The organism is Streptomyces sp. NPDC006283, from assembly GCF_040613325.1.
Lineage (GTDB): Bacteria > Actinomycetota > Actinomycetes > Streptomycetales > Streptomycetaceae > Streptomyces.
In genome coordinates this window covers 1-55,356 of sequence record NZ_JBEXRZ010000005.1, presented here as the reverse complement: position 1 = coordinate 55,356, position 55,356 = coordinate 1, and the positions used below count along the sequence as shown (strand labels likewise).

The window sequence follows — 55,356 nt, the reverse complement described above, 5'->3', positions numbered from 1 at the left end:
CGGGTAGCCCACGGACACCGAGGCCTCGTCGCCGACGCTGCCCTCGATCGGGTTCCACCCGTTGATCAGGACGCTGCCGGAGTAGGACGGGTTCGACGTTCCGACCGCGGCCTGGTCGAGCCGGGTCACGAACGGAACGACGGTGCCGAGCAGCGGCCACATGATCGAGTCGATCTCGGTGGCGGCCACGTCCTGGAGGAATTCGATGTTCACCTCGCCGGACTTGAGCCCACCGAGGACTTCTTTCCAGCCGAGGCTCGCGTAGGTGGTGACGTCCTTGTCTTCCACCTCGACGGTGACCTCGGCCTTACGGATGTACTCCGAGAGGTCGGTGCCGTTGAGGGACAGGAACTGTGCGAGCAGGACCATCTTGGCCATGGGGGATCACCTGATTCCGAGAGAGACGGCGAACATGAACGAGGGAGTAGTGCCGGAGACGGTCCAGGCGACCCGGTAATGCGTGTCGGTGATCGCGGTGCCGTCGGTACGCAGGATCTGCCCGCCGGCCGCGGTCGCCGCGTTGAAGGTGAGGCGGGTGGTGGCCGAGGCGAACGTGTCGTCCTCGTCGGACTCGATGCTCACCGTGAGGGACGGTGTGGTGCCGGCGGCGGACAGGACATGCACGGCGGCGTACAGCCGGTGCCCCGCGCCGACAGCGCCCAGCTCGAGCGCCGTGCCGGAGCCGGTGGCGGTGCGGGCGGTACCGGGCGGGTGCCCGATCTGCCCACGCACCAGCGGCCAGGACGACTTGACCGCCCCCGCCCACGGCGCGATCTCACCCACGGCCTCGCCGAACTTGAGGTCGGCGCGCATGCCCTTGGTGAAGTAGGCCAGCGCGCCCACGATCGAGTCGTTGGGGCACACCGTGTACGGGCCGAGCCCACCGAGGGCGGACCAGGAAGCGTCGTCGACCTTGGACGGGTCGCCAGCTTCCCACTGGCCCTCGCCGGAGATCTCCGCGGAGCCGAGCCCGGCGAGGACTTCTTTCCACCCGCCGGACCGGTAGTTGGTGGCGTCCTTGTCCTCATACTCGGACGTGAGCTCGATCTTGTTGGACGCGCCGGAAAGGTCGGCGCCCACCGCGAACAGGCGGCAGTCGAGCAGGATTTGCTTGGCCATTACGCGCTCCCCTCTCCGATGACCTTGATGATCAGTTCTGCACCCAAGTACTGGGTGCCCTGGTGCTCGTACCAGCGGTAGCCCTGCACGCGCATGACGTGCAGGTCGTGCGCCAGGCCGCCGAGGGCGTAGTCGCCCGGGGCCCCGCGGGCCGCCTCGATGGCGGCTTTCAGGGACGCGGCGCCGGAGCCGGACAGCATCGCGTCGAGCAGCCGCTGTGCGGCCTTGTCGTCGGTGCGGCTGACCAGCACGCGGGCAGTGAGCTCGACCTCGTCGAGGCTGCGGCGCATGGCCTTGTCGAAGTCGACGGAGTACTCGCCGCAGAAGAACCCGGGGGTGGTGATCGCGTCCGGTACGTAGCCGGTGCACACGAGCTTGCCGATCCCGTCGGGCAGGACGACCGTGGCGGCGGCCGCCGCGATCGCGTCACGCACTGCAGCCATCTGCATGTGCCGCCCCCTTATCCGAAGCCGGGCAGGACGAAGTGCTCGATCAACGCCCACACATCGGGATCACGGCGGGACAGTCGGACGACGCCCCACTCAGCCGACCCGGTCACGCCCTCCGGCGAGTCCTTCCTCTTGTAAAGGCGGGAGGCCTGGATGAGCGTGGCCTGCTCGATCTCCTCCGGTACGGCGGGCCAGCCCCACCGGGCGGTGACCCGAACGCGGCTGGAGCCGTAGCCCCAGCTCGAGGACGTGGTCAGCAGGGAGGTGATGGCCCGGCCGCGCACGAGGGCGTTGTCCGGGCCGGTCTCGTAGGTGGTCACGGCCGTGTACGAGCCGCCTGCCCCGGTCTCCACCAGCGTCGGCGCCGCGCCGGCGTCGTCGATGAGAAGCCGTGCGCCTGCGTCGTCGCACACCACCCGCCCGTGCGGGTTGAACGTCCGCGCGGTGGCGGTGGAGTCGAGGTAGAAGCGTCGGCCGGTGGCCCGGTCGATGCTGCGGGACGCGGCGGCGAGCGCCATGTTCAGCAGGTCATCGCGGGTGGTGTCGTCCTCCTCCACGTTGAGCTGCTGCTTGAACGTGGCCAGTTCGGCGTACTCGTTGGCCACGGCCTACTCCTTGCCGGTGTCGCCCTTGGCGGGACGCTGCCGGCGCCTCGAGGCGGGCTTCGCCTCAGGCGGTTTGGACACTTCGCCCTCGGGGGCGGCCGCGATCTCTACCTTGTCCCGGTCTTCGACCTTCTCGGCGATGCCGGAGGCGACGAGGTGCGCGGCCTCGACGGTCGGCAGGTCGGTCACCTTGCCGATCTCGGGCCACCGCTGGCCGTTGCGCGTCCCGGACATCTGGACCTTCATGCGGATCTTCACGACGGCCTCCTGTCAGCGGGTGACGGGCGAGTAGCGGGGGGCACTGAGCGCGAAGTGGCAGCCGATGACGCCGCCCGTGGTCGCGCCGGTGGTGACGATGACGGCGCGCAGGTAGCGGCGGGTCGGGCCGATGCCGACCTCGAAGACGGTGCTGTCGTTCGCTTCGACGACGGTGGGCAGGCTGCCCTGAAGCAGCGAGGCGGAGACGGCGGTCCAGCCGGTGGTGCCGTCGGCCGAGTCCTGGACGGTCACCGCGTGGGAGCCGTCGGTGACGGCGCCGGTGGTGACGATGAGCGTGGCGTCCTGCATGCCGCCGTTCACGGCCCGGTCCACGGCGGTGCCGTTGTCCGTTCCGTCGGTGACAGCCCCGGGCGCGAGGGACACCTTGTACAGGGTCCTGTCGTACTGAGACACGAGGTCCTCCTCATAGCGCCCGGCCCTGGCCGCGGCGAGGCGATCAGGGCCGGGCAGAGAGCGGTCAGCTGGCCGCGCCGCCGGTGAACGTCTTGACGGCGCCGGTCAGGTCGACCAGGGCGCCGTCGGCGCGCATCTTGGCGCGGAAGGTAACCAGGTCGGAGCCGAACGCGAAGTCGTCCGACCGCTCGAACTGGATGCCGCCCGCGATGCGGATGTAGTACTGGCTGAAGTCGCCGAACAGGATCGACTCCGCGGCGACGTCGATGTCCGCCACGTTGGGGTCGATGAGCACGGGCTTGCCGAGGATGGTGTCCGGCTGGCCGACGACGAGGGACGGCTGCCACACGTAGACGCCTTCGGACGTCTTGAGCTTGCGGACCGCGGCGGCGGTCTGGTCGTTCATCATCCAGTGGCAGGCGGACGACTTGCGGTACGGGGCGATGACCGAGTGGAACAGGTCGATCAGCAGGTCCGCGCCCTGACCGGCGGTGGCCTGTGCACCGAAGCCGCCGGCCACGGCCGCCGGGCCGGTGACGCCGGCGGACGCGTCGAGGACGATGCCGCGCGGCTTGCCGGATCCGTCGCCGGTGATGGCGTGCGCGCCGAACGCGTCACCCAGCGCCCGGCCCGCGGACCGGGCGAGGTAGCCCTCGAGGTCCACGCCTGTGTCGTCGACGAGCTCGCGGGACATCTGCACCAGGCGCCCGTACTTGTAGGCGCCGAGCTCGACCTGCCCGAAGGTGGGGTCGGACTCGGAGAAGGTGGAGCCCTCGGTCTGGAGTGCGGCCGTGGTGTGCGCCGTGGTCTTGGGGATCTGGAGAGTCTCGCCGGAGGCGGTGTTCAGGATCGTGGCACCGGAGTCCATGATCGCGGCCGACTCGGTCATGTGCTCGACCAGGCGGGCGTAGAACGACGTCGGCACGGTGTTGCCGCCGGCCGTTGCGCTGCCCTTGGTCAGGTCACGCATGTGGACCGGGGCCGGGGCGATCGTGAACGAGCGGGCGCTGGTCTCGCCGCGCAGGAACGCGCGCAGCTCGTCCACGCTCGGGCTGCCCGGTCCGCCGCCCTGCTGGCCGCGGGGCTCCCCGCGCAGCTTGGACATGGCGTCCTCGGCGTCCTTCGCGCGCTGCTCGCCCTCGAGCACCGCCCTGATACGGGAGTCGAGCGCGTCCAGCTCCGAGTTGAGGGCGGTCCAGTTGGACTCCTCCTCGCCGGAGAACGTGCGGTTCTCCTCGGCGGCCTTGTCGGCCAGAGACTTGGCCTGCTCCCAGACGCGGGCGCGGCGCTCCTGAAGTGTCTTTGCAACCTCGGACATGGTCCGATCTCCTGACTGTGATTCGGGGTGGGGTCCGAGGTGGCTGTCGGCCTGCCTCGCATGCCAAAGGCCCGCACGACGGCGGGCCCGAAGGGGTATGTCAGGGGGTGGCTGTCGGCCTGCCCCAGGGGGTTACAGGTGCGGGGACTCGCGGCGGGCGAGTAGCGCCATACGGGCGGCGGCGCCCAGCGTCGCGGGCTTGGCCGGACCAGGGCCGTCGGTGCGGCGGAACAGCTTCCGCAGCTCGTCCTCCTGGGCGAGCTTGCGGACCTCCTCGAGCGGCGCGTCCATGTGGTGCGCCAGGGATCGCAGGCCGGCCGATGAGTCGGGGTATGCGGGCACGTTGACCGGGGCGACGTCGACCAGCTGCGCGGCGAGCAGGGTCCGCTTGGGGAATCCCTGATCAGTCATGCCCCAGTCGTCCTCGATGGTGCGGAACGCGAAGCTGGATTTGCGCACGTCGCCCCGGGAGACGAGCTCGAGGATGTCGGCGCGTGCCTGCGGCGGGTCGACGTCGTACAGCAGTCCCTGGTCGTCGATGGACAGGCGCAGCGTGCCGCCGGCCACCGTGCCCAGGAGCATGTTGTCGTCGTGGTTGTAGCGGGCGATGACGTCGGGCCAGCCGTCGCCACGGGACTTGTTGAACGCCCGCGCGTCGACAACCTCGACGAAGCCACCCAAGTTGGACGACTCACGGTTGAAGACGGCGGCGTAGCCGTTGATGGTGCGCTGCTCGGCGGCGGCCCGCAGCTCGACGGGCACTGGCGTGTAGCGCCTCTCAAGGTCAGCCACGGTCGGCCTCCTCACTGGATGGGGACATGCGGTCGTCCTGGCGGGCGAGGATCGCCAGGCGGGCCTCGGCTCCCAGGGTCTTGCGCTGGGACGGGGCCTCAGCTTCAGGTGGATCGGGTTCGGCGGGGGCCGGGGGCGCGGGTGCTGGATCGGCGGCGAGCAGCGCGACGGGCATGTACGTCCGGCCCTGGCCGTCCGGCAGCGGCGGCAGGTCCTCGAGGGCGCGGATCTCGTCACGGTTGCGCCAGCCGTTGGTGAGCGCGATCGCATGCGCCTGGTAACGGGAGAGCGTGTCGGTTCGGATGGTCGCGTCGACGTTGAAGCGGACGAACTCGCGGCCGGGCATGAGCGCGGACAGTTTGCTCTCGATGCGCACCAGCCACGGCAGGAGCGTCGTGTCGGCAAAGTCGATGCGGTTCAGCTCGACCGTGGAGTAGGTCATGCTGCCTCCGGTGTCGCCGCCCACCTTCTCTGGCGGGACGCCGTAGATGGCCGCGATCTGCGAAGCGTTCAGCCGCATGGTCTCGATGAACTGCGACTCCTCCGGGTTCACCTGCAGCGCCGCGAAGTCCCAGTCGGATCCGTACACCAGCGGCTTGCGGGCACGCACCCGGGCGGACAGCCGGTCGCTGATCTCGTCGGCCTCGTCCGGTGAGAGCGCCTTGCTGCCGTTTTTCAACGTCCACGGCGGGGTCCCGCCGTTGTCGAACCAGGACAGGCCGTACTCGGTGGCGGACAGGCCGACGCCGATGGTGCGGGCAAAGTGCTGCACCGGCGACAGGCCGACCACCTGGCCGGGCAGGACCACCCACGGGATGTGCACGATCTGCTCGCGCGGTACCTCCTGGCCCTGCCAGTAGAAGACCGGCAGCGTCGGCCGGGACTCATCCACCCAGACGTCGTCCGGGTTCAGCCACTCAATCGACGTCGGGAACCCGAAGTCGTCCCGAGCGGTAATCAGTCCGTAGGCGTTGCCGCGCAGCGCCATCGACACCACGAGCTTGTGCAGCCACTCGAAGAGGTTGTCGCGGGCGGCCGGCTGGAACAGCAGGGAGGGAACGAACGTCAGCATCTCGCGGGACGCGCCGTTCTTCCGGTACGTCTGCACCGGCAGCGACGCGATCGAGTCCGCGAGGATCCGCACGCACGCGAACAGCGGGATCAGCGCGAGCGCACGCTCCGGCGAGGCGAAGTTCGTGAGCGATCCGCCGGAGCCCCACGGCAGGGACGTGATGGCCCGCTTACTGACACCTGCGGCCCAGCGGAACGGCGCCGTCAGCACCTGCCCCATGCGCCGCCACACACCCGACGCGCCAGCGCCTCGAGTTGGGCTCACCATGCATCCCTCCTCATAGCACCGAATCCAGTGGGTCGTAGTCGTCCAGGACGGCGGGGCCGCGCACGATCAGCGCCCAGCGGGCCAGCGTCACCGCCACGAACGGCGAAACGTCGGCGAGTGAGCTGGTTCGGTCCAGTTGCCAGGCGTCACCGACCCGGCGGGTACGGGCGCCGTTCACCGCAGCAGTCAGCGGAGCCTGGTCCGTGTGCCGGACCGCGCCCTGCCGCATGGCGTCGGCCATCTGCCCGCAGGCCTCGACGATGTCGGTCGTGCGCATCACGGCCAGGTGGCCGCGGTGCGGTTGATCTTTGCTCTCCGGGGCGGTGACGCCGGCGGCGACCAGGTCGTCGATGAGCGACCCGGCCGGTGCGCCCGAGGACGCGACCGCCACAGCGAGCGGGTTCCACAGCTGCTTGAGCCGCACCACCGCAGGCACCACCCAGTCGGTGCCCGCGCGCCGGTCCAGCAGCTCGAGATGCACGCGCCCATCGGGCCGCATCACGGCCGCCGAGATGGACGAGGTGGCCCGGTCCTGCGATACGTCGATCGCGAACGCCATGTCACCGGCCGGCTTCAACTTCGGGTCGGCCAGCGCCGACCACTCAGCCTTGGGCACGTTCGGGTCGGACGGCGGCGTCGGCTTCCTCGTCCGGTTCAGGTAAGCCCGGTCGAACTCCGCGGGGTCGAGCTTCTCCAGCTCCGCCCGGATGACCGCCTCGGTCACCGTGATCCCGAGCGCCGGAAGCGTCGCCCGCCAGGTAGCCGGGTCGTCGCGCGGCATGTCCTCCGGGGCGAACCACTCGAAGTAGGCGATGCTCGGGCGCAGCGCGCCCGGGTCCTCGGCGAGCGCAGCCCACAGAGCTTCGATCACCTCGCGCCCCGCCTTGCGCTTCTTGTTGAGGAACGTCGACTTCGTCGTACCGCCGGCCGACGCCCACCACAGCTGGGCCATGGCCCGCGTCAGCATCGCCGGAGAGAACGCGGCCTCGAGCCGGTCGTCCTCGTGCGCAAACGCCTCGTCGATGAACCCGAGATCCAAGACGGGGCCATGGCCGGCCTTCTCCGTGTTCGCCGTGATGCCCATCTTCGAGCGGGTCGCCGGCCACAGAATCGCCTCGTTGCCGTTGCTCTTGCGGATCCGGGCCCTCGACGACAGCTCAGAGGCGGCGATCTTCTCCCAGAACTCGTCCTCCCACCGCTGCCGGGCCATGCCCCGCGTCTGCGCCGCGTACACGACGTTCTGCCGCTGCCACGCCATCGCCCGGTGCACCTGCGCGCCCAGGCACAGCTCCGTCTTGCCCTGCTGACGGGGCACGCTCAACCCGACGTTGCGGTGCGCGAACAGGCCCGTGTCCGGGTCGATCTCCAGGGCGACGTCGCTGACGTACTTCTGCCACGGCATTGGCGGAGCACCGAGCTTGGCCATGACCTTCCACAACTTCGGACCGAGCGACTTGCGGTCCGGGTGACGCGGCGTCCCCCACCGCGGCGGACACGTCAGCCCGTACCGGTCCTCCAGATCCGCGGCGAACTCACTCGGGCTCTGCCAGGTCTCCGAGGTCATCGTCGTCGTCATCCGTGGCCCGCCCCTCCAGCAGCTGGGCGAGCGTCTGCCGCAACTCTCGGTTGAGCTGCGGGAGCTGCTTGCCGTCCTCCCCACCACCGGTGTCGATCTCGCGGGCTAGCCGGTACGCCATCTCCGACAGCGACGGCTCCACGCCAGTCAGATCACCGAGCTGCTCGACGTCGTCCCGCACCGCCTGCTCGACCGGGCCACGCGCGCGCGGGCCCACCGCCGGCGGAGGCAGTTCAGGTGCATCGTTGGTGGTCACAGCCTGCCTCCATGATCATCGCCTGGGCGTCGGGCCCGGGGGGAGAAAAAAAAGAGCTGGGCGCGGGGCTGGGAAGATGATCTCTCCAAAAGATCACGGCGGATCCGGCCGGATCGATCGGGTCAGATCGGTTCGATCATGCCTTTGACCTGCATTGATGCCTTGTGATGTTGGGCATGGTCATGGTCCTGAGTACCAGTCGCGCGAGGTGACGAGGCGGTTGACGGCGGCGGCGGGCTTGTTGCTCTTCTCGCCATTGCACTTGCGTCCGCATGTGGGGCAGCCCTTGACGCCGTGGGCTGGCGCCCAGTTGTCCTGATCCTTGGTGGAGCCGCCTCGGCTGACGGGGGTGAGGTGGTCGATGGTGTCGGCGGCGGGGTGGCCGCAGATGTGGCAGACGTCGGACTCGGCGAGGAACCGGGCGCGTGCCTTTCGGTAGCCGTACTCGGTCAGGTCCTTGCGGCCGGCCATGCGCCCCCCGGACATGACGGAAGCCCCGCCGTGGTGGCGGGGCTTCGTGGTGTCTGTGTGTCCGGGCACGCCGGACGTGGTTTGAGTGTTACACCCTGCGATCGGGCTGGTCAAGCTGCCTCTGCCGCTATGGGCGGCTGGAGTTCGTTCAGGTTGACGAGTGCGCGGCCTTGGCGGTCGTGGCCGTGGTGGGTGAGTTTGCCGCGGTGGAGCCAGACGCGGATGGTGCCGGGCTTGATGCCGGTGGCTGCTGCTGCGGCGTAGGCGTCGACGAGGAGCGGCTCGGTCATGGCTTCAGTGTCCCGTATCTCAGTGGCTGTGGGGCGGGTAGTGGCCGCCGCAGCGGGCGCAGTACGGCAGGGGCGGGACCTCGATCCCCAGCTTGTGGATGAGGGCGTGGATGTGGCGTGGCATTGGGTCTCCTGGGTGGTCTACGGCCCGTTCTACGGGCGGTCTACGCGGGGTCTACAGCCCCTTCTCCGCCGTCGTGACCTGCGTCTACGTCCCCGGAAGGGGTGTCTGCGGGTTCGGGGGAGAGGAGGGTGTCGAGGTCGGTGCGCTTGATGCCGCTGCGGCCGGTCGTTTCGCCGATGCGCACGGCCTTGTGGATGGTGATGCCGCAGTGGACGAGGACGGCGCGGAGCCGCGCGTCGTCGAGGTGCTGGGCGGCGGGCCGGGCTTGGAAGGCGTCGTATACGTCGCGGAGGAACACGGCGGGCTGGTCGCCCATGAGGTGGGAGACGCCTTCGACAACGCGGCGCTTGAGGTCGTCTTCTGTCGGGGGTACGGGTCGGCCGGCTCGCCAGGCGAAGACGGTGTAGGCCGCGGCGGCTGCGGTGAGGAGCCGGGGCTCTTGGTTGGCGGTACGGATGGTGATGAGGGCTGCGCCGCCGAGGAGGGCGATGCGGCTTGGGGTGTTCTCGGTGGTGACCCAGGCGCGGAGCCGCTTCGCAAGGGCTTGGTTGCCTCGGGCGATGCGCCGGGGGTGGATGCGGTTGGCGGCCCACCGGGGCCGCCCGCGCCCGAAGGCGGGGACGGGCGGCAGCTCGAGGGTGTCGTCCTCGGGGTCGGTGGCCACGTGGGGTCAGGCGCTGCCGACGAAGGTGGCGAGCATCTGGCCGACGCTGCCGAACAGTTGGCCGATCATCGCGCCGAGCTGGGTGCCGGACAGGGACAGGCCGAGGCCGAGGCACACGAACCCGGGGAGCAGGTGGAGCTTCTTGGTGTCCTTGCCGTGCTTGTGCATCTGCCAGGCCCAGATGGCGAGCACGATGATCAGGAGGACGGAGATGGGGACGGAGCCGCTGGGTGCGGCGGCGGGGGCGGCCATGGTGTGGGTGCTGGCGGTGTCGATGGCGGCGAGCAGGGTGGTCTTCACGGTGGGTCCTTCAGTACGAGAGGCCGACGAGGGCGGCGACGAGGAGGAGGCCGAGGAGGGTGGTGCGGGCGACGAGCCGGTGGGCCTGGCTGTCGCGCGGCAGGACCCCGAGGAGGAGGCCGGCGGCGATGAGCGCGGGCAGGGCGTAGTAGCCGAGCGCGTGGTAGGTGAGCGTCATGGCGCACTCACGTCCTCGCTGGCGCATGCGGTGGCGCCCGGGTAGTACTCGGTGAACTGGTCGGCGAGCGCCAGGAGCTTGTTGGCGGTGGCGCACAGTTCGGCGTACCAGCGCCGCGCCGTCTCCTCGGTCGTGGGGGTGTGCGCCGGGTGTGCGCCACCCACGGCCTGTACTGCGGCGCTCAGCTGGCGCATGGCCGTCTCGGTGCGCGCCGCACGCTGCGCCAGGCGCTGCGCCAGTGTCTCGGCCGGCGGCTCACTGGCCTCCAGGTCGCGTCGCACCGTGTCCTTGGAGATGTTGAGCTGCGCCGCGATGGCGCGGTTGGATGCGCCACCTTGCGCCAGGCGGCGCACGTCGGCTCGTCGCTGCGCCACGGAGGGTGCGCCAGCCATCAGGCACCCCCGCGGAGGATGCGGAGCCAGGCGGCGAGGCGCCGGAGCTGGCCCTCGGCGGTGGTGAAGTCGGCGGCGAGCCGTTCGACCTCGTTGGGGTCGAGGGTGATGGCCAGGCCGGTCTGCTCGACGTAGAGGCCGGTCTCGCGCCGTGTGGTCCCGTGGGGGAACTGGGAGACGAACGCGACGGCGATCGGGTCGGTGGGGTCGCCGAGCTGGTGCTCGGGGCCGCGGTGGCTGAGGTCGACGAATGCCTCGGTGGGCTGGTCTTGGTGTCCGGCGCACCATGCCGGTTCGGGGATGGTGATGTCGCCGCGGTCGAGGGTGGGCACCGTGACGGTGCGCTGCCCGGTCACTGGGCGGTCACCCCGTTCGCGATGAGCCGGAGGAGCGCCGCGTATTCGCCGCGGCTGGTGCCCGGCCGGACGGGCGGGGCGGCGGCAAGGAGGTCCTGCTCGGCGGCGAACGCAGCCTCCGTCGGGCCGTGGAGTCGCTCGGCCATGACGAGGGCCTGTGCGAGGCGGGTCTCTTCCCGCATCTCGGCGTTCGGCCGTGCCGTGCTGACCTTGTCGGCCAGCATGCCGAGGAGCCGGATGGTGTCCGCGGTGAGGACGGGGGTGGCGGTCTGCTCGGTCATCGAGCACCACCAGGGCGGCCGGCGCGAACGCGGCGCAGGGCCTCGTTCATGTCGGGGTCGCTGTCGCCGGGGCGGGGCAGGTCTGTCTGCCCCATTGCGTGCGCAATAGGATTGCGGGAGTCCATGACGAGGTCCGATCTCGTTCGTGGGTTAGTGCCGGTGCGTGTCTGCACACCGGTGCGTCAGGGGTCGGGCGACGCGCGCGCCTCGGGTGTTCCACCACCCGGGAGCTGTCGTCCGGCCCCGCTTCTATTCGGTTGTGTCGTGGCCCTTTGTGGGCGCGTTCTTCTTGATCGCCTTGTCGACGGCGTTCCAGCTCTTCCCCAGCGCCCGGGCCACTTCGGCCACGGATCCCAGTTCCGCCACGCCTTCGAGCAGGGCTTCCGCTCTGCGTTTGGCGGACTGCGACACCTGGAGTTGGAGCTGTTCCACCAGCTCTTCCTCCTGCCGAACGCGATCCCGCCAGGGTTTCGCTTCCATCCCCCAGAGCGTATCCAACCCTAGGGTTGGATTGCAACAGGGTGGGGCCGTCAGCACGCCTGCGCCTGAGGCTCGTTGGGCGCGCGCTCGTCCTCGTCGATCAGGGCTTTGAGACCGGTCCAGGTGGCCGGCGGATACGCCGTCTGGCACCAGCGGCAGGTGACCACCCGCTCGCCGGGCGCCAGACGCAGGACTGCGCCGCAGATGACGCCGTCCTCGAACTGCGCCGGGCAGTTCCCGATCCGCCTACCGCGCTCCGGAGCGGGCGGGCGGATGATCGAGCTCGCCGAGCGGGTCAGCTCCCGGATCTCTCCGGCGAACAGGCCGGCCTCCGGCCACGACACGGCCACCCACGGCATGTGCCCGAGGAGCTCGTCGACCGCGCGTGTGATGCGGCCGGTCGGGCTGCCCGGGTGGAGGACCTCGGGTCGGCCGCGGTCGTGGCGGATGGCGTCAACCCAGCTTTCCAGGGTGGCGACCATGCCGCCGCCGCTGCGCATGTCGAGGATGTCCTCGTTGACCGGGAGCGGGGGTGGGCCGCCTTTGCCGCTCCGGATGCCGGACGTGCCGCCGGCCGGGGGGAGCAGGGCGGCGAGCCCGGCGTACAGGGTGGGCATGGCCTCGAGCCGCACGCGGGTCGCCTTGGCGCAGCCGAGGCACAGATACCCGTCCTCGAGCGTCTCCTCGCACAGCCCGCACTCGTTCACAGCAGTCCTTCCCTCCGGGCCGCGTCCTCGACGCGGTCCAGGCCGTTGAGCAGGCCGAGTTCGAAGTCGCGGACCTCGGCCTGGGCGACCTCGGCCAGGGTCGGCCGGCGGGCAAGGGCCTCGCGCCAGTCGGCTGTGGTGTGTCGCTTGCGGGCCTGGGCGAGGGCGGCGGCACCGGCACGGGCCACGCGACGGTTGCCGCGGTACTCGCCGACGAGGTGCACGACCAGCGCCAGCTGGGCGCCGACGATGATGCCGACAAGGAGCATCACGATCTCGGTCTCGGTCACTTCGGGGTCCTCTCGATGTCGGGCACGGCCCGCAGTGGCGGGGCGGCATCGGTCTGCTCCCAGCCGTTGAGCTCGAGCAGCGAGGCGAACAGGTCAGCCGCTGCGCTGCGGGTGACGAGCGTCATGTCGCCCGCCCACTGCTCGACACAGGCGTTCGCCCGGTCCAAGGCGCGGGCCATCTTGTCGGCGCGATCCGACATCACTGGCCCTCTCGGCCGGGATCGTGCGAGGGGCGGTAGATCACGCTGCGCTGGATGTGCTTGAACGACTCTTCGCTGAGGAGGTGTGGCGGGAAGCCCGGGCCGCCGTCGACGAACGGCAGGAGGATGTCGTCGCCGTCGCTGTCGGTTGTGGGCTTCCAGGCGATGACGGGGTCGAGGAACTCGCCCTGCTCGTCAGGCTCATGTACGTACCAGCCGGGTGTGGCGGGGATCATCTGGTCCTCCAGTAGGTGTGTGTCGATGTGGACGTGGGATGTGGACGTGGACAACGTGGACGGCGTCCACATCGGCCTGTCTCGCGTCGCGGGAGTGAAATGAATCTCTCTCTTGTCCCTTTATGTACTTATTAGGAAGCTGCTGGATTGAGAGACAGGCGAATGTGGACAGCCGTCCACATGTCCACATGTCCACATCGCTCACTCGGTCTGAACGCAGATGCGGTCGCCCTCGGTGAACACCCAGTCGTTGGCCTCGGCGACGTCCACGGACCGGTGCAGGAACGGCCTGTCGCTGCTCCGGAGGCGCCGGTTCAGCTCACCGAACGTGATCCCGCCGACTGTTGATGCGTGCTTCCGCACCAGCCGGGCGATGCGCTCCAACGTGCGGTCCGTGTCGTTCTTGGCCTGATGCGCGCGGAGCTCCTGCGCGACCTTCGCGTCCTCCTCGCGGCGCCGGGCAGCCTCCGCCTCCCGGGCCGCGCGCTGGATCAACGCCGCCCGCACAGCGCACGACGAACGCCACACGATCTCGGCGAGTGCCCAGTCCTCCTCCGTTGCCTCGACCCGGCCGCCGTCGAGCAGCGCCAAGAGGGCCGTGAGCTTCACCTTCATCAGGTTCGCGTGCCCGTCCAGCTCGTCGATCTCCAACTCGCCCCGGTTGCGCGCGACATGCTCGGCCCAGAGCATCCGGCGGATGCGTTCGGGGAGCACGATGTCGAGACTGTCGGCGGGCTGGATGGAGGCCGGGTTTACCGGTAGCGGGCCGGGAGACGCTGGCGGCTCGTCCGGGATCGACGGGTCGGCGGCCCATGCCCACAGGAAGCGCTGCGGAGTGCCGGTGCTCGCGTCAGCGATGACCGGCATGGCCGTCGACGGTTGGAAGCCGACGACCATGCCGAGGCTGTACGAGCCCGCGGCCACGTAGCGGGTCCGCTCCTCGGAAGCGTTGGTCTGGCCGAGGGTCTCTCCGATGGCGGCCCGGCGCAGGGTCTCGCCCAGCACGCTGCCGGCGCGCTCGGCGAGGCTGGCCAGGGTCTGGCCCTCGTCGACGTAGAAGTAGGCGTTGTGCCGGACCTGCTTGCGGACCTTTCGTGTGACCGGGTCGCCCTTCAGCGGGCCCTTGGCGTGGATCTCGCCCGTCTCCTCGTCGACCGTGCCCATGAAAGCCTCGGCGATGCCTTCGCCCGAGCCGATCGGGAGACCATCGCGGAACTCCGGGTCGAGCGGGGGCAGCAGGGATCGGGCGACCTTGGTGCCGATCGACTTGCCGCCTCCAGAGGCGGCCACGACCGCGACGAACAGGTTCAGTGAGGCACGGCCGCCGATGCCTGACACCGCGGTGATCCGGGGTGAGACCATCGCGGACAGGCGGGCGAGCAGCGAGTAGAACAGCACGTCTGCGCTTGACCCTTCAGCGTGCGCTGCCTGCCGGATGTGCTGAAAGACGGGCCGGGCCGCGTAGAACTCCTCAGGTAGAAGGCCCGGGTGTGCCTTCGGTTCCCGCGGCTCATCGCCAGGGCGGTCGTGCTCGGGCTCCGGCTCGTCCAGTAGGTCGGGCCCCCACATGTCTTCGGCGGGTGGCGCCGGGGCCGGTGGGCGTTCGGTTCGCGGCGGGCGGCAGTGCTGCTTCACCTGGGCCAGCAGCGCGGACGGTAGTCCGCGGGCGGCAGGGCTGGCGTCTTGGTCGAACGCGGCGCGCAGAACGTCCCGTGCGGCCTCGCTCTCGTTGCCGCCGTAGTGCAGGTGGGCCCAAAGGGTGGGCACGGTCAGCTTCCGCCCCGGAGGCTGCTGGCCGACGGGGAGGCCGGAGCGCTCGGACCAGTTCACGGCGACGTGGTCGTCGCAGATGAGGCTGTACTCGCTTTCGGCGCTGCCTTCGGCTCCGGCTGGGCGGAGCCACTTTTCGCGGCCGCCGCTGGTGCCCCGGTAGGTCCAGCCGGCGGGCTCGAGAACGTCGCGGAAGGTGAGTCCGGCGGCGAGGATGTCGAACACGCTCGACCCCGTACCCGGCATCGGCCGGGGCGCGCGCGGCGCCGGTACGGGTGTGCGGCCGGTTCGTTCGTCGCTCCGCGCCCGCTTCTCCGTGTCGGCCTTGTCGAGGACCGCGCGGGCGTCTGGTGCGAGGCGGGTGATTGCCTCGCGCATGGTGCCGAGCGTGACCGGTTCTCCGGAGCCTGGCGCGCTGCTGGCCGGGCGCTCCTGCCCGCCCTTGCGGTTGATCGTGCCGGGCAGGCGCATGAGCCGGTCGAGGTTGCCGACCTGCCGGTCCCACGAGCAGCCGTGTCCGTAGGCAGACGCGGTGAGGATCTTCTGCAGGTCGGAGGTGAGCTCCTCGACAGCAGTCCGGTCCTCGTCGTCGCCGATGATGTGCGGCTGGTCGAGCATCCACACCGGGTTGCAGCCGCCGCCGGACAGGACCCAGCCGGTCGGCTCGGGCAGGCCCGAGGCGTGGACGATCTCACGCACGTGGTCCGCGTCGAGCGGGTGCGGCAGCTCGTCGGGGCCGGGCTTGTGGCCCAGGCTGCCGAAGTCGCCGTCGGCCCACAGCCAGCTGACGGCGTGCGCGAGCTCCTTCCCGCCGCGGCCCTTCTCGGGTGCTGTGTGCAGGGTGGTGACCTGGGTGTAGATGCCCTTTGCCTGCCGCGCGTCGAGCTGCAGCACGTAGGCCGTGGCCGCAGTGATGCCGTCCTCGTCGGTGGCGAAGCGGCGGCCGACCCACCGGTCGGCGTCGGAGCAGATGCTGAGCAGGCCGGGGACACCCTGGTACTGGTACGCCAGGGTCTCGCGGACGAGGTGCCCGTCCGCCGCCAGGCGCTGGGAATCGCCGGTCACTGCACCACCTCAGGGAAGAAGTAGGCCCCGCCCGGCGTGCCGACGCAGAGCGAGCGCCGGATGCACAGGCGAGGGGATCCGGTGTGTCCGCCGGGGTGAATGTGGGTGTGGTCGCAGTAGGGGCACTGGACGACGAGGTGGAGCAGCGTGCGCTGCTCGGGGTCGAGCTGGTCGACGGCGGTGGTGCGGACGAGCCGTGCGCGGGCGGGGGCGAGTCCGCCTCGGGGGGATGCAGGGGTTTCCACGAACGGTGGCTTTCTCTCGTGCCGGTGAGGTGTTCGTGTGGCGCGCCCGGCCCCGAACCTGCGTGAGGTCCGGGGCCAGGCCGCCCGAGCCTGCTATCCCGAGGCCTGCGCGGTCTGCCACTGGTTCTGGTGGTAGGCCCGGTAGATGCGGACGTGGCGCACGACCTCCCCGAGGAGGAAGGGTCCTTCCCAGCGGCCCGCTGGAACGTCCACCTCGATCCGTTCGGCGGAAAGGTAGAACGCGCTGGCGATGGCCTGGCCGAGGTGCGTGCAGTGGTCGGCGGCGTCGGCCCCCACCCGGACGACTGCGGTGTGGCAGTCCTGGAGGCGCCTGGCCTGCTGGTGGAAGTGCTCGGAGACCTCCGCGGCGCTGGTGTACCGGCCGGTGAGGTCGACGGTGACCGTCAGGCGCACGTCGATCTCGGGCAGCGGGACCGGCTCGGGTTGGGGGGACGGCACGGGCGGAGCGGGGACCACGGCGACCGGGTTCTTGACCGGCCACTGGCCGATGCGGTGCTCGGTCATGCGGCCTTCTCCTTGTGCTGTGCGGACTGGTGGAAGATGACGCGGAGCCGGGCGCGCTGGGTGTCGTCCAGGGGCGGGGCCTGGTCGACGATCCGTTCGACACGCTCCCAGTAGCCGGCCGGACGGGCCGGGCGGCCGGGGGCGTCGCCCCCGGCCGTCGCGGGGAGCCGATCCGTCGGGGTCACTTGGCCACCGCCTTTGCTGGTGCGGCCAGCCATGCCGCCTTGGCCTCGGTGTTCTCCGGGACGTCGTCCTTGCTGGCCTCGGCGAGCTGAGCGCGCAGGGCGCGGAGCTGTGGCAGGAATGTTTCGAGGCGGGCGATGAAGACGTCGGTCTGGGCGACGTCGAGCTCGAGCGTTTCGCAGTCGACGTCGACCCAGAGGCGGGTCTCGACGCCGAAGACTTTCGGGTCCTGGTTGACCTGGGTGACTCGGGCGGCGAGCACGACGGCGGAATCGCCGCCGGGGTCCGCGTCACAGAAGGGCGTCGGGGCGATGGCTTCCGCTGGGAGGCCTTGGTGCCAGCCCGGTTCACCGTCGGTGCCGGCGTGGTCCATGACGCACCAGACGGGGCAGCCGAAGCGGGCCATCCACTCAGGGCCGCGCTTAGCAGCATCGAGGGACTGGCCGGAGTTGGCCTGTCGAGCGTTGCTGGCGTCTGCAAGAATGGGCATTGAGCTTCCGATCTGCTGGTAGGCGGATTCGCTTTGCTCGACTGACGGCGTCGGGTTGCCCCCCGGCGCTGTCGTCGTTTCTGCGGCGACGATTGCCGCGTGGCTGGTCACGCGGTCTCCTTGGCTGCCTGAGCCTTGGCGGCGAGCTCGGTGTCGAAGCGCCGGATCTCCGTCTCGGAGTACAGATAGCGCCGGCCGACCTTGACGCCCTTCGGGCCGAAGCCGATGTGGCGCCAGTAGCGGACCGTTCCGGCGACCGTGCGGTACCGCTCTGCCACGTCGTCCGTGGTGTAGAAGCGCTCCAGCGCCTGCGTCTGGGCAGGGCTCCCCATCGCGCAATCCCTCCTGCATTGAGGCTTGATGCGAACAGGATCAGTACAGCAGCGCTGGACATCTCAAGTCAATCCGCTCTAGCCTCTGATTCATGATGAATAGCGTTTGGGAGCGTTGAGGTGGGCGCCGCTGCGGCCGTGGACCCCGGTGACGGGGAGGCGAACGTTGCCGCCCATGTGAAGTACGAGCGTGAGCTGCGCGGCTGGAGTACCGGCGAGCTGGCCCGCCGTGTGTCTGACGCCGGCTGTCCGGTTAGTCAATCGGCCATCTGGCGAATCGAGAATGGAGAGCCGCGAAGGAAAATCTCGGTCGACGAGCTCATTGCCTTCAGTCGCGTGTTTGGGCGATCGATTGACGATCTCCTGAAGGCGCCTAGGACCGAGTTCCCGGAAGCTGTCGTTCAGGATTATGTGGAGCACTGGCTACGCTCTGAGACCACGGTGTGGCATAAGGAGCTGGATGCAAGCGTAGCTTTCGGTGATGTGGTCAGCATGGCCGTCGCTTACCCGGTAGTTGCGGCGCGCCTGGAGGAAGTCGTAAACGAGATCGCAGAGGAGCGAAAAGATGGCCATCTTAAGGGTGCCATCGATAGGCGCCTGGACGAGTTCAGTAGACGACTAGCGGCTCACCGCTCAGGACTCTTGCATCTGTCGCGTACGAAGCCTCTCATTGACTACTGGCGTCGCATTGGCCTATCGCCTGAGCAGATGGTGGAAGAGGCGAAGAAGCTGAAGCTTGAGGGAACCATTTCTGGTTCCCTGCGGAGTGACATTGAGCTCGCACGCCTTGATCTGGAGAACGCGGGATCGGTGCCTGGCCTGGTGCAGAGGTACCGGAACAGGCAGGTCAATCGTGACTTCTACGCTGGCGATGGCGTTACCTACAGATTGTTCAGCGAGTCGCCAGACCAGTTGAGTGAAGAGCAGCGTTTGGCGCAGGCGCGGGAGGCATTGAAGGTCACTTCCACCTTCCTGCTCGCTATCCATGTGTGGCCGCAAGTCGGGCGTCCAGGCGCCATTGATGCGCTTCGCAGTCGGGTGACGGAGCTTGAACGAAAGACTGCGCTGGAACTCGGTATCGACGCGCGTCTCGTACAGTTGATCGCCCTCTCCCTGTGGGGTCGGGGCATGACTGATGAGCTGAAGGATCGCACCGCAGCTCCGGAAGATCTGGAGGCGGATCTTCCCAACAGAAGGGAAGCCGTGCGTGAACTGGCAAGCGCCATCAAGTTGGAGTGGACGGGGAAGGCGCAGGAGGCGACGGCTATTCTCGCATCAGCGAACGAGTTGCCTGCCAATGCGGACGTGATTGAGCGTTGGGTCAGGGAGAAGTGGCGCCACGAAATCTCCCCTTGATTCCCTAGGCTTTTCCCCTTTTCCACCGGAAGTCGATGGCCTCGTAGTCGAAGTAACCGCCGTCGGGCATGCGGCCCCGCCGCGGCGACATGAGCGTGACGTCGACGAGCTCCCGCAGCACCGCCCGCTGCCGGGGCAGATCCATTGCCTTCCACGCCTTCCGCACATCCGGCGCCCCGACCAGCGGTACGAGCGGGTCCTGCGTCGCCGCCCGCGCGAGCTGACGGCTGATGCCCTCGAGCTGCGCGCGCGCCACGCCCGACGCCTCGGTGAACTGGGGCATCGAGATCTGACCGGCGCCGAACGTGGCCGCCACATCGGTCAGCCGTCGGCGGATCGTCTCGGATTCCATCTGCAGCCCCGAGACGTCGATGTTCTCGGGCCCGGGCAGCAGCAGGTCCTGCGCGTCGTCGCGTGAGAGGCGTTCGACGATGACGTCCTGGACGTATTCGTCGAGGGTGGACGCGCGCCGGCCGCCGCCGTGCGCGGTCTGGCACCGGTACGAGGGGTAGCTACGGCCGCCGGACTGGGTGACGTAAGCGAACGCCGTGCACCCGGGGCGGCCGCACCGGTAGATCAGCGATCCCAGCCACTTCGGTTGCGACCCGGGCGTGGTGCGCCGTGACGGGTCCTTGAGGATCGCGACGACGGCCCTGTGCTTCTCCTCGGGCACGAGCGCGTCCCAAGTGCCCTTGCCGATCTCCTCGCCCTTGTAGATGGCGATGCCTGCGTTCCTCGCGCGCAGCAGGTAGTCGCGCGCTTCCTGCGGCCCGATCGGGTTCCCGCGGGTGGTGGTGAGCCCCTTGTCGGCGAGCCACTTCACCCAGGCGTTGAGCGACCCGCCGGACAGGAGCATGTCGTGCCCGGCCTCGATCGCGGCGGCCTCCTCGGGCACGGCCTTGTTCATGTCGAGGACGGGCACCTCGACCTCCTCGCCGGTGGCCTTGTCGACACGCTTCGTCAACTCGCCAGTCGGCACACCCCATCCGAACGGGCGAATTCCGCCACCCCACTCGCCGGCCTTCGCCTTCTGCATCCGGGCCCGGGCGACGCGCTCGGCCTTGTGCTCGGACTCGTGGCGGGCGACTACGCCGTGGATGCGCGCGGTCATCCGGCCGCCGGGCGTGGAGAGGTCGATCACTCCGGCTTGGCAGGTGTGGGTGTCGACGCCGCGCCGCTGGCTGAGGTCGATGTATTCCTCGAGCTCCAGGGGGGAGCGGTGCAGCCGGTCGTTGTGCCAGGCGATCACGACGGTGGCGAGGCCGTCGTCGAGGTCGGCCAGCATCTGCCGGTAGCCGGGCCGCTTCTTGCCCGAGTAGGCGCTGATGTCGTTGTCGACGTACACCTCGACGACGTTCCAGCCGTTCCGGTCGGCGAGGGCCTGGCAGTCCTCGCGCTGCCGGTCCACGCCGAGGCCGGCCCCGGTGCGGTCCTGGCTGATGCGGACGTAGATGACGGCGCGAATCGGGCCCGCGGGACGGCGGTTGCTCACTGTCATGACCCAAGTCTGCACCCATAGACACGTCTTAGTCCAAGGTTCGGGAAGACGACTCTGCTGAGCAGCCTGCTGGGGATGGTGGGAGAGCGTGAGCGCATCGTGCTCGCCGAGGACTCGGCCGAACTGCGGCCCGAGCACCCCCACGTGGTGCGGCTCGAGTCGCGCACGGCGAACCAGGAGGGCGCGGGCCTGGTGACGCTGCAGGACCTGGTCCGGCAGGCACTGCGGATGCGTCCGGACCGGCTCGTCGTCGGAGAGGTGCGAGGAGCCGAGGTCACGGAGCTTCTGGCGGCACTCAACACTGGTCACGAAGGTGGCTGCGGCACCGTCCATGCCAATGCTGCCTCGGATGTGCCCGCGCGACTCGAGGCGCTGGGTACTGCAGCCGGGCTCGACCGGGCAGCTCTGCACAGCCAGTTGGCGGCGGCGCTCTCGGTGGTGATCCATCTTGTACGCGACGGGGCCGGCCGCCGCCGGGTCGCTGAGATCCATGTGCTGGAGCGGGACACCGCCGGGTGGGTGGTCACCGTACCGGCGCTGAGGTGGGGCGAGGGTTCGTTCGTGTCCGAGCCGGGATGGGGGCGCCTGCGGGCTCTGGTCGGTGATGCGCTGTGACGGCTGTCCAGTCGATGTGTGCTGCGGCGATGTGCCTGGGGGCGGCGGCATGGTTGATGTCCGGTGGGCAGGGGGTGAAACGGGCGCGGCTGCTGTTCGCGGACGGCAGTGGGGCGGTACTGCCCCCGTGGTGGTCGTGGGAGCGGCTGCTGCCGGTGGTCACGCCGCGGATGGAGTGGCTGTGCCTGCCGGTGGCGCTGGTGGCGGCGGTCGCCGGCGAATCCCCGTTGCCGCTGCTCGCCGGAGCCGTCGCGGTGCCTCTGGTTCGGCGCTGGTTGCGTGCCAGGGAGCGCGGCAGGGACGAAGAGCGGCGGGCCGAGGGAGTCATCGGTCTGTGTGGAGCGACTGCGGGGGAACTGAGGGCCGGGCTGCAGCCGGGGCAGGCGCTGCTGTACGCGGCCCGGTCGACGGATGTGCTCGGTGAGGCGGAGGCCTCGGTGCTGGCCGCGGCGAGGTTCGGCGGAGACGTGCCCGGGGCGCTGAGGGACGCGGCACGGCAGCCGGGCGCGGAGGGGCTTGCCGGGGTGGCTGCCTGCTGGCGGGTGGCCGTGGACGGCGGCGCGGGTCTGGCCGCCGGGCTGGACCGCCTGGAGGCGGCCCTGCAGGCCGAGAGAGACCAACGCGAGGAACTGAAGTCGCAGTTGGCCGGAGCATGGTCGACCATCGTGCTCCTCGCGCTGCTCCCAGTGGCCGGCCTGGCCATGGGCTGGGCGCTGGGCGCGGATCCCTTGCGCGTCCTGTTCCACACCCCTGCGGGAATCGCGTGCCTGGTGCTCGGAGGCCTTCTGGAGGCGGCGGGGCTCTGGTGGGCCGGCCGGATCGTCCGCGCCGGAGAGAAGTCGTGAACGGCGAAGTTGTCCACAGCCTGGGGGTAGTGGCAGCGGCCCTTTGCACGGTGGCTTGTCTGGCCTCCTTGCTTGTCGCGAGGCGAAGCGAGAAGAGGACGCGAGCAAGAGGACAGGCGCTCCTGTCGATCGCCCGCGGTGAGCCGCGTCACGGGCGAGTGGACATCGGAGGCTTTGTGAGGCGATGGTCCGCCCCGCTCGGGGTGGTCGCCCTCGGCTGCGTCCTGATCGGCGGGTTGGCGGGTGGCGCGGTGGGGGCTGCCGGAGCGTACGGCGTGCGGCGGTGGCAACGCGGCCGTGACCGAACGGGCGCAACCGTGGCCGCGAGCGACGCCATGAGGGATACGGCACACCAACTGCCCCTGGCGGCAGACCTCCTCGCTGCCTGCATCTCGGCCGGAGCGGGGCCGCGTGAAGCCGCCGAGGCGGTCGGTGAGTCTCTGGGTGGCCCGGTCGGTGCCCGTCTTGCGCGGACTGCCGCTCAACTCCGGCTCGGAGCGGAAGCGGCCCCCACCTGGGGCTGGTTCGGCGGGATACCGGGCGCCGAGCCTCTGGCCCGATGCCTGGAGCGGGCCGATTCCACCGGAGCGCCGGCGGCGGAACCGGTGTCGCGGCTGGCGGAGCGATTCCGTGCAGAGAGGGCCCGCGCGGTCACCGGCCGGGGACGCAGGGCGCAGGTGTTGATCACTGCCCCGGTGGGGCTGTGCTTCCTGCCCGCGTTCCTCGCGGTCGGGGTGGCACCTGTGGTGATCGGCCTGGCCGACGGGCTGCTGCGCGGCAACTGATGCACGAGCAGCGGCGCTGCCCGCGCGCCTCATGGCCTTCACGGCAGCACAGCAATGACAGCAATCGAAGCAATCACGAGAACTTCGTCAACGGGAGGTCGACCATGTGGAAGACGATGAGCGGTCGGTGGCGCGCGCTGCTGCGCAGGATGCGCAACGACAGTGGAATGACGACGTCCGAGTACGCGATGGGAACGATCGCCGCCTGTGCCTTCGCGGCGGTGCTCTACAAGATCGTCACCAGTGGCACCGTCTCGGGCGCGCTGGAAGCGGTGATCGGGAAGGCGCTCGATGCGCAGTTCTGAGCTGCTGCAGGGCGCCAAGGCTCACGACAGGGGCTTTGTGACGGCGGAGGCGGCGGTCGCGGTGCCGTCCCTTGTGGTCTTCACCATGGCGCTCGTCTGGGCGCTGATGGCTGCCTCCGCGCAGATCCAGTGCGTGGACGCAGCGCGCGCCGGTGCTCGTGCCGCTGCCAGGTCGGAGCCACGGGCGGCTGCTCTTGCTGCCGCCCGATCCGCGGCGCCGAACGGCGCCGAGGTCACGTTGGACCGCACCGGGGGCCTCTGGCGCGTACGTGTGGAGGCAGAGACGCCCGGGCCTGGTGCCCTGTCGTTGACCCTGAGCGCCGACGCGGCGGCGGCTGCCGAGGACACCACAGGACAGGAGCCTGGGTCCGCTGGGTACCGGGCGCCCCGGGCCGAGAACCGGGTGGGCGTGAGACCAGTCCTCGTGCGCGCGGACCGGGCCGGGCGGGCCGGCGTCACCGGTGTGGCCGAACGGGGCGTCGGCGCAGCGATAAGGGTTCTGCCCGGCGACGGCCCACCCGCCGCCCCGGTGGACGTTGAAGGGATGGTGCCGTGAAGGGGGACCGCGGCTCGGCGACCGTTTGGGTGGCCATGGCGACCACCGTGCTGTGCGCGGTCTTCGCGATCGTCCTGGCGATGGGCCAGGTGGTGGTTGCCCGGCACCGCGCGGGAGCCGCCGCCGACCTCGCGGCGCTCGCCGCGGCCGACAACGCCCTACGGGGCACGGCCGAGGCCTGCGCGAAGGCGGCCGAGGTGGCCCGGGCGCAGGACACGGAGGTGGTGCGCTGCGCCGTGACAGGCGAGATCGCCGATGTCACGGCACGGGCCCGCTTCGGCCCGTACGCCCCGGCAGTCAGGGGGCGGGCGGGGCCGCCGCTGTCTCAGGAGCCGCCGGGGCCGCCCGGAGAAGTTCCGTGAGCAGTCGGACTGCGCCCCTCTTGTGCAGCGGATCGTTGCCGTTGCCGCACTTGGGCGACTGGATGCACGACGGGCAGCCCGCTTCGCACTCGCACGAGGCGATCGCCTCTCGGGTCGCAGTGAGCCACTCGGGTGCAGTGTGGAAGGCCCGCTCGGCGAAGCCGGCCCCGCCCGGGTGCCCGTCGTACACGAAGACGGTCGGCAGCAGCGTGTCCGGGTGGAGCGGTACGGAGACGCCTCCGATGTCCCAGCGGTCACAGGTGGCGAAAAGCGGAAGCATCCCGATCGAGGCGTGTTCTGCGGCGTGCAGGGCCCCGCCCAGCTGCTCCGGGTTGATGCGGGCGGAGTCCAGTTGATCCTCGGTGACTGTCCACCACACGGCTCGGGTGCGCAGAATCCGCGGGGGGAGGCCGAGTTTCGTCTCGCCGAGCACTTCCCCGGTGATGAGACGGCGACGCAGGAAGGAGACGACCTGGTTGGTGACCTCGACGGAGCCGTAGCAGAGGCGACCGTCGCCCCAGGGGATCTCGGTTTCGGTTTCGAGCACGGAGATGGAGGTGGTGTCACGGGCGGTGGTCGAGTAGGGCGGGTTCGCCTCGGTGACGAGGGCGACGGAGTCGTCCAGGTCCAGCCGCTCGACGAGATAGGTGCGGCCCTGGTGCAGGTGAACTGCGCCGTCGTGGACCGCAGTGTGGGCGGCGCCTTCGTCGACCGTGCCGAGCAGCCGGCCGGTGGCGGCCTCGACGATCTGGACCGGTCGACCGCCCTCGCCCCGGATGTCGGTGAGGTCCGCGGCCCGTTCGCGGCGGGTCCAGTGCCAGCCGGAGGCACGCCGACGGAGCAGCCTGGCGGCTTCGAGCTGCGGCATGAGGTCGGGCGTGGCGGGACCGAAGAGTTCGAGGTCGGCCTCGGTGAGGGGCATTTCGGCGGCGGCCGCGCACAGATGCGGGGCGAGCACGTAGGGGTTGTCGGGGTCGAGAACCGTGGACTCCACGGGACGGTCGAACAATGCCTCGGGGTGGTGGACGAGGAAGGTGTCCAGCGGGTCGTCGCGGGCCACGAGGACCGCGAGGGCGCCCCGGCCCGAACGCCCGGCCCGGCCGGCCTGCTGCCACAGGGAAGCCCGCGTGCCGGGATAGCCCGCGATGACGACGGCGTCCAGGCCGGCGACGTCGACGCCGAGCTCGAGGGCGGTGGTGGCAGCCAGGCCCAGGAGCTCGCCGGAATGGAGGGCCCGCTCGAGGGCCCGGCGTTCCTCGGGCAGATAGCCGCCTCGGTAGGCGGCGACACGCCCGGGCAGGGAGCGGTCCACTTCGGCGAGGCGTTCCTTGGCGATCACGGAGATCAGTTCGGCTCCGCGGCGGGAGCGTACGAAGGCCACGCTGCGCACGCCCTGGACCGTCAGGTCGGTCAGGAGGTCGGCGGTCTCGGCGGTCGCCGTGCGGCGTACCGGCGCGCCCTTCTCGCCGTGGAGCTCGGTGAGGGGCGGTTCCCACAGGGCGAAGACCAGCTCGCCGCGCGGCGAGGCGTCGTCGGCGACCTCGTGGACAGGCAGGCCGGTGAGCCGGCCCGCGGCGACGGCCGGTTCCGCTGCGGTGGCGGAGGCGAGCAGGAAGACCGGATTCGCACCGTAGCGGGCGCATACACGGCGAAGACGGCGCAGCACCTGGGCGACGTGGGAGCCGAAGACGCCCCGGTAGGTGTGGCACTCGTCGATCACGACGTAACGCAGGGAGCGCAGGAAGGAGGACCAGCGGGGGTGGGAGGGGAGTATGCCCCGGTGCAGCATGTCGGGGTTGGTGAGGACGTAGTTGGCGTACTGGCGGACCCATTCGCGTTCCTCGACGGGCGTGTCGCCGTCGTAGACCGCCGGACGGATGCGGTTGCCCAGCGGGGCGGCCAGTTCTTTGACGGCGCGGCGCTGGTCGGCGGCGAGCGCCTTGGTGGGCGCCAGGTACAGCGCGGTGGTTCCACGGCCGTTGGCCGCCTCGGCACCGTCGAGCAGCGTGCTGAGGACGGGCGCGAGGTACGCGAGGGACTTGCCGGACGCGGTGCCGGTCGCGATGACCACGGACTCGCCGTCCAGGGCGTGCTCTGCGGCGGCCGCCTGGTGGGCCCAGGGGTGGTCGATCCCGGCATGCCGGACAGCGCTGATCACTTCTGTTCGGATGCGGTCCGGCCAGAGGGCATGCCTGCCCGGTCGAGGGGGCAGGTGCTCCGTATGAGTGATGCGCGCAGCCCGGCTCGCACCTGCGGCGAGCCGGTCGAGGACCGTGCCGGGAGAGGGGCGGTTTTCCCCGCTCTCAGGCGGTCGACTGGGACGGTGTTTCTTGGCCATCGGCACCGAGTGTGTCACTGGCGTGACGGACAATGGTCCCAAGGCGTCGTGCATGGCTGCCGGTAAGTGATTGAATGCCATCGCGGCTGGCGATCGTCCTCCGGCTCCGTCGGGGAGACCTCAGGGGGCGGCCGCTCGATAGCAAGGTGCTGGAGGATCCGTGGACCTGTCCCTGTCGACTCGCAATGTGTCCGGCCCTGGTGGCGACCGTACGGTCGTCGAGGTCGGTGGCGAGATTGATGTGTATACCGCGCCCAAGCTGCGCGAGCAGTTGGTCGAGTTGGTGAACGACGGCAGCTACCACCTGGTTGTCGACATGGAGGGCGTGGACTTCCTCGACTCCACCGGCCTCGGTGTGCTCGTGGGTGGCCTCAAGCGCGTCCGTGCGCACGAGGGCTCCCTGCGCCTGGTCTGCAACCAGGAGCGCATTCTCAAGATCTTCCGGATCACGGGTCTGACCAAGGTGTTCCCGATTCACACCACGGTCGACGAAGCCGTCGCCGCAACCGACTGACGGTCGGCCGGAGACTGCCGGAAGCAGAGAGGGGCACCGGGCACCCAGCCCGGGCCCCTGAGAGGCACGCCTGCCCGTACGTCCGAGGGGGACCGCATGGCCATCGTTGAGCTCCGCTTCAGCGCCCAGCCCGAGCACGTCAGGACGGCCCGATTGGTCGCCGCTGCCGTGGCTCGCCGGGCCGGGGTCGATGAGGCGGTGCTGGACGAGGTCCGCCTCGCCGTGGGCGAGGCCTGCAGCCGGGCCGTCGGGCTGCATCGCAGCCACGGCATCACGGCGCCCGTACGGGTGGTGTTGTCCGAGGAGGAGAAGACCTTCTCCATCGAGGTCGGAGACGAGGTGCCGATGTCGGGCGCCGGCTCCGCAGCAGTCTCCGGCAATGGTGGCGACGCGCCGGAGGACCTCGACGCGGACGCCGAGGACGAGATGGGTCTCGCCGTCATCAGCGGCCTCGTCGACGACGTGGAGGTCTCCTCCACCGAGGGCGGCGGGGTGATCCGGATGAGCTGGCCGTCGTCGGTGCTCACCGCGCCCTGAGCGGACCCGTGCGGACCGCTCCGGAGCGTGCCGGACCGGACAGTCTTGGGAGTCGGTGTCCCAGAGGTATCCCGCCGACGGACCCGGCCGCCCGCGAATTCGATCTTTTCATACTCTGATCATTTTGATGCAAAGAGGCCCTGTTGAGCAGGGCCTCTTTGTTATTTTCTAGATCATCGAACCGGCGTCAATGCCTTTGTCCCGTTACTGCTTTCGGGGGCGATTTCTTGGCGCGATCATTTGCTGAGTAGCAAGTCAAGGTCAATTACATTTACCGCGCCCTGTTTTGATCAGGTTCCGCTCCCTACAATCCGTCCACATCTTGAGCTCTGAACGTCAAGGAGGACGAATGGCGGGGCTCTTCACTCCAGAACTGATCGATCACCCCACTTCTCTCGCAGCCGCAGTACTCACGGATGACAACCGACTGATCGTGATTGTGATCGCGGTCGTCGCCCTGGCGGCGCTCGTCGTGGCCCAGCTCCTGGTGCGCCAGGTGCTGGGCGCAGGCGAGGGCACCGATTCCATGAAGAAGATCGCGGCGGCCGTACAGGAAGGTGCGAATGCCTATCTCGCTCGGCAGCTGCGCACGCTCGGCATCTTCGCCGTAGTGGTGTTCTTCCTGCTGATGCTGCTTCCGGCCGACGACTGGGCGCAGAGGGCCGGACGCTCGGTGTTCTTCCTGGTGGGTGCGCTTTTCTCGGCGGCCACCGGATACATCGGCATGCGTCTTGCCGTAAGGGCCAATGTGCGCGTGGCCGCTGCTGCGCGTGAGGCCACACCGGCGGAAGGCGAGCCGGAAAAGGACCTGACAGCCGTCGCGCACAAGGCAATGAAGATCGCTTTCCGTACGGGAGGCGTGGTCGGCATGTTCACGGTGGGCCTCGGCCTGCTCGGTGCCTCCTGCGTCGTGCTCGTCTACGCGGCGGACGCGCCGAAGGTGCTCGAGGGCTTCGGCCTCGGAGCGGCCCTCATCGCCATGTTCATGCGTGTCGGCGGGGGCATTTTCACCAAGGCGGCCGATGTCGGCGCCGACCTCGTCGGCAAGGTCGAGCAGGGCATCCCCGAGGACGACCCGCGCAACGCCGCCACCATCGCCGACAACGTGGGCGACAACGTCGGTGACTGCGCCGGCATGGCGGCCGACCTTTTCGAGTCCTACGCCGTGACCCTCGTCGCGGCCCTCATCCTCGGCATGGCGGCGTTCGGTGACGCCGGGCTCGCCTTCCCGCTCATCGTCCCGGCGATCGGCGTGGTCACCGCGATGATCGGCATCTTCGCGGTCGCCCCGCGGCGCGCCGACCGCAGTGGGATGACCGCGATCAACCGCGGCTTCTTCATCTCCGCGCTGATCTCGCTCGCGCTGGTGGCCATCGCTGCCTTCGTCTATCTGCCCGGTTCGTACGCCGAGTTGGACGGTGTCGGTGACGCCGCCGTCCAGGCGCACGACGGGGACCCGCGGGTCCTGGCGCTCGTCGCCGTCGCCATCGGCATCGTGCTGGCGGCGCTGATCCAGCAGCTGACCGGGTACTTCACGGAGACCAACCGGCGCCCCGTGCGGGACATCGGCAAGTCGTCGCTGACCGGTCCCGCCACCGTGGTCCTGGCCGGTATCTCCATCGGCCTCGAATCAGCCGTCTACACCGCTCTGTTGATCGGCCTCGGCGTGTACGGGGCCTTCCTGCTCGGCGGTACGTCGATCATGCTGGCGCTGTTCGCGGTGGCGCTGGCGGGCACGGGACTGCTCACCACCGTCGGCGTGATCGTGGCGATGGACACCTTCGGGCCGGTCTCCGACAACGCCCAGGGCATCGCCGAGATGTCCGGTGATGTCACCGGCGCCGGCGCCCAGGTCCTGACCGACCTGGACGCCGTGGGCAACACCACCAAGGCGATCACCAAGGGCATCGCGATCGCCACGGCCGTGCTCGCCGCCGCGGCGCTCTTCGGCTCGTACCGCGACGCCATCTCGACAGCGGCCGCCGAGGTGGGCGAGAAGCTGGGCGACAGCGCGCCGATGAACCTGGTGATGGACATCTCGCAGCCCAACAACCTGGTGGGCCTGGTGCTCGGCGCCGCGGTCGTCTTCCTCTTCTCCGGCCTGGCCATCAACGCCGTGTCCCGCTCTGCGGGTGCGGTGGTCTACGAGGTGCGGCGGCAGTTCCGCGATCACCCCGGGATCATGGATTACACGGAGAAGCCGGAGTACGGACGCGTCGTCGACATCTGCACCAAGGACGCGCTGCGGGAGTTGACCACACCGGGGCTGCTTGCCGTGATGACCCCCATCGCGGTCGGGTTCTCGCTCGGCGTCGGCGCTCTCGGTTCGTTCCTCGCGGGAGCGATCGGCACCGGCACCCTGATGGCCGTCTTCCTCGCCAACTCCGGAGGTGCGTGGGACAACGCCAAGAAGCTCGTCGAGGACGGTCACCACGGTGGCAAGGGCAGCGAGGCGCATTCCGCGACCGTCATCGGCGACACCGTGGGCGACCCGTTCAAGGACACCGCGGGCCCGGCCATCAACCCCCTGCTGAAGGTGATGAACCTGGTGGCGCTGCTCATCGCGCCCGCGGTCATCCAGTTCAGCTACGGAGACGATTCCAACGCGGGAGTGCGGGCAGTGATCGCGGTGCTGGCGATCCTCGTCATCGTCGGTTCCGTGTACATCTCGAAGCGGCGCGGCATCGCCGTCGACGACGAAGGCGGAACGGCTGAGCGCAACGCGAAGCCGGCCGATCCGGCGGTGGTTTCCTGACACACGATCAACGGACGGGCGGGCGGCGCACCTTGGTGCGTCGCCCGCCCGTCCGTGTGTGTTCCGGGGGCGCGGGTGAGCCTTGTCTCTCTTGGTGCAAATGGATTCAATACCCCATGAATGGGTCGTACGACACGCGGGTGTCGCCCAGTTGGCGTGTATGTTCCGGGGCCGAGAGCCTTGGAAGGGACCAATCCGGTGAACAAGAAGCTTGCAGCCGCACTGTCCGGCGGTGCGGTACTGGTGCTGGCGCTGTCGGGCTGCGGTGACGACGGCGAGGAGAAGGTGAACGCCTGGGCGAAGGAGGTCTGCGACCAGGCGCAGCCGCAGATCAAGAAGAGAGCCGACGCCCAGCAGACCATCATCTCGACGGCGGCGGACGGCAAACCCGCCGACATCCAGGCCGCCGACTCCAAGGCGTTCGCCGACATCGCCGCAGCGGACAAGGCGCTCGCCAAGGCGGTCAGGGACGCGGGCGTGCCGCCGGTCGAGAACGGGGAGAAGCTCCAGCAGGACGCGGTCAAGGAGCTCGACTCCACCGCTGCCGCCTACCTCGACCTGAAGAAGCAGGTCGACGACCTCGACCCGAAGAACCAGCAGAAGTTCGCGGACGGTCTGCAGACCGTGGCGGACGGGCTGAAGAAGATCGAGCGCATGGACCAGGCCGCTCTGGCGAAGCTGCAGTCCGGTGAGTTGGGCCAGGCCATGGCCAAGCAGCCCGGCTGCCAGCGGGCCAAGACGTCGAGCCCCGCCGGTGGTGCCTCCGCGTCCGACGGCAACGCCTGACCGGCTCCGGCGAGACCTGACCGGCGGGACGCTTCGCGAGCCCGAACGGCGCAAGCCGCAAGCCGCCGCCGGGCCGACGGGAAGGGCGTACGACCCCGGGCCGTGCGGCGATTGTCGGTAGCGGCGGCCACAATGGGCGGGTGAGTACGACCAGCCTTCCCCTGCCCGACCACTCGCCCCGGCTTCGCGAGGCGTTCCTCGCCGCCGCGTTCACCGCCGACGGGCTGCTCGACCTGCTCGGCGCGCCCGCCTATGCGGCGCTCGCCCGCAGCGAGACCGTGCCCGCCCTGCGCGCCACTCGCGGGGACAGCGCCCTGGAGGCGCTGGTGCGGCTGTTCCTGCTCCAGTGCGCCGTGCCCGCGGAGCGGGCGCGAGCCGCGCTGCCCCTGGAGGACTGCCTCGCCGACGGCTGGGTAATGCGCGACGGTGGCGACGTGCGGGCCGCTGTCGACGTCCGTCCCTACGGCGGGCCGGAGGGCCAGGACTGGTTCATCGTGTCCGACCTCGGATGTGCGGTCGGCGGAGCGGGCGGCGCGAGCGGTCGGGGCGAGGGGGTCGTTCTCGGCGTCGGCGGTGCCTCCACGACGCTCGCCGGAATCACGGTCCGTACGCCGGTGGACTCCGCGCTCGACCTGGGCACCGGCTCCGGCATCCAGGCGCTGCACGCCGCTCAGCACGCGACCCGCGTGACGGCCACCGATCCGAATCCGCGGGCCCTGCACTTCACCCGGCTCACGCTCGCCCTGTCCGGCGCGAGGGAGGCCGACCTGCGCGAGGGCTCGCTGTTCGAGCCCGTCGGCTCCGACACGTACGACCTGATCGTGTCGAACCCGCCGTTCGTCATCTCTCCCGGGGCCCGGCTGACCTACCGGGACGGCGGGATGAGCGGGGACGATCTGTGCCGCTCGCTCGTCCAGCAGGCGGGGGACAGGCTCAACGACGGGGGATACGCCCAGTTCCTCGCCAACTGGCTGCACGTGGAGGGTGAGGACTGGCAGGAGCGGCTGCGTTCCTGGGTGCCGCGCGGCTGTGACGCCTGGATCGTGCAGCGCGAGGTGCAGGACGTCACGCAGTACGCCGAGCTGTGGCTGCGCGACAGTGGTGACCATCGCGCCGATCCCGCGCAGTACGCCGCCCGGTACGACGCGTGGCTGGACGAGTTCGAGGCGCGCAAGGCCAAGGCCGTCGGCTTCGGGTGGATCACGCTGAGGAAGTCCGGGTCCGACCGCCCCTCGGTCGTCACGGAGGAATGGCCGCACCCCGTCGAGCAGCCGCTCGGGGTGAGCGTGCGGGCGTATTTCGAACGCCAGGAGTATCTGCGCTCGCGCGATGACGCGGCGTTGCTCGCCGACCACTTCGTGCTGGCCGACGAGGTCATGCAGGAGCAGGTCGGCCTGCCCGGCGCCGAGGACCCCGAGCACGTGGTCCTGCGTCAGAACCGAGGCATGCGTCGCGCCACCAAGGTGGACACGGTCGGCGCCGGCTTTTCGGGGGCGTGCGACGGCCGGCTGAGCGCCGGGCAGATTCTCGACGCCATCGCGCAGTTGATCGAGGAGGACCCGGTCCTGCTGCGTGACCGCACGCCGCAGGCCCTACGGCTCTTGGTGGAGGAGGGCTTCCTCGAGCCGGCCCCTCGTTGAGGGAACGGTGACGGGATTCGGCACCGAAATCCGGCCAATGTTCGATTTGCGACCCCCTTCCGGCGACCGCGCGGGTGAACCGTACGCGGCGTTCACTCGGAGTTCGTGCCGGCGACGCCCGGGGGTGCCAGCCTCGCCCTGCACGGGGACATCGGCACCAGGGAAGGCACGGGTACGGGCATGGAGAGCGGGCCTGCGATCTTCGCCGGAGCGGCATTCGCGCTGTTCGGGGGCGGGCTGCTGACATGGACCGGGATGCGCCTGATGCACCGCGAGCCCGTCGCCCACGGAGTGAGCCCCGCCACGGCCGTCGCTTTCGGGACGATCTTCGGCGCGGCGTTCCTCACCCTCGCGGTCTGGTGCTTCGGCCGCCTGTGACCCGATGACCGCGTGGTGACCTGCCGGGTCCGGGCGGCAGGAATGTCTGGAGTCGGGTTACCGTTCGAGTGGCCGTTGCGGGCTTTTGCCGTTTGACACGGGGGCGGGTTGTACCGTCACACTCCGCAGCGACAGCAGCGTCACGGCTGTACGGCGAGGCTTGGACCATCGCCTGCCGCACTGCCGTGAGTGCACACCGAGCGTCGAACCGGAGAGAAGAGCGAAGTTGTCCCCGACCAGCGAGACCGCACAGGGCGGCCGCCGACTCGTGATCGTCGAGTCGCCTGCCAAGGCGAAGACGATCAAGGGCTATCTCGGCCCCGGCTATGTCGTCGAGGCGAGCGTCGGGCACATCCGCGACCTGCCGAACGGCGCCGCCGAGGTGCCGGAGAAGTACACCGGTGAGGTGCGGCGTCTCGGCGTCGACGTCGAACACGACTTCCAGCCGATCTATGTCGTCAACGCGGACAAGAAGGCCCAGGTCAGGAAGCTCAAGGAGCAGCTCGCCGAATCCGACGAGCTCTACCTCGCAACCGATGAGGACCGCGAGGGCGAAGCCATCGCGTGGCACCTCCTCGAGGTCCTGAAGCCCAAGGTTCCCGTCCACCGCATGGTCTTCCACGAGATCACCAAGGACGCCATCCGTGACGCCGTCGCGAACCCGCGTGAGCTCAACAAGCGCATGGTCGACGCCCAGGAGACCCGCCGGATCCTCGACCGCCTCTACGGCTACGAGGTCTCGCCGGTCCTGTGGAAGAAGGTCATGCCGCGGCTGTCCGCCGGCCGTGTGCAGTCCGTCGCGACCCGGCTCGTCGTCGAGCGGGAGCGTGAGCGCATCGCGTTCCGCTCCGCCGAGTACTGGGACCTGACCGGCACGTTCTCGACCGGCCGGGCCGGGGACGCCTCCGACCCCTCCACCCTGACGGCCCGCCTGAACACGGTCGACGGGCAGCGCGTCGCCCAAGGCCGTGACTTCGGTTCCGACGGCCGGCTCAAGTCCGACCAGGTGCTCCACCTCGACGAGGCGAACGCCCGCTCCCTGGCCGCCGCGCTCGAGGGCGCCTCGTTCGCCGTCCGCTCGGTCGAGTCCAAGCCGTACCGCCGCTCGCCGTACGCGCCGTTCCGTACGACGACTCTGCAGCAGGAGGCGTCCCGCAAGCTCGGCTTCGGCGCCAAGGCGACCATGCAGGTCGCGCAGAAGCTGTACGAGAACGGCTTCATCACCTACATGCGTACGGACTCCACCACGCTGTCCGACACGGCCGTCGCGGCTGCCCGTGCGCAGGTCACGCAGCTCTACGGAGCCGATTACCTGCCCGACAAGCCGCGCACCTACGCCGGGAAGGTCAAGAACGCGCAGGAGGCGCACGAGGCGATCCGGCCGTCGGGCGATCGTTTCCGCACCCCCGCAGAGACCGGGCTGACCGGCGACCAGTTCCGGCTCTACGAGCTGATCTGGAAGCGGACCGTCGCCTCCCAGATGAAGGACGCGGTCGGAAACTCCGTCACCGTCAAGATCGGCGGCCGGGGCACCGACGGCCGTGACGCCGAATTCACCGCGTCCGGCAAGACGATCACCTTCCACGGCTTCATGAAGGCCTACGTCGAGGGCGCCGACGACCCGAACGCGGAACTCGACGACCGCGAGCGGCGCCTCCCGCAGGTGGCCGAGGGCGACGCGCTGTCCCCTCAGGAGATCTCGGTCGACGGCCACGCCACCAAGCCGCCGGCCCGCTACACCGAGGCCTCGCTGGTCAAGGAGCTCGAGGAGCGGGAGATCGGCCGCCCGTCGACGTACGCCTCGATCATCGGCACCATCCTCGACCGCGGCTACGTCTTCAAGAAGGGGACGGCACTCGTCCCGTCGTTCCTGTCCTTCGCCGTGGTCAACCTGCTGGAGAAGCACTTCGGCCGGCTCGTCGACTACGACTTCACCGCGCGCATGGAGGACGACCTCGACCGCATCGCGCGGGGTGAGGCGCAGGCCGTGCCGTGGCTGAAGCGGTTCTACTTCGGTGAGGGCGACGCCGCGGGCGTCGCCTCGGAGGCCGGCAACGGCGACGGCGACCACCTCGGCGGCCTCAAGGAACTGGTCACCGACCTGGGGGCCATCGACGCCCGGGAGATCTCCAGCTTCCCCGTGGGCAGCGGCATCGTCCTGCGCGTCGGCCGCTACGGGCCGTACGTCGAGCGTGGCGAGAAGGATGCGGAGGGCCACCAGCGGGCCGACGTTCCCGACGACCTCGCTCCCGACGAACTCACCGTCGAGTACGCGGAGGAACTGCTCGCCAAGCCGAGCGGCGACTTCGAGCTCGGCGCCGACCCGGTCACCGGCAACCAGATCATCGCCAAGGACGGGCGGTACGGCCCGTACGTCACCGAGGTACTGCCCGAGGGCACCCCGAAGACCGGCAAGAACGCGGTGAAGCCGCGTACCGCCTCGCTCTTCAAGAGCATGTCCCTGGACACGGTCACCCTCGAGGACGCGCTGAAGCTGATGTCCCTGCCGCGGGTGGTGGGCACCGACGCCGAGGGCGTCGAGATCACGGCGCAGAACGGCCGCTACGGCCCGTATCTGAAGAAGGGCACGGACTCGCGCTCCCTGGAGAACGAGGAGCAGCTCTTCGGCATCACGCTCGAAGAGGCGCTGGCGATCTACGCCCAGCCCAAGCAGCGTGGCCGCGCCGCCGCCAAGCCGCCCCTGAAGGAACTGGGCACGGACCCGGTCAGCGAGCGTCCGGTGGTCGTCAAGGACGGCCGCTTCGGTCCGTACGTGACGGACGGCGAGACGAACGCCACGCTGCGGACCGGCGACAGCGTGGACGACATCACGCCGGAGCGCGGTTACGAGCTGCTCGCCGAGAAGCGCGCCAAGGGACCTGCCAAGAAGACGGCGAAGAAGGCCCCGGCGAAGAAGACGGCGGCAAAGAAGACGGCGGCCAAGAAGACGGCAGCGAAGAAGACCGCTGCCAAGACGACCGCCGCGAAGAAGACGACGGCCAAGACCGCGGCGAAGAAGACGACCGCGAAGACGGCGGCGAAGAAGACGACCGCGTCGGCCGAGGAGTAGTCCCGGCCCCGGGGCCCGGGAACGGGCCTGCGGGACCGGTTGCACACGGGCGCTTTGCGGCAGGGGAACTTCACACCCTTGCCACAAAGCGCCCGTATGTTCGGACACCCCTCCGGGGAGCACTCCGCTCCGGATAGGCTGGCCGAATGACGCGAGCCGAGCAGCCAGCCGAGCAGCAGGCGGTCATGAGCACCGCTTCAGAGACTGCCTCAGACGCATCGGATTCCGACGCACTTGCCGCGGACTCACGTGAGCGGGCCGTGCGCTCCCTGCTGCGCCACCCACCGCTCCGGCGGCTGTGGAACGCACAGGTGATCGGCGGCATCGGCGACGCGCTCGCCGTTCTCGTGCTTCTGCTGCTGTCGTTGCAGGCGGCGGTGGAGTCGGGTTCGTTGGGGAGCGGATACCGCGGGGCGGCCTTCGCGGTCGCCGCCGTGTTCGGCGCCCGCGTCCTGGCCACCCTGCTCTTCGGGGCCGTGCTCCTCGGTCCGATGACGTCGCTCACGGCGCCGAACGGCCCGTTCGACCGGCGCTGGACCATGATCGGTGCCGACGGGGTGCGCCTGGCACTTCTTGTCGTCGCACCCCTGTGGATCGACTGGACGCCCGACAACGCGCTCGCGATGCTGCTCGTCACCGTCTTCTTGACCGGCGTCGCCGAGCGTTTCTGGACCGTCGCCCGCGAGGGTGCGGCACCGGCCCTGCTGCCCGCCCCGCCGCTGGAGGGCGCGGCGGTGCGGCCGCTTCCCGATCATCTCGACGCGCTGCGCAGGCTGTGGCTGCGTACCGGCTTCGCCGTGATTCCGGCCGCGGCCGCCGTGCTGCTCGTCAGCACACTCGTCGGCAACCTGCTGGGCTCCGGCATCGAGTGGTTCTCGCTGCACCAGGCGGCCCTCGGGTCCTACCTCGCGGCAGGTCTGTTCGCCGCGTCCGTCTCGACCCTGTACTTCGTGGAACTGCCCGGCTCACAGACGCCCAGGCCGCGTTCGCCGCTCGAGGGCCTGCGCAGGCCGTCCGCCGGGAACGGCCTGGACAAGGGCCGCACCGGCGCCATACCGCTCTTCGTCATCGCCTGCGCGGCGGTCACCGGCGCCATCGCCTCCGCTGCGGCCGTCGCCGTGCTGCACGCCGTCGACCTGAACGCCGGACCCGCGGCCTTCGCCCTGCTGATCCTCGCGCTCATCGGCGGCACGGGCGTCGGCATCCGCGGAGCCGGAGCCGTGCTGCCCTCGCTGTCCCGCCGCCGTCTGCTCGTCCTCGCGCTGGCCGTCACAGGGGTCGCGCTGCTCGCGATGGGCCTCGTGCCGGACACGGCCACCGTGCTGTTCATCGCGGCCGTAGCCGGTCTCGCGGCGGGTGTCGCCGCGAACACCGGCCACGCCCTCATCGACCAGGAGGCCGAGGACTTCCGGCGGCCCCGGATCACCTCGCACCTCCAGGCGGTCGTCCGCGTATCGATCGCGCTGGCCGCGGTCGCCGCCCCGCTCCTCGCCGCCGCGATCGGGCCGCACCGGCTCGCCAGCGGCGACTTCGTCTTCGCGCACGGCGGTGCGGCGTTCACACTGATGCTCGTCGGGGCGCTGCTGCTGCCGGTCGCCGCGATCGTCCTCGCCAAGACGGACGACCGGTCCGGTGTACCGCTGCGGCGTGACCTCGGCGACGCCCTGCGCGGCGGAGCCGATCCGGCGCAGACCCCGGCCGCGAACGGCTTCTTCATCGCCATCGAGGGCGGCGACGGCGCCGGCAAGTCCACCCAGGTCGAGGCCCTCGCCGCGTGGATCCGTGCCAAGGGGCACGAAGTGGTCGTCACCCGCGAGCCCGGTGCCACACCGGTCGGCAAGCGACTGCGCTCGATCCTGCTCGACGTGTCGAGCGCCGGACTGTCCAACCGTGCGGAGGCGCTGCTGTACGCGGCGGACCGCGCGGAGCACGTCGACTCGCTGATCCGCCCGGCGCTCGAACGCGGCGCCATCGTCATCTCCGACCGCTACATCGACTCGTCCGTGGCCTACCAAGGCGCCGGCCGCGACCTGTCGCCGACCGAGATCGCCAGGATCTCCCGGTGGGCGACGGGCGGTCTTGTACCGAACCTGACCGTGCTCCTCGACGTCTCGCCCGAGACCGCGCGGGAACGCTTCACGGAGGCCCCGGACCGTCTGGAGTCGGAGCCCGTGGAGTTCCACCAGCGAGTGCGCTCCGGCTTCCTGACGCTGGCGGCTGCCGACCCGGGCCGCTACCTGGTCGTGGACGCCGGCCAGGAGCCCGAGTCGGTCGCCACCGTCGTACGGCACCGGCTGGACCAGCTGCTGCCCCTGTCCGAAGCCGAGATCAAGGCCCAGGAGGAGGCGCGCAAGGCGGCCGAGGAGGAAGCCCGCCGCAAGGCCGAGGAAGAAGCCGCGCGCAAGGCCGAAGAGGAGCGCCTCGAGCGCGAGCGCCAGGAGCAGCTTGCCAGGCTCCGCGCCGAGGAGGAGGAGCGCAAGCGCCGCGAGCTGGAGGAGGCGTGGCAGCGCGAGGCCGAGCGGCAGGCCGAGGAGGCCAGGCAGCGCGCCGAGGAGGCACGCCGACGGGCCGAGGAGGAGCGGCTGCGCCGCGAGGCCGAGGAGAAGGCGCGTCAGGCGGAGCAGGAACGACTCCGCAAGCAGGCAGAGGAAGAGGCCCGGCTGCGCGCCGAGGCGGAGGAACGCCGCCTGGAGAAGCAGCGCAAGGCCGAAGAGGCACTGCTGCGCGCCGAGGAGGCCCGCCGGGCTGCGGCGGAGACGGCCGCGGCGTCCGCTGCCGCCGCGTCGGCGGCTTCCGCCTCCGAGATCACGGTGCCGACCCCGGTCGTGAAGCCGGACGACATCACGCAGGAAGTCCCGATGCCGGGCGGGTCGCACGACGCCACGAGCGTGCTCCCGAAGGTCCCGGACGAGGCCGAGACCACCATGCTGCCGCCGGTGCAGGGCGCCCGTGCGGCGGACGAGACGGCGGTCCTGCCTCCGGTACGGGACGCGGGGTCCGCCCCGGCGGACCGGGTGCCGCGGGGGATCTTCCGCGACGAGCGGGACGAGCGGGAGGAGCCGCGTCACGAGCGGCGCGGGACGGGCGAGAGCCGCACCGAGCGTACGGCGGAACTCCCGCAGGTCGACCCTGCTTCGGACCGTCGTCGCCGTCGCTCCGACTGGGCGGAGGAGACGCCGCTCGACGACCTGCCGACCCTGGCGGACGAGCTCCTCGGCCCGCACGAGGACGACGAGCGGGGCGACGGCCGGCGCGGCTGACACTCGGGGCGGCGCGGGTTCCCGGCGTGCCGGTCGTCGGTGACGGCCGGCACGGTGCGCCCGGTCCGGTCACTCGGCAGCGGCTTTGCGGGCCCTGCCGTGCCGGGCCCGTCGGGCTCAGGCGCGGCTCCGGGGAAGCACCGGGGAAGGCCGACGCGGGCCGCGCTGTCGGTGGCCTCCCCCACAATGGGAGACCGCAGCACGAAAGGGCGGTGACGGCACATGGCCGTGTGGGACGACCTGGTCGGCCAGGAGCGTGTGCAGGAGCAGCTGGCCGCCGCCGCTCGTGACGCCGACGCGCATGTCACCGCCCATGCACAGGGGGAGCCCGTTCCGGTCGCGTCGAAGATGACGCACGCGTGGCTGTTCACGGGGCCTCCGGGATCCGGCACGGTCACCGCCGCGCGTGCCTTCGCGGCGGCCCTGCAGTGCACCAGCCCGGACCGGGCCCTGGGCGGCGTGCCCGGGTGCGGTTTCTGCGACGGCTGCCACACAGCGTTGATCGGCACGCACGCCGACGTGAGCTCGATCGCCGCCGTGGGCACGCAGATCCTCGTCGACGACATGCGTGACACCGTCCGGAAGTCCTTCACCTCGCCGGCGAACGGGCGCTGGCAGGTGATTCTCGTCGAGGACGCCGAGCGACTGAACGAGAAGTCGGCCAACGCCGTCCTGAAGGCCGTCGAGGAACCGGCTCCCCGTACCGTCTGGCTCCTGTGCGCGCCGTCCATCGAGGACGTGCTGCCCACCATCCGGTCCCGCTGCCGCCACCTGACCCTCCGCACTCCTCCGGCCGCCGCCGTGGCCGACGTGCTGATCAGGAGGGACGGCATCGAGCCGGACCTCGCGACGTCCGTCGCCCGCGCGACACAGGGCCACATCGGCCGTGCGCGTCGGCTCGCCACCGACGAGCGGGCCCGGGCCCGACGAACCGCCGTCCTCAAGCTGCCCTTGCGCGTGGAGGACATCGGCGGCTGCCTCAAAGCTGCCCAGGAGCTGGTCGACGCGGCCGCCGAGGACGCCAAGCAGGTCTCCGACGACGTGGACGTCAAGGAGACCGACGACCTCAAGGCGGCTCTCGGCGCAGCCCCGGGCGGCCGGATGCCGCGGGGGACGGCCGGCGCGATGAAGGAACTGGAGGACAGGCAGAAGCGCCGCAAGACCAGGACGCAGCGCGACAGCCTGGACCTGGCCCTCACCGACCTGACCGCCTTCTACCGGGACGTGCTGGCGCTGCAGATGGGATCGCGGGTCGCGCTCGCCAACGACGACGTACGGGATTCGCTGGACCGCATCGCCCGCAGCTCCACGCCGGAGGCCACGCTGCGTCGCATAGAGGCGGTCGTCGCCTGCCGGGAGGCCCTGGAGCGCAACGTCGCGCCGCTGCTGGCGGTCGAGGCGATGACGGTCGCACTCCGGGCAGGCTGACGCATCCGGCGCGAGGGCGGCCATGATCGGGCTGCCCGGCTGACGCATACGGCGCGAGGGCGGCCACGATCGGGCTGTCCGGTTGACTCATACGGCGCGAGGGCGGTCACGATCGGATGACCGGCTCACCCGGACGAGCGGCTACCGGCATCGGTGGCCCGCTGCCGTTACGCTCCGTTGCATGGACACCAGGCGCCTGCTCCGCACCTTCGCCATCCCGCTGGCTGCTGCCGGCCTGCTCCTCTCCGGCTGCAGCGGCGGAAGCCCGTCGCCCGGTGGGTCTGCTTCCGACACCGCGGGGGCTGCCGGCGGACCTGTTCCCACCGCTGCCCTCGAGCCGTACTACGAACAGAAGCTGAACTGGCGGGCATGCGGCGTGCCCGGCTTTGAGTGCGCCACCATGAAGGCGCCGCTGGACTACGCGAAGCCGGACGGCGAATCGATCAAGCTCGCTGTCGCCCGCGTGAAGGCCACCGGCCCGGGCAAGCGTCTCGGCTCCCTGCTCCTGAACCCGGGCGGTCCCGGCGGCTCCGCCATCGGCTACCTCCAGGGGTACGCGGGCATCGGCTATCCCGCCCCGGTCCGCGCCCAGTACGACGTGGTCGCCGTCGACCCCCGCGGCGTCGCCCGCAGCGAACCGGTCGAGTGCCTGACCGGCCCCGAGATGGACGCCTACACCCAGGTCGACCAGACCCCCGACGACGCCGCGGAGGCGGCCGCGCTGGAGAAGGCCTTCAAGGACTTCGCCGCCGGCTGCCAGAAGCGCTCCGGCAAGGTCCTGCCCCATGTCTCGACCACCGAGGCCGCCCGTGACATGGACGTCCTGCGGGCGGTCCTGGGTGACGAGAAGCTGACGTACATCGGGGCCTCGTACGGCACTTTCCTCGGCGCGACCTACGCCGAGCTGTTCCCCGAGCGGGTCGGGCGCCTCGTACTCGACGGAGCGATGGATCCGGCTCTCCCGGCCCGCGAGCTCAACCGTGACCAGACGGCCGGCTTCGAGACCGCGTTCAAGTCCTTCGCCGCGGACTGCATCAAGCGGGCGGACTGCCCCCTCGGCCAGGAGTCGGTCGCCGACGCGGCCGCCCGTCTCAAGGACCTCTTCGCGAAGCTCGACGCGTCGCCCGTGCCGACCGGAGAGGACCGCCGGCTCGGTGAGTCGTTGGCCACGACGGGTGTGATCGCCGCGATGTACGACGACGGCGCGTGGTCCCAGCTGCGCTCGGCCCTGGCCGCCGCGCAGAACGGCGACGGCGCCGCGCTCCTGGCCATGGCCGACAGCTACTACGAGCGCGAGACGGACGGCTCGTACTCCAACCTGATGTTCGCCAACGCGGCCGTGAACTGCCTCGACCTCCCACCTGCCTTCACCTCCCCCACCGACGTGCGCACCGGCGTCGCCGACTTCGAGAAGGCGTCCCCGGTCTTCGGCCGCAGCTTCGCCTGGGCCGCCATGAACTGCTCCCCCTGGCCCACCCCGCCCACCGGCAAGGCACACCGCATCGAGGCGAAGGGCGCGGCCCCGATCGTGGTCGTCGGCACCACCCGTGACCCGGCGACCCCGTACAAGTGGGCGCAGAGCCTGGCGGACCAGCTGTCGTCGGGCAGGCTGCTGACGCACGACGGCGACGGCCACACCGCGTACGGCCGGGGCAGCGACTGCATCGACACGGCGATCAACACCTACCTCCTGGAGGGCAAGGCCCCCGAGGACGGCAAGCGCTGCTGACTGCCGGGCCGGCGTCGCCACTCCTCGAGAGGGGGCGCCGGGAGGGTGCCTCGAGAGGTGGTTCGAGGCACCCTCAAGAACCCTGTAGACTTGGCGCCGCTGCTGATGAGAGCGTGTCTCGCGAGGACGCGTGTATCCGCAGCTTGCCGCCTTAGCTCAGTTGGCCAGAGCAACGCACTCGTAATGCGTAGGTCTCGGGTTCGAATCCCGAAGGCGGCTCCACCAAAAGCCGGGTCGGACTCTGTCCGACCCGGCTTTTCTCATGTGGGCGTCAGCGCAGCGTGACCGTGAAGCTCCGCCCGTACGCCTGGTGGGTCGTGACGTCGATGCGGGTGCCGCCGGGGACGTGGCGGATGTGGACGCCGTCGTCCGTCGAGAGGGGTTTCAGGGTTCGGCCGTGGAGCGTGACCGAGACGGTGGGGCGTTCCATCGTCGGGTCGGACACGGCGATGGACACGGTGCTGCCCCGGGACCTGCGCAGGATCACGGAGGCCGCGCCGTCGATCGAGAGGCGCTCGGCGTGGTGAGTGCCGGGTGCGAACGTGTTGGCTGCGACGATGCCGAGGCGCGAGTGTTTGACGGCCTGGACACGTGGCGTGTTGACCAGGACGGACAGCGGGCCCCGGGCGTAGGACCGGAGGCGGTGCTCCGAGGCGTTCGGGACGAGGGCGTGGGCCATCGAGGTCAGGGGTTCGGCGGGTGCCTGGTCGCGCGAGAGGGTGAAGAGCTGTTTGGTCACCGGGGTGTCCGGGTTGGACAGACGCACGACGCGTCGGCTGCGGGTGACGGTGTCCAGGGCGACGGTGGGCTGCCGGCCGGAGAGGAAGACGTAGCCGACGGCGGTCTTCCGGTCGGCGCTGGCGTAGCGGAGCCAGGCCAGCGGGGCGGTGCCGGTGCCGGACCAGGGGGTGCCGTCGCTGAGTTGGCCGGTGAGGGTGACGGCCTCCGACGCGTCGGCGATACGCGCGTCGATCGTGCTGGTCACCGCCCGGCCCGCCGGGTCGCCGACTCCCGCTGCGAGCACGACGATCTCGTCGTCCAGCAGGAACCACGACTTCGTGCCACGGGCGCCTTGGTAGGCGACGAAGTCGTCCGGGAGGGTGCCGGCCTGCTTCGCGGCGTAGGCGACGTCGTCGCCGAGGACCAGCCCCACCGCACCGTAGGAGCCGAGAACGGCGCCGCCCGAGAGGGAGTTGGTGCCGCGGGGGAAGTAGACGTAGGTGTTCTGCGACTCGGAGGACGAGGTGAAGCCGCGCTCCGGGTTGTCATACCAGAGCGTGCCGTAGAGCTCGGGGACGCTGCGGCGCTCCTCCGTGGGGGCGGTGACGCCGGCGAGGCGGTGGGGCGGCACGACGGTGAAATAGTCGACACCGAACGCCTGGCTCTGGTCCTCGCCGGAGAGATACAGATAGTGGGCGCCGTCGCCCTGGAACCAGGGCATCAGGTTCTCGCCGCTCATGTACTCGTACTTGCTGATGCGCTGCGAGCTGCGGGCCAGGGCGAAGGCGTAACCAGGGCGCCGGTGGACGGTCTTGTCCATGGCGTTGAAGGCGACGGTGCACTCGGCGGCGGCAAGGTCCCTCGGCGGGGCGGTCGAGGCGAGGATCTCGGCGTGGCGGGCGACGCTGACGGGGGAGACGAAGCGCGCCGGGTCGATCGCCGTCCTGGACGTCTGCTGCACGTACTTGACGTAACTTTCGAGCGCTTCGGCGTCCGTACCGGTCCCGTGGCCGGAGAGGTCGACGACGGCTTCGACCACGGCTGCGACATCGGCGTATCCGGTCGTCGTCCGGGACACGCTCCGGCCCTTGACGATCTCCATCATCCAGCCTTCGAAGATCAGCGGCGCGAAACCGCCGACCAGCCAGCCCTGTACGACACCGACGAGGTCCTCCCCGGGGACGTAGGCCGTGCCGTCGAGGATCTTGACGGTCTGGACGACACGGGTGAGCAGGCCCTTGCCGTAGGAGCCGGTGTAGGCCACGGAGGAATGCTGAATGAACGAACCGTCGGCGTAGAAACCGTCGGTGACGCCGTGCCGGAGGTCATACGGGTCGATCGTCGCGAAGACGGTCAGCTGGTCGGCAACGGCCTTGGTGACGCGGGAGTCATCGCCGAGGACGGCGCCTTGGAGGATGCGGTTCGTCGTGATGTCGGCGAGGTTGGCGCCGGTGTGGAAGCGCGAGTCGAGGTCGACGTCGCCGTCCTTGCCGCTGCGGAGGTAGGCGTCCATCGAGGCGACGTAGGTGGCGGGGAGTTCGGGCCGGTACGCGGCGAGGGCGTCCCTGAGCAGGGCGAGGATCCTGCTGACGTGGGTGGAGATGCCGATCTCCCAGTGGAACCAGTTGCCGTAGTACCCCTTCGACTGGTCGCCGTAGTAGTCGTCGTGGAGGCGGACCAGAGCGTCGATGACCCGGCGCTGGACGGTGACGTCGTCGCGGAGGTCCGACGCCGTAGGACCGGGAGTGCGGGTGGCGAGGGCGATCTCGTAGAGGTTCTGGAACGACTTGCTCAGGTTCGGGTCGCTCGTGCCGAGCGGAACGCCCTTGAAGAGCTCGCCCGGTCCGGCGCCGTCCATCGCCGTGAGGTGGGCCCGCGCCGCCGCCGCGATCGACGCGAGTTTCGCGCGGACCTCGGGACGGGCATTGGACTCGGCGGTGCCCGCGAAGATCGCGACGGTGTTGCCGATCAGTACGGCGTGATCGGCGACGGCGCCCGCCGCCGTCGAGTCACCGGCGGCGGCCGGATCTGACCGGGGTGTTGCCCGGGCTCGCAAGGGCTCTGCCACAGCAAGCAGCGTTGCGGCGGGAATCATGGACAGCACGGAACGACGCGAGAGGTCCACCTGAACGCTCCAAGGTTCGGCCGGAAAGCGCTTGCCGCCAGACAAGCAACGGTGTCTCCGCGATGTCAACGGGCGCGTGGCAGGCAGCCGTGTCGTCCGGGTAGCCGTCGGCACGGCCGGCGGCGCACGCTGGAGGCATGGCCGGGAACCCGCCGATCGTCGTCCACCGGATCTCCGCCTCGGGCGGCCGGCGCGTCACCGTGCGGGGGCGGATCATGGGGCTCGCGCACTCCGACCAGGATGTGCTGGAGCTGGTGGCACAGGCGGGAATCAGCGGCAACGAGGACCTCCTGGCGGATCCGACCCTGGTGGAGTGGGCGGGCGGCCGGCCGCACCAGTACCAGCCGCTGGAGCTGCTGCCGTGACAGGTTGCCGGTGACCGGTGGCCGGAGTGGCTGCCCGGCCGGACGGCAGCTGGAAGACGGTTGAAACATTGCGGGGTCGTCGGCGCGTCAATGAGGTGAAGGGGTCGAGGGCACACAACGGGGGAGAGCGAGAACGGGCATGAGAGCGTCCCGGGCGGAGGAGTACAGGGAGTTCGCGGCGAGTCGCGCCACCCACCTCTACCGTTCGGCGTGCCTCCTGACCAGCGGGGACACCCACCTCGCGGAGGATCTCGTGCAGGAGACGCTCGGTCGGATGTATGTGCTGTGGGGCCGCCTCGCCCGGATCGACAATCCGGCGGGCTACGCCCAGACCGTGCTCGTCCGCTCGTTCCTCACCCACAAGCGCCGGCGCTCCGCTTCGGAACGTCCCTTCGGTGAACTTCCCGACTCGGCCTTGCTCTCCGGCGACGACCCCGAGCTGCGCCTCGCGCTCCTGGGAGCGCTCGGCCGGCTCTCGCCGAAGGACCGGGCGGTGGTGGTGCTGCGGTACTGGGAGGACCGCAGCATCGAGGAGACCGCCGACGCCATGAACGTCAGCTCGGCCGCCGTACGCACCAGAGCGGTCCGGGCGCTCGCGAAGCTCCGTGAGCAACTCGGCGGAAGCCTCGTCGAGTTCGCGGCTCGCTGAGCCCCGGGGCGCGCTCGGGCCGCCGGCCCTCGGGGTGGCGTGCCTCTCACCCGCACGTCCGGGCCTCCGGGCCCCTTCGTCCGACAGCTTCTTTCCGTCTGTTTCGATCAGAGAGAGTGGTCTCCCATGCCTTTTGAGGACGAGCTCGGTGATGCGATGCGCAGCACTGGAGACACTTTCCGGCCGTCCGACCGGTCCGGGCTGGTGGACGGCGGCCTGGCGCGCGGCCGCCGCCGACTGGCCCGGCGCCGGGCGGTCGCCGTCACCGGCAGCGTGCTGGCGCTGGCCGCGGTCGCTGTGACCGGCGCGTCCATGACCGGCGTGTCCGGCTCGGACGGGGGCGGTACGGACGACAAGGCCCCGTCGGTCGCGGCCAGGCCCACGGCCCCGGAGTCGTTGGGCCCCGAGGGCGAGGTGACGGCCCGGAAGATGATCGACACGCTGAAGCAGCTGCTCCCCGAGGGCGAGGTCGGCCAGGAGGAGGGCCGCGGTATCCACGACGGCCCAAAGGGCCTGCGGTCTCCCTATGCCTCGGTCGTGTTCGACGACGGCAAGGGCGCGGCGGCCGTCAGCATCGGCCTGAACGCCGTGGACCCCGACGGACGCGCGGCCGACGAGGCCGTCAGCTGTCCGTCCCAGGCGCTTGTGCAGCACGATTCGTGCACGTCCGAGAAGCTCGCCGACGGCTCCACGTACATGCTGTTCCAGGGGTACGAGTACCCCGACCGGCGTGAGGAGACAAAGAGCTGGCGGGCCACTCTGATCACGCCGGCCGGTGTCATGGTCGAAGCGAATGAGTGGAACGCTCCCGCCCAGAAGGGCGCCCAGGTCAGCCGGCCGAACCCGCCTTTGACCGCAGGTCAGTTGAAGACCCTGGTCACGGCCGAGGCGTGGTCGGCGGTCGGGGCGGCGCTGGGCGAGGCACCCAAGGAGAAACCCGTCGCGGACCCGCCGAGCGGCGCCCGGGTGGACGAGATCCTTGCCTCGTTGCTTCCCAAGGGCCTGAAGATCGTCGAGAAGCAGGGCGACGCGGGGTACGGCTTCGTCGTCGCCGACGACGGCAAGGGCGGGAGCATGCTCGGGGTCAACGCCCAGTCCGGCATGCAGGACATCGCCCAGGAGGTCTTCACCGGCGATGTCACGACCCTCCAGGACGGCACTCTGGTCATGGTGAAGAAGGAGAACGACCCCGACCAGAAGGGCGGCGCGGGCGTGGTGGGCTGGACGGTGGACACGCTGCGCCCGGACGGTTTCCGGGTCGTGATGACGGCGCTCAACGCGCCGGGATACGGGCAGGACGCCGGCCGTTCCGAGCCGGTTCTGACGATCGAGCAGATGAAGGCCGTTGTCCTCGACGCGAAGTGGCGCACCGCCGTCCAGTGAGACGCACCGCCGCCCAGTGAGAGGCAGCACTCCTGGACCGCGCCGGCCCTCTCCGAGCACCGTGGGGGCGTCGGCGCGCCCGGAAGAACGCTCCGATCAGCCGCCGCGACGCGTACCCGCCCTACTTCGCGTCCGAGTAGCGCTCCACCACCGCGATCGTGAACGGGAACCGCACCGGTGTGTCCCCGAAGGCGATCCGCCCGGCCAGGTCACCGGCCGAGCGGATCGCCTCCGCCACGTCCGCGGCCTCCTCCGCGGGGCAGTGCACGATCACCTCGTCGTGCTGGAAGAACACCAGCTGCGCGCGGAGCCCCGCGGTCGCTCGGCGTAGCGCCGCGAGCATCAGCAGGGCCCAGTCCGCGGCACTGCCCTGCACCACGAAGTTCCGGGTGAAGCGGCCCCGCGCCCTGGCGTTCGTCGAGGCATGGCCCGGGACGAACTCGTCCTCCGCCGAAGACTGTTCGAGCGGATCCTGCGGGATGCCCGCCTCGTCGTCCTCGCCTGCGCCGACCGCCCGCGGGCTGGTGCGCCCGAGCCAGGTCCGAACGAGCCGGCCTTCCTCACCGGCCTTCGCGGCGTCGTCCACATAGGCCACGGCACGGGGGAACCTGCGTCGGAGAGCGGCCAGGTTCTTCAGGCCGTCGCCCGAGGTCTGGCCGTAGACGGCGCCGAGCAGCGCGATCTTCGCGTGGTCGCGGTCGCCGGAGAAGGCCTTGTCGGACAGGGCGGTGTACAGGTCGCCGTCGTGTCCGGCGACCTCCATCAGCCCTCGGTCCCGCGAGATCGCGGCGAGCACCCGTGGTTCCATCTGGTCGGCGTCGGCAACGACGAGCCGCCACCCCTCGTCCGCGACGACGGCGCGCCGGATCACCTTCGGGATCTGCAGCGCCCCGCCGCCGTTGGTGGTCCAGCGGCCGGAGACGGTGCCACCGGGCAGGTACTCGGGGCGGAACCGGCCGTCCCGTACCCAGTCCTGCAGCCAGCTCCAGCCGTGCGCGGTCCAGATGCGATACAGCTTCTTGTACTCGATCAGCGGCTGCACGGCCGGGTGGTCGATGCCGGCCAGCTCCCAGCGGCGCGTCGAGCGCACCTTGATCCCGGCCTGCGTGAACGCCTTCACCACGTCCGCCGGCAGGTCCGGCCGTACGCGTCGGCCGAAGGCCGCCGACACCTCGTCCGCGAGCTCGGCCAGCCGCCGAGGCTCACCGCCGCCCGCGTACCGCTCTCCGAGCAGCTCGTGCAGTACCTCACGGTGCACGTCGGCCCGCCACGGAAGCCCCGCGCGGTTCATCTCGGCGGCGACCAGCATCCCGGCGGACTCGGCGGCCGTCAGCAGACGCATCCGGCCCGGGTGCTCGGCGGCGGTGTGTCTTCGCTGCTGATCGGCGTAGACCTCCAGCAGCGCCTCCAGCGGCACGTCGACCGGTCGCGGTTCGAAGAGGGAGGACTGCGAGCCCGGTTCGGCGGCGCGGGCCGGGGGGTCGGGCGGTACCGGCGCGTTGTGCAGCCGCGCCCACGCCGCCGCGGCGGAACGAGGCTCGCCGAGCCGTCCCTCGTGCCCGAGCAGCAGAAGCTCGGCGTCCTCGATGTCGTAGCACCGCTCGACCCGGACGCCGGCCGCCAGCAGCCCTGGATAGATCTCGGCGGTGGACCGCCACACCCACCGGCCGACCTCCGGGCGGGACCGCACGGCCCCGACCAGATCCGGCTCGTCCAGCACCGGCCCCGCGGGCAGGCCGTCGGAGCCGAGGGGGACGAGTCGCGCTCCGCCCCCTTCAGCCGCCGCCAGAGCCCACCGTTCGCCCATGGGATCGAGTGTGGCACCCGGGTCCGACAATCGCGGGCGGGAGCCGGGCCACCGGACGTGTGGGGCGGGGCCACGGACATGTGCGGGCGGGGAGACCGGTGCTCACCTGCGGAGCGGGTCCGGTGCCGTTTCCCGCGCGACCGGTGCCGAGGCTGTCCCGTGCGCGGTGGGTGCCGGCGCCGTTCCGTGCGCGGCCGGTGCCGGCTCTGTGCGCGGGCCCGGGCCCGTCACGGGGAGAGGGTTCGGACGACGCGGGCCGGGTTGCCGACGGCCAGCACCCCGGGCGGCAGGTCCCGTGTGACCACCGAGCCCGCCCCGACGACCGTGTTCGTCCCGATGTCGACACCGGGGCAGACGATCACGCCGCCGCCGAGCCACACGTTGTCACCGATCGTGATCGGTGCCGCCCTCTCCCAGCCGGCCCGGCGGCGCTCGGTGTCCATCTCGTGCGTGGGGGTGAGGAGTTGGACCCCCGGCCCGATCTGCACGTCGGCCCCGACCGTGATGGGCGCCGCGTCGAGGAAGACCGCGTTGAAGTTGACGAACGTACGGTCCCCGATGCTGATGTGGTAGCCGTAGTCGCACTGGAACGGCGGCCGGATGCGTACGTCTTTGCCGAGCGAGCCGAGAAGTTCACCGAGGATCGTCGCCCGGTCGACGGGTGTGGCACCGCCGTTCGCGTTGTAGGCGGCGCAGAGCTCGAAGCGGCGGTGGGTGTCGGCGGCCAACTCCTCGTCGTCGGGCAGGTACCACTCGCCGGCAAGCATCCTGTCCTTGTTCTCGCCCATGTATTCGGTCCTTCCTCGCGCTCGCTCTCCGTAGGATCGATCCTTCTCTACGCTCCCGACGGCGGGGGCGAGTTCACAACAGGGCGGGGATCGTTCGGTGCGAGGTGTGATGCTCGGGCGGCGCGTGCGTGGCGCGGCTCTCGGGGCGGTTGCGGCGGCGCTCGCGACGGTTGCCGTGACCGGCTGTTCGTCGGAGGGGGACCGGGGGGTCGACGCCGGCGGTTCGACGAGTGCGAAGCCGGGGACGGCAGCGCGCGCCGATGCGGAGGACAGGGGGCAGGCGGCGAAGGCCGGCACGGTCGGCGGTCCCGGCTCGCCGTGCCCCATGCCGGTCGCCTTCGATCTGGCGGCGGACTGGAAGCCGGACCCGGTCGAGAACGACCAGGACGACGAATTCGCCACGCTCTTCGACCAGGGCCCCGTTTCGCTCGTGTGCGAGATCGACGCGAAGCCGGCCGGGAACATCGGCTTCCTCCGGGTGTGGGTCGGCGCCGACGCGGGCGACGACGCCCGCCGGGCCCTGGAGGCGTTCGTCGTCGACGGGGCGAAGGACCGCGAGGACGAGGCGTACAAGGAGACGAAGGCGGGGAAGTTCACCGCCACCGAGGTGACGTACCTCAACACCAGCGAGTTCCTCGACGAGCCGAAGAAGGAGCGTGCCTTCGCCGTGTCGACGCCGAAGGGCGTGGTGATCGTGGACCTCGGCGGATTCGACTCGGAGGAGCACGAGCAGATGCTCCCGGCGTACGAACTGGCCAGGAAGTCACTGCGCAGCTCCTGAGCGTGGGGCCGGGGGCGTGCACGCCCACACCGGCTCCGCCCACACCGGCTCCGCCCACACCGGCTCCGCCCTCACCGGCTCCGCCCTCACCGGCTCCGCCCCCGCGGGAAACTGGCCGACGCGGCGAGCACCGCGATCGTGGCGCACGCCCCGAGCGCCGTCCCCGTCGTTCCCCAGGGAACCGTGATGGTCACGGGCGCCGACAGTGAGGTGAGCGCCGCCCCCAGCCCTGCGAGGTTCACCGCCGTGACCGCCGCGCCGAGCACCGCCCCGACGGTGACCGCGAGCACCGCCTCGCCCGCGACCACCCGGAGCACTTGGGCGCGGGTGGCTCCGGCGAGGCGCAGTGAGGCGAGCTCGCCCGACCGGGCGGACGTGGCCATCAGCAGGGTTCCCGCGAGGGCGATCGCCGTGTAGACGAGGGCGATCCCGAGGACGACGAGCAGTCCGAGCCGGGTCTGCGGGCTGGTGCGGGGGTGCGTGGCTGCGGCCCAGTCGTCGACGCCACGGACCGTTCCGCCGGTGGTGCGCCGCAGTGCGTCGGACAAGGCGGCGAGGTCGGACCGGGCGGTGAGGGAGGCGGGGGTCGTGGCCCCCGACTCCCGTACGTCGATCCGGTCCACCGCGGCCGTCGGCGCGTTGGCGGCGGTGATGAACGCGCCGTTGCCGCCGGCCCCGATCGCCAGTACGGCGGCGATGCGCAGCCTGGCCGGCCGGCCGTCACCCAGCCACACGTCGATCATGGCGCCGACCTTGTGGTGCTCCCACTCCTCGCTGACGACGATCGACCGGTCGTCGAGGTCCCGCAGGTCGCCCGCACGGACCGGCAGCCGCGCCAATTCCGCGAACGCGGCCGGGTCGCCGACCGCGCGCGCCTCGAACCCGACGAGCGCGGTGCCCTCCTCCCGTACGAAGACGGCGGTGGACGCGGACGGGGAGACGGTCGCGCCACGCAGTTCGGGTACCCGCAACCGTTCGCCGGTGACGACCAGTTGGGCTGTCGTCCGTTCGCGTGCCTCGGCCGCCCGCGACCCGCTCACCGACTGCGCCGCGCCGAGCAGCGACCCGGCGAGCGCGACCGTGACCAGTACAGGGGCGGCGACGGCCGCCGTGCGGCGCACGGACGCGGCCGTGTTCTCCCGTACGAGCATCCCGGCGGCGCACGGCAGCGGCAGCAGTCTCGCCGTGCGACGCACGAGGAGCGGGGCCAGCAGTGCCACGGCGGTGATCAGGATCATCGGCCGGGTCGTGTACGTCTTGCGCTTCAGCAGTTCTGCCGGGTCCGTGGCCAGGCCCCAGACCAGCAGCCCGAGGCCGGCCGCCGCGAGGACGATGCCCGTCAGCAGTCTGCCGCGCGGCAGCACCCCCGTGTCCACGTCCGCCTCGCGCAGTGCCTCCGCCGGGCCGATACGACCCGCCCGGCGCGAGGCCGCCCAGACGCCGGCGAGGGCCACCAGAAGCCCTGTCCAGAAGGCGACATGGAACGGCCAGGAGATACCTTCCCGGATCGCGAACCACTCCGGTGCCACCTCCCCGTCGACCAGCGCTCCGGCGAGCATCGGCGCGCCCCGCCCGCCGAGCGCGCAACCCGCCGCAGAGGCGAGCGCGCCGACGACCAGCGATTCGGCCAGCAGCAGCCGTCGGACCTGGCCGGGCGTGGCACCCGCCGTGCGCAGCAGACCGAACTCGCGTCGGCGCAGTGCCACCGCGAAGGCGAACGTCGAGGCGACGACGAAGACGGAGACGAACGCGGACACGCCCCCGGCGGTGCCGAGCAGCGCGTTCAGCGCGACGAGTGCCTGTGCGTCGCGTTCGGGATCCGGATCGGCGCGGCGCCGGTCGTCCCCGGTGAGCACCTGGGCCCTGTCGCCCACCAGCCGGCGTACCGCGTCGGCGGGGGCGTCCACGCCGACCGCTTCCGGGCCGCCGGCCGACACGACGGTGCCCAGCCGGCGCAGCTCCCGAACGAGATCGGTGTCCACAGGGTGTGGATGGGGCAGTCGCTTCGACACCTCCGTGGTCCCGGGTCCTCGCCGCACCTCCACGGTCAGTCTGTCCTGCCCTATCACGACCACCGGCGACGACGCGAACCGCTCGGGCGGTCGCTGCGGCGCGTCGAACGTCGAGGCGAGGCCGAGACCCATCGCCGTGAGCAGCCCGACGCCGAGCGCGAGCGCGACGAAGCTCGCGGCGAACATGGCCCAGCGTGCCCGCAGTGAGGCGACGACGACGGTCAGCACGGGACGGCCTCCAGAGCTGCGAGGCGCGCCGCGACCTGCTCGGCCGCGGGCGCGGCGAGCTCGCCGCCGACCCGTCCGTCGACCAGGAAGACGACCCGGTCCGCGAAGGACGCGGCCACCGGATCATGAGTGACCATCACGATCGTCTGTCCCTCCCTGTCCACCAGGCCTCGCAGCAGCGCGAGCACCTCGCGGCTGGTGACGGTGTCGAGTGCTCCGGTCGGCTCGTCGGCGAACAGCACTGCCGGCCGGGTGATCAGGGCTCGGGCGAGGGCGACCCGCTGCTGCTGCCCGCCCGACAGTTGCCCGGGCCGGTGCTCCGACCGCCCCTGCAGACCCACCCGGGCGAGCGCTTCACACACATCTGCGCGTGACGGCCGCCGGCCGGCCAGCCGCAGCGGCAGGCCGACGTTCTGCGCGGCGGTCAGCGACGGGACGAGGTTGTACGCCTGGAACACGAAGCCGATGCGGTCCCGCCGCAGGAGTGTCAGCCGCCGTTCGTTCAGAGCGCCGAGCGCGATGCCGTCGATCTCCACGACCCCGGAGGTCGGCCGGTCGAGCCCGGCCGCACATTGGAGCAGAGTGGACTTGCCGGAACCGGAGGGCCCCATGACCGCGGTGAAGGAGCCCGCGGAGAAGTCGAGGTCGACGCCGTCGAGGGCGGCGACGTCACGGTGGACGCGGTGGAGCGCGGTGAGCCGTACGGCTGGTGTGGTCATGGCTCAAGGCTTCCGTTCCCGGCAGCCGTGATCACGACCACTGAAGGGTCTTTCCGGGGTAGGGCAGGCACTACCCCTGACCGGTCGAGGACGGCGTCGGAGCATCCGAACCCCCTGGGACCGCCGCGGGCGGCCATGGGACCATCCGAGGTATGAGCACGGTCGAGAAGGCGCTGGCAGCGGCGCTGTACGCGGAGGGTGACGAGGCGCTCGACACCGGTGCTTCGCTGCTCGCCGCCGACCCGTCCGCCGACGAAGAACTGCGCCTGCGGGGCGAGGAACTGCTGCGCCGCGCCTGGGAGCGCGGCTGGCAGCCGGCCGACGTCGTACGGCTGGTCCGCCGCGATCTCGAAGAGGTGCACGAGCAGTTGGCGGCCGGTCTGATCACGGCGGAGACCGAGCGCTACGGGCAGCGGCTGGCCCCTCGTTTCCGGGCCCAGCTCGCCGAACTGGTCCATGCGCAGCCGCCCCGGGCGGACCGTTTCTCGTACGCCACGGCCCTGCTGGAGCTGTACCGTCTGCTGGCCCGTCTCCCCGCGATCGAGCCGGTCGGCCCGATCCCGGGCGCGGCCCTGGCATCGGTGCCCGCCTCGCCTCACGAGCCGCGCATGCTCACCCGTATCCGGGCGCTGCTGGCGAAGGCGGAGGCCACCGGCTACCCGGAGGAGGCCGAGGCGCTCACCGCCAAGGCGCAGGAGCTGATGGCGCGCCACAGCATCGACGACGCACTGCTGGCGGCCCGTACGCACAGTCCGGACGCCCCCTCGGCGTGCCGGATCGGGGTGGACGCGCCGTACGAGACGGCGAAGGCGGTCCTCCTCGACGCGGTCGCCCGTGCGAACCGCTGCCGGGCCGTGTGGAACGGTTCCTTCGACTTCTCGACCGTCGTCGGCTTCGAGGGCGACCTGGAGTCGGTCGAGCTGCTCTACACCTCGCTGCTCGTCCAAGGGGCGGGTGCGCTGGCCAAGGCGGAGTCCGCGCAGCGCGCGGGCGGCCGCAAGCGGACAAAGACGTTCCGGCAGTCGTTCTGGACGGCGTACGCCAGTCGACTGGGCGAACATCTCGCCGCGGTCGCCGACGAGGTGGTGACGGCGGACCTGCTCCCGGTGCTGGCCTCACGGGACGTGGCGGTGACGTCGCACACCGACCGGATGTTCCCGCGGACGACGACCACGCGCGTGCGGGGCGCGACGGACCCCGACGGCTGGCAGGACGGCCGGGCGGCGGCCGACCGAGCCGAGCGTCGCGGCCCGGGTGGTCCGCCGGGCGGCCTCGCCCGCAGACGGAGATCGTAGGGGCGGATTTCCCGATCGTGGC

The 55,356-nt window shown here is 70.7% G+C and carries 58 protein-coding genes, 1 tRNA gene and 1 pseudogene (1 of these 60 only partly in view); 23 read left to right on the top strand and 37 right to left on the bottom strand.

Annotation, left to right across the window (positions count from 1 at the left end; genetic code table 11):
• From ABZ070_RS02385 to ABZ070_RS02240, 30 genes are all read right to left on the bottom strand, one after another.
• Positions 1 to 378, bottom strand: partial view of a hypothetical protein gene (locus tag ABZ070_RS02385; RefSeq protein WP_356629021.1) — the 5' portion only. 33 nt of this gene lie to the left of the window's left edge; 378 of the gene's 411 nt are visible here — the first part of the coding sequence; its start codon is at positions 376 to 378; its stop codon lies off the left edge, out of view.
• Between the two features lie 6 nt (positions 379 to 384).
• Entirely contained in the window at positions 385 to 1,119 is a 735-nt protein-coding gene (locus ABZ070_RS02380; RefSeq protein WP_356629019.1) for a hypothetical protein, read from the bottom strand.
• Positions 1,119 to 1,568, bottom strand: a complete 450-nt coding sequence (locus ABZ070_RS02375; protein ID WP_356629017.1) for a hypothetical protein — start codon at positions 1,566 to 1,568, stop codon at positions 1,119 to 1,121. Before ABZ070_RS02375 ends, ABZ070_RS02380 begins: the two co-directional genes overlap by 1 nt.
• Before the next feature lie 11 nt (positions 1,569 to 1,579).
• Complete coding sequence (locus tag ABZ070_RS02370; RefSeq protein WP_356629015.1) at positions 1,580 to 2,173, bottom strand: head-tail connector protein; 594 nt, start codon at positions 2,171 to 2,173, stop codon at positions 1,580 to 1,582.
• Between the two features lie 3 nt (positions 2,174 to 2,176).
• Entirely contained in the window at positions 2,177 to 2,431 is a 255-nt protein-coding gene (locus ABZ070_RS02365) for a hypothetical protein (RefSeq protein ID WP_356629013.1), read from the bottom strand.
• 12 nt (positions 2,432 to 2,443) lie between these two features.
• Positions 2,444 to 2,845, bottom strand: coding sequence for a hypothetical protein (locus ABZ070_RS02360; RefSeq protein WP_356629011.1), 402 nt, complete (start codon positions 2,843 to 2,845; stop codon positions 2,444 to 2,446).
• A gap of 64 nt (positions 2,846 to 2,909) precedes the next feature.
• The gene (locus tag ABZ070_RS02355; protein WP_356629009.1) at positions 2,910 to 4,163 is read right to left on the bottom strand and encodes a phage major capsid protein; all 1,254 of its coding nucleotides are present in this window, start codon (positions 4,161 to 4,163) and stop codon (positions 2,910 to 2,912) included.
• Positions 4,164 to 4,295: 132 nt separating this feature from the next.
• Positions 4,296 to 4,955 (bottom strand): HK97 family phage prohead protease, encoded by a 660-nt coding sequence (locus ABZ070_RS02350; RefSeq protein WP_356629007.1) that lies wholly within the window; start codon positions 4,953 to 4,955, stop codon positions 4,296 to 4,298.
• Positions 4,948 to 6,294, bottom strand: a complete 1,347-nt coding sequence (locus ABZ070_RS02345; RefSeq protein ID WP_356629005.1) for a phage portal protein — start codon at positions 6,292 to 6,294, stop codon at positions 4,948 to 4,950. The genes ABZ070_RS02350 and ABZ070_RS02345 overlap by 8 nt, the downstream gene beginning before the upstream one ends.
• Positions 6,295 to 6,304: 10 nt before the next feature.
• A complete protein-coding gene (locus ABZ070_RS02340; protein WP_356629003.1) occupies positions 6,305 to 7,870 on the bottom strand; it encodes a terminase in 1,566 nt (521 codons plus the stop codon).
• Entirely contained in the window at positions 7,827 to 8,126 is a 300-nt protein-coding gene (locus ABZ070_RS02335) for a hypothetical protein (protein WP_356629001.1), read from the bottom strand. The genes ABZ070_RS02340 and ABZ070_RS02335 overlap by 44 nt, the downstream gene beginning before the upstream one ends.
• Before the next feature lie 180 nt (positions 8,127 to 8,306).
• Positions 8,307 to 8,666: an HNH endonuclease gene (locus ABZ070_RS02330; RefSeq protein ID WP_356628999.1), complete on the bottom strand. Its 360-nt coding sequence runs from the start codon at positions 8,664 to 8,666 to the stop codon at positions 8,307 to 8,309.
• A 41-nt stretch (positions 8,667 to 8,707) separates the two neighbouring features.
• Positions 8,708 to 8,887, bottom strand: a complete 180-nt coding sequence (locus ABZ070_RS02325) for a hypothetical protein (RefSeq protein WP_356628997.1) — start codon at positions 8,885 to 8,887, stop codon at positions 8,708 to 8,710.
• Between the two features lie 164 nt (positions 8,888 to 9,051).
• Positions 9,052 to 9,675: a hypothetical protein gene (locus tag ABZ070_RS02320; RefSeq protein WP_356628995.1), complete on the bottom strand. Its 624-nt coding sequence runs from the start codon at positions 9,673 to 9,675 to the stop codon at positions 9,052 to 9,054.
• A gap of 6 nt (positions 9,676 to 9,681) precedes the next feature.
• Positions 9,682 to 9,975 (bottom strand): hypothetical protein, encoded by a 294-nt coding sequence (locus ABZ070_RS02315; RefSeq protein ID WP_356628993.1) that lies wholly within the window; start codon positions 9,973 to 9,975, stop codon positions 9,682 to 9,684.
• 10 nt (positions 9,976 to 9,985) lie between these two features.
• Positions 9,986 to 10,153 (bottom strand): hypothetical protein, encoded by a 168-nt coding sequence (locus tag ABZ070_RS02310; RefSeq protein WP_356628991.1) that lies wholly within the window; start codon positions 10,151 to 10,153, stop codon positions 9,986 to 9,988.
• Positions 10,150 to 10,545 (bottom strand): hypothetical protein, encoded by a 396-nt coding sequence (locus tag ABZ070_RS02305; protein WP_356628989.1) that lies wholly within the window; start codon positions 10,543 to 10,545, stop codon positions 10,150 to 10,152. The genes ABZ070_RS02310 and ABZ070_RS02305 overlap by 4 nt, the downstream gene beginning before the upstream one ends.
• A complete protein-coding gene (locus ABZ070_RS02300) occupies positions 10,545 to 10,901 on the bottom strand; it encodes a hypothetical protein (protein WP_356628987.1) in 357 nt (118 codons plus the stop codon). Before ABZ070_RS02300 ends, ABZ070_RS02305 begins: the two co-directional genes overlap by 1 nt.
• Positions 10,898 to 11,182 carry a hypothetical protein gene (locus ABZ070_RS02295; RefSeq protein ID WP_356628985.1) on the bottom strand — a complete coding sequence of 95 codons (285 nt, stop codon included), beginning with the start codon at positions 11,180 to 11,182 and terminating at the stop codon, positions 10,898 to 10,900. The genes ABZ070_RS02300 and ABZ070_RS02295 overlap by 4 nt, the downstream gene beginning before the upstream one ends.
• 249 nt (positions 11,183 to 11,431) lie before the next feature.
• Entirely contained in the window at positions 11,432 to 11,662 is a 231-nt protein-coding gene (locus ABZ070_RS02290) for a hypothetical protein (RefSeq protein WP_356628983.1), read from the bottom strand.
• A gap of 50 nt (positions 11,663 to 11,712) precedes the next feature.
• Entirely contained in the window at positions 11,713 to 12,369 is a 657-nt protein-coding gene (locus ABZ070_RS02285; RefSeq protein WP_356628981.1) for a hypothetical protein, read from the bottom strand.
• Positions 12,366 to 12,659, bottom strand: a complete 294-nt coding sequence (locus ABZ070_RS02280; protein ID WP_356628979.1) for a hypothetical protein — start codon at positions 12,657 to 12,659, stop codon at positions 12,366 to 12,368. Before ABZ070_RS02280 ends, ABZ070_RS02285 begins: the two co-directional genes overlap by 4 nt.
• Complete coding sequence (locus ABZ070_RS02275) at positions 12,656 to 12,859, bottom strand: hypothetical protein (RefSeq protein ID WP_356628977.1); 204 nt, start codon at positions 12,857 to 12,859, stop codon at positions 12,656 to 12,658. Before ABZ070_RS02275 ends, ABZ070_RS02280 begins: the two co-directional genes overlap by 4 nt.
• Positions 12,859 to 13,149, bottom strand: a complete 291-nt coding sequence (locus ABZ070_RS02270) for a hypothetical protein (RefSeq protein ID WP_356628975.1) — start codon at positions 13,147 to 13,149, stop codon at positions 12,859 to 12,861. The genes ABZ070_RS02275 and ABZ070_RS02270 overlap by 1 nt, the downstream gene beginning before the upstream one ends.
• 147 nt (positions 13,150 to 13,296) lie before the next feature.
• Positions 13,297 to 15,930 carry a hypothetical protein gene (locus tag ABZ070_RS02265; RefSeq protein ID WP_356628973.1) on the bottom strand — a complete coding sequence of 878 codons (2,634 nt, stop codon included), beginning with the start codon at positions 15,928 to 15,930 and terminating at the stop codon, positions 13,297 to 13,299.
• Complete coding sequence (locus ABZ070_RS02260; RefSeq protein ID WP_356628971.1) at positions 15,927 to 16,175, bottom strand: hypothetical protein; 249 nt, start codon at positions 16,173 to 16,175, stop codon at positions 15,927 to 15,929. The genes ABZ070_RS02265 and ABZ070_RS02260 overlap by 4 nt, the downstream gene beginning before the upstream one ends.
• Positions 16,176 to 16,268: 93 nt before the next feature.
• Entirely contained in the window at positions 16,269 to 16,700 is a 432-nt protein-coding gene (locus ABZ070_RS02255) for a hypothetical protein (protein ID WP_356628969.1), read from the bottom strand.
• Positions 16,697 to 16,885, bottom strand: a complete 189-nt coding sequence (locus ABZ070_RS02250; RefSeq protein ID WP_356628967.1) for a hypothetical protein — start codon at positions 16,883 to 16,885, stop codon at positions 16,697 to 16,699. Before ABZ070_RS02250 ends, ABZ070_RS02255 begins: the two co-directional genes overlap by 4 nt.
• On the bottom strand, positions 16,882 to 17,484 hold the full coding sequence (locus ABZ070_RS02245; RefSeq protein WP_356628965.1) for a hypothetical protein: 603 nt from the start codon (positions 17,482 to 17,484) through the stop codon (positions 16,882 to 16,884). The genes ABZ070_RS02250 and ABZ070_RS02245 overlap by 4 nt, the downstream gene beginning before the upstream one ends.
• Complete coding sequence (locus tag ABZ070_RS02240; RefSeq protein WP_356628963.1) at positions 17,481 to 17,705, bottom strand: helix-turn-helix domain-containing protein; 225 nt, start codon at positions 17,703 to 17,705, stop codon at positions 17,481 to 17,483. Before ABZ070_RS02240 ends, ABZ070_RS02245 begins: the two co-directional genes overlap by 4 nt.
• A gap of 120 nt (positions 17,706 to 17,825) precedes the next feature.
• Between ABZ070_RS02240 and ABZ070_RS02235 the strand changes: the two genes are divergently transcribed.
• Positions 17,826 to 19,061 (top strand): helix-turn-helix transcriptional regulator, encoded by a 1,236-nt coding sequence (locus ABZ070_RS02235; RefSeq protein WP_356628961.1) that lies wholly within the window; start codon positions 17,826 to 17,828, stop codon positions 19,059 to 19,061.
• Positions 19,062 to 19,065: 4 nt separating this feature from the next.
• On the opposite strand, the gene ABZ070_RS02230 is transcribed toward ABZ070_RS02235, so the two are convergent.
• Entirely contained in the window at positions 19,066 to 20,559 is a 1,494-nt protein-coding gene (locus ABZ070_RS02230; protein WP_356628959.1) for a recombinase family protein, read from the bottom strand.
• Positions 20,560 to 20,601: 42 nt separating this feature from the next.
• Between ABZ070_RS02230 and ABZ070_RS02225 the strand changes: the two are divergent.
• The 6 genes and pseudogenes from ABZ070_RS02225 to ABZ070_RS02200 all read left to right on the top strand — a co-directional run.
• Positions 20,602 to 21,174 (top strand): annotated as a pseudogene (locus ABZ070_RS02225) (ATPase, T2SS/T4P/T4SS family); the annotation flags it as partial.
• Positions 21,175 to 21,188: 14 nt separating this feature from the next.
• Complete coding sequence (locus tag ABZ070_RS02220; RefSeq protein ID WP_356629080.1) at positions 21,189 to 22,019, top strand: type II secretion system F family protein; 831 nt, start codon at positions 21,189 to 21,191, stop codon at positions 22,017 to 22,019.
• Positions 22,016 to 22,804 (top strand): type II secretion system F family protein, encoded by a 789-nt coding sequence (locus ABZ070_RS02215; protein ID WP_356628957.1) that lies wholly within the window; start codon positions 22,016 to 22,018, stop codon positions 22,802 to 22,804. Before ABZ070_RS02220 ends, ABZ070_RS02215 begins: the two co-directional genes overlap by 4 nt.
• Before the next feature lie 104 nt (positions 22,805 to 22,908).
• Positions 22,909 to 23,109, top strand: a complete 201-nt coding sequence (locus ABZ070_RS02210) for a DUF4244 domain-containing protein (protein WP_356628955.1) — start codon at positions 22,909 to 22,911, stop codon at positions 23,107 to 23,109.
• On the top strand, positions 23,096 to 23,665 hold the full coding sequence (locus ABZ070_RS02205) for a TadE family type IV pilus minor pilin (protein ID WP_356628953.1): 570 nt from the start codon (positions 23,096 to 23,098) through the stop codon (positions 23,663 to 23,665). Before ABZ070_RS02210 ends, ABZ070_RS02205 begins: the two co-directional genes overlap by 14 nt.
• The gene (locus ABZ070_RS02200; RefSeq protein WP_356628951.1) at positions 23,662 to 24,027 is read left to right on the top strand and encodes an Rv3654c family TadE-like protein; all 366 of its coding nucleotides are present in this window, start codon (positions 23,662 to 23,664) and stop codon (positions 24,025 to 24,027) included. Before ABZ070_RS02205 ends, ABZ070_RS02200 begins: the two co-directional genes overlap by 4 nt.
• On the opposite strand, the gene ABZ070_RS02195 is transcribed toward ABZ070_RS02200, so the two are convergent.
• Positions 23,963 to 26,446, bottom strand: a complete 2,484-nt coding sequence (locus tag ABZ070_RS02195; protein ID WP_356628949.1) for a DEAD/DEAH box helicase — start codon at positions 26,444 to 26,446, stop codon at positions 23,963 to 23,965. The two genes, ABZ070_RS02200 and ABZ070_RS02195, sit on opposite strands and share 65 nt — an antisense overlap.
• Positions 26,447 to 26,525: 79 nt before the next feature.
• Between ABZ070_RS02195 and ABZ070_RS02190 the strand changes: the two genes are divergently transcribed.
• The 11 genes from ABZ070_RS02190 (at position 26,526) to ABZ070_RS02140 (ending at position 42,684) form a co-directional block, all read left to right on the top strand.
• Positions 26,526 to 26,879 carry an STAS domain-containing protein gene (locus tag ABZ070_RS02190; protein WP_003967428.1) on the top strand — a complete coding sequence of 118 codons (354 nt, stop codon included), beginning with the start codon at positions 26,526 to 26,528 and terminating at the stop codon, positions 26,877 to 26,879.
• Between the two features lie 96 nt (positions 26,880 to 26,975).
• Positions 26,976 to 27,416 carry an ATP-binding protein gene (locus tag ABZ070_RS02185; protein WP_356628947.1) on the top strand — a complete coding sequence of 147 codons (441 nt, stop codon included), beginning with the start codon at positions 26,976 to 26,978 and terminating at the stop codon, positions 27,414 to 27,416.
• Between the two features lie 349 nt (positions 27,417 to 27,765).
• Positions 27,766 to 30,171 (top strand): sodium-translocating pyrophosphatase, encoded by a 2,406-nt coding sequence (locus ABZ070_RS02180; protein WP_356629078.1) that lies wholly within the window; start codon positions 27,766 to 27,768, stop codon positions 30,169 to 30,171.
• 198 nt (positions 30,172 to 30,369) lie between these two features.
• The gene (locus ABZ070_RS02175; RefSeq protein WP_356628945.1) at positions 30,370 to 30,957 is read left to right on the top strand and encodes a small secreted protein; all 588 of its coding nucleotides are present in this window, start codon (positions 30,370 to 30,372) and stop codon (positions 30,955 to 30,957) included.
• A 140-nt stretch (positions 30,958 to 31,097) separates the two neighbouring features.
• Positions 31,098 to 32,597 (top strand): methyltransferase, encoded by a 1,500-nt coding sequence (locus ABZ070_RS02170; protein ID WP_356628943.1) that lies wholly within the window; start codon positions 31,098 to 31,100, stop codon positions 32,595 to 32,597.
• Between the two features lie 180 nt (positions 32,598 to 32,777).
• The gene (locus ABZ070_RS02165; protein ID WP_356629076.1) at positions 32,778 to 32,975 is read left to right on the top strand and encodes a hypothetical protein; all 198 of its coding nucleotides are present in this window, start codon (positions 32,778 to 32,780) and stop codon (positions 32,973 to 32,975) included.
• Positions 32,976 to 33,201: 226 nt separating this feature from the next.
• Positions 33,202 to 36,045: a type I DNA topoisomerase gene (gene topA / locus ABZ070_RS02160; RefSeq protein WP_356628941.1), complete on the top strand. Its 2,844-nt coding sequence runs from the start codon at positions 33,202 to 33,204 to the stop codon at positions 36,043 to 36,045.
• 146 nt (positions 36,046 to 36,191) lie between these two features.
• Complete coding sequence (gene tmk / locus ABZ070_RS02155) at positions 36,192 to 39,305, top strand: dTMP kinase (RefSeq protein WP_356628939.1); 3,114 nt, start codon at positions 36,192 to 36,194, stop codon at positions 39,303 to 39,305.
• Positions 39,306 to 39,527: 222 nt separating this feature from the next.
• Positions 39,528 to 40,733, top strand: coding sequence for a DNA polymerase III subunit delta' (locus ABZ070_RS02150; RefSeq protein ID WP_356628937.1), 1,206 nt, complete (start codon positions 39,528 to 39,530; stop codon positions 40,731 to 40,733).
• Between the two features lie 181 nt (positions 40,734 to 40,914).
• Positions 40,915 to 42,462 (top strand): alpha/beta hydrolase, encoded by a 1,548-nt coding sequence (locus tag ABZ070_RS02145; RefSeq protein WP_356628935.1) that lies wholly within the window; start codon positions 40,915 to 40,917, stop codon positions 42,460 to 42,462.
• A 145-nt stretch (positions 42,463 to 42,607) separates the two neighbouring features.
• A tRNA-Thr gene (locus tag ABZ070_RS02140) sits at positions 42,608 to 42,684 on the top strand.
• A gap of 49 nt (positions 42,685 to 42,733) precedes the next feature.
• On the opposite strand, the gene ABZ070_RS02135 is transcribed toward ABZ070_RS02140, so the two are convergent.
• Positions 42,734 to 45,307: a polysaccharide lyase family 8 super-sandwich domain-containing protein gene (locus ABZ070_RS02135; protein WP_356628933.1), complete on the bottom strand. Its 2,574-nt coding sequence runs from the start codon at positions 45,305 to 45,307 to the stop codon at positions 42,734 to 42,736.
• Between the two features lie 137 nt (positions 45,308 to 45,444).
• Between ABZ070_RS02135 and ABZ070_RS02130 the strand changes: the two genes are divergently transcribed.
• The 3 genes from ABZ070_RS02130 to ABZ070_RS02120 all read left to right on the top strand — a co-directional run bounded on the left by ABZ070_RS02130 (position 45,445) and on the right by ABZ070_RS02120 (position 47,704).
• The gene (locus ABZ070_RS02130; protein ID WP_356628931.1) at positions 45,445 to 45,672 is read left to right on the top strand and encodes a hypothetical protein; all 228 of its coding nucleotides are present in this window, start codon (positions 45,445 to 45,447) and stop codon (positions 45,670 to 45,672) included.
• Positions 45,673 to 45,811: 139 nt separating this feature from the next.
• Entirely contained in the window at positions 45,812 to 46,321 is a 510-nt protein-coding gene (locus ABZ070_RS02125; protein WP_356628929.1) for a SigE family RNA polymerase sigma factor, read from the top strand.
• 156 nt (positions 46,322 to 46,477) lie between these two features.
• Positions 46,478 to 47,704, top strand: a complete 1,227-nt coding sequence (locus ABZ070_RS02120) for a hypothetical protein (protein ID WP_356628927.1) — start codon at positions 46,478 to 46,480, stop codon at positions 47,702 to 47,704.
• 121 nt (positions 47,705 to 47,825) lie between these two features.
• Here ABZ070_RS02120 and ABZ070_RS02115 read toward each other — a convergent pair whose 3' ends face one another.
• Positions 47,826 to 49,511, bottom strand: coding sequence for a bifunctional 3'-5' exonuclease/DNA polymerase (locus tag ABZ070_RS02115; protein WP_356628925.1), 1,686 nt, complete (start codon positions 49,509 to 49,511; stop codon positions 47,826 to 47,828).
• A 227-nt stretch (positions 49,512 to 49,738) separates the two neighbouring features.
• Positions 49,739 to 50,299: a sugar O-acetyltransferase gene (locus tag ABZ070_RS02110; RefSeq protein WP_356628923.1), complete on the bottom strand. Its 561-nt coding sequence runs from the start codon at positions 50,297 to 50,299 to the stop codon at positions 49,739 to 49,741.
• 97 nt (positions 50,300 to 50,396) lie between these two features.
• Here ABZ070_RS02110 and ABZ070_RS02105 point away from each other — a divergent pair, with 97 nt between their 5' ends.
• The gene (locus ABZ070_RS02105) at positions 50,397 to 51,080 is read left to right on the top strand and encodes a lipoprotein (RefSeq protein WP_356628921.1); all 684 of its coding nucleotides are present in this window, start codon (positions 50,397 to 50,399) and stop codon (positions 51,078 to 51,080) included.
• A gap of 86 nt (positions 51,081 to 51,166) precedes the next feature.
• Here the strand turns inward: ABZ070_RS02105 and ABZ070_RS02100 are convergent, their stop codons facing one another.
• A complete protein-coding gene (locus ABZ070_RS02100) occupies positions 51,167 to 53,320 on the bottom strand; it encodes an FtsX-like permease family protein (protein ID WP_356628919.1) in 2,154 nt (717 codons plus the stop codon).
• Positions 53,314 to 54,039 carry an ABC transporter ATP-binding protein gene (locus tag ABZ070_RS02095; RefSeq protein WP_356628917.1) on the bottom strand — a complete coding sequence of 242 codons (726 nt, stop codon included), beginning with the start codon at positions 54,037 to 54,039 and terminating at the stop codon, positions 53,314 to 53,316. Before ABZ070_RS02095 ends, ABZ070_RS02100 begins: the two co-directional genes overlap by 7 nt.
• Before the next feature lie 152 nt (positions 54,040 to 54,191).
• On the opposite strand from ABZ070_RS02095, the gene ABZ070_RS02090 reads away from it, so the two are divergent.
• Positions 54,192 to 55,334, top strand: coding sequence for a DUF2786 domain-containing protein (locus ABZ070_RS02090; protein WP_356628915.1), 1,143 nt, complete (start codon positions 54,192 to 54,194; stop codon positions 55,332 to 55,334).
• Positions 55,335 to 55,356 lie beyond the last annotated feature (22 nt).

Excerpts from the sequence above, each read along its gene's own strand:
- ABZ070_RS02195 (WP_356628949.1), bottom strand. The coding sequence starts at position 26,446 with ATGGCATTCAATCACTTACCGGCAGCCATGCACGACGCCTTGGGACCA.
- ABZ070_RS02290 (WP_356628983.1), bottom strand. The coding sequence starts at position 11,662 with ATGGAAGCGAAACCCTGGCGGGATCGCGTTCGGCAGGAGGAAGAGCTG.
- ABZ070_RS02165 (WP_356629076.1), top strand. The coding sequence starts at position 32,778 with ATGGAGAGCGGGCCTGCGATCTTCGCCGGAGCGGCATTCGCGCTGTTC.
- ABZ070_RS02275 (WP_356628977.1), bottom strand. The coding sequence starts at position 12,859 with ATGTCGGATCGCGCCGACAAGATGGCCCGCGCCTTGGACCGGGCGAAC.
- ABZ070_RS02115 (WP_356628925.1), bottom strand. The coding sequence starts at position 49,511 with ATGGGCGAACGGTGGGCTCTGGCGGCGGCTGAAGGGGGCGGAGCGCGA.
- ABZ070_RS02120 (WP_356628927.1), top strand. The coding sequence starts at position 46,478 with ATGCGCAGCACTGGAGACACTTTCCGGCCGTCCGACCGGTCCGGGCTG.
- ABZ070_RS02230 (WP_356628959.1), bottom strand. The coding sequence starts at position 20,559 with ATGACAGTGAGCAACCGCCGTCCCGCGGGCCCGATTCGCGCCGTCATC.
- ABZ070_RS02310 (WP_356628991.1), bottom strand. The coding sequence starts at position 10,153 with ATGACGCTCACCTACCACGCGCTCGGCTACTACGCCCTGCCCGCGCTC.
- ABZ070_RS02090 (WP_356628915.1), top strand. The coding sequence starts at position 54,192 with ATGAGCACGGTCGAGAAGGCGCTGGCAGCGGCGCTGTACGCGGAGGGT.
- ABZ070_RS02150 (WP_356628937.1), top strand. The coding sequence starts at position 39,528 with ATGGCCGTGTGGGACGACCTGGTCGGCCAGGAGCGTGTGCAGGAGCAG.
- ABZ070_RS02375 (WP_356629017.1), bottom strand. The coding sequence starts at position 1,568 with ATGCAGATGGCTGCAGTGCGTGACGCGATCGCGGCGGCCGCCGCCACG.
- ABZ070_RS02185 (WP_356628947.1), top strand. The coding sequence starts at position 26,976 with ATGGCCATCGTTGAGCTCCGCTTCAGCGCCCAGCCCGAGCACGTCAGG.
- ABZ070_RS02240 (WP_356628963.1), bottom strand. The coding sequence starts at position 17,705 with ATGGGGAGCCCTGCCCAGACGCAGGCGCTGGAGCGCTTCTACACCACG.
- ABZ070_RS02380 (WP_356629019.1), bottom strand. The coding sequence starts at position 1,119 with ATGGCCAAGCAAATCCTGCTCGACTGCCGCCTGTTCGCGGTGGGCGCC.
- tmk (WP_356628939.1), top strand. The coding sequence starts at position 36,192 with ATGACGCGAGCCGAGCAGCCAGCCGAGCAGCAGGCGGTCATGAGCACC.
- ABZ070_RS02295 (WP_356628985.1), bottom strand. The coding sequence starts at position 11,182 with ATGACCGAGCAGACCGCCACCCCCGTCCTCACCGCGGACACCATCCGG.
- ABZ070_RS02180 (WP_356629078.1), top strand. The coding sequence starts at position 27,766 with ATGGCGGGGCTCTTCACTCCAGAACTGATCGATCACCCCACTTCTCTC.
- ABZ070_RS02340 (WP_356629003.1), bottom strand. The coding sequence starts at position 7,870 with ATGACGACGACGATGACCTCGGAGACCTGGCAGAGCCCGAGTGAGTTC.
- ABZ070_RS02130 (WP_356628931.1), top strand. The coding sequence starts at position 45,445 with ATGGCCGGGAACCCGCCGATCGTCGTCCACCGGATCTCCGCCTCGGGC.
- ABZ070_RS02325 (WP_356628997.1), bottom strand. The coding sequence starts at position 8,887 with ATGACCGAGCCGCTCCTCGTCGACGCCTACGCCGCAGCAGCAGCCACC.
- ABZ070_RS02110 (WP_356628923.1), bottom strand. The coding sequence starts at position 50,299 with ATGGGCGAGAACAAGGACAGGATGCTTGCCGGCGAGTGGTACCTGCCC.
- ABZ070_RS02210 (WP_356628955.1), top strand. The coding sequence starts at position 22,909 with ATGTGGAAGACGATGAGCGGTCGGTGGCGCGCGCTGCTGCGCAGGATG.
- ABZ070_RS02220 (WP_356629080.1), top strand. The coding sequence starts at position 21,189 with ATGTGTGCTGCGGCGATGTGCCTGGGGGCGGCGGCATGGTTGATGTCC.
- ABZ070_RS02145 (WP_356628935.1), top strand. The coding sequence starts at position 40,915 with ATGGACACCAGGCGCCTGCTCCGCACCTTCGCCATCCCGCTGGCTGCT.
- ABZ070_RS02255 (WP_356628969.1), bottom strand. The coding sequence starts at position 16,700 with ATGACCGAGCACCGCATCGGCCAGTGGCCGGTCAAGAACCCGGTCGCC.
- ABZ070_RS02305 (WP_356628989.1), bottom strand. The coding sequence starts at position 10,545 with ATGGCTGGCGCACCCTCCGTGGCGCAGCGACGAGCCGACGTGCGCCGC.
- ABZ070_RS02355 (WP_356629009.1), bottom strand. The coding sequence starts at position 4,163 with ATGTCCGAGGTTGCAAAGACACTTCAGGAGCGCCGCGCCCGCGTCTGG.
- ABZ070_RS02205 (WP_356628953.1), top strand. The coding sequence starts at position 23,096 with ATGCGCAGTTCTGAGCTGCTGCAGGGCGCCAAGGCTCACGACAGGGGC.
- ABZ070_RS02125 (WP_356628929.1), top strand. The coding sequence starts at position 45,812 with ATGAGAGCGTCCCGGGCGGAGGAGTACAGGGAGTTCGCGGCGAGTCGC.
- ABZ070_RS02345 (WP_356629005.1), bottom strand. The coding sequence starts at position 6,294 with ATGGTGAGCCCAACTCGAGGCGCTGGCGCGTCGGGTGTGTGGCGGCGC.
- ABZ070_RS02095 (WP_356628917.1), bottom strand. The coding sequence starts at position 54,039 with ATGACCACACCAGCCGTACGGCTCACCGCGCTCCACCGCGTCCACCGT.